This is a genomic window from Amphritea japonica ATCC BAA-1530 (assembly GCF_016592435.1).
GTDB classification, from domain to species: Bacteria; Pseudomonadota; Gammaproteobacteria; order Pseudomonadales; family Balneatricaceae; genus Amphritea; species Amphritea japonica.
This window is the reverse complement of sequence record NZ_AP014545.1, coordinates 115,344-173,014: the sequence shown is the minus strand read 5'-3', so window position 1 is coordinate 173,014 and position 57,671 is coordinate 115,344. Positions and strand designations below refer to the sequence as shown.

Genomic DNA, 57,671 nt, shown 5'->3' with positions numbered 1-57,671 from the left:
TTAAATCCAATCAGTTCCCAGTTTGCGGTCAGGCAATCTTCCCGATCAAGGGTCGCACACCCCGTTAAACTAAGCACTAGCCCCAAGCTAAGCAGACGCACTAAAAAAGGTGACGCCATCCAAATCTCTCCCTATGAGCCCCCGGTGATTTTACTAGCTGTCGTAATGAGGGCATTTTACGTCTGTGGACATTATCGCAGATAAAAGCTGAATCAAAACAAAATGCTGATGAGGATCTAGCTATTGAAACTAAGGACAACCGTTGTAGCCTTTTAAGGGTTCAATGCATCCACTTTTGCCGCGCAGATGAAGTCATTCTCAGACAACCCATCCAGCGCATGAGTACTAAAACGTACCCGACAATAGTTATAACCTACTTCGAAATCCGGATGATGATTTTCATTATTGGCAATCCAGGCCAGTGCATTCACGAACGCCATCGTCCGATAAAAGCCTTTGAAACGAAAATCTTTAGAAATTACCCGGGACCGGGCATCAAGCTGCCAACCGGAATCCAGCTGGGATAACAGATGCATAACTTCATCATGGTTCAGCACCGTCATACCTCCATCGCAGGGAATACAGGAGCGATTAGTTAACGATTGTTCGGTCATTCTCGGGTCCCCGGTTTATTATCTCGACGTCATATGTTCGTTCAGGTTAGGCTTACTGGGTTTACAAAATTCCTATAGTACAGATTCAGTATAGACAGCTACCATATTCAGAGCAGCCTGAAAGTTAGCCTGTGCTACCTGCTCTGTTTACGCTATATTCCCTGCATCAATGCTCACTGGACAGCCACCTCTGGGTGATTAGGAATAAATAGTCCGTAAATTCCAGTAGTTATATGGAGAAAGATAGATGTTACAGGGAGAGCTTTATGCCGGTTTATGATTATCGTTGTGACACCACCGGTGAAATATTTGAAGTACGGCACCCGATAGCCCTGAAACTTTCAAGCTGGGCCGATCTCTGTGACGTCGGTGGTTTTGATAGCGGCAGTACGCCTGCAGATGCGCCAATAACCAAGTTACTGAGCACCGGTGGCGTGATCAGCAATAAAACCCTTAAAAACGCTGAGGCACCACCCTGTATGACCGGTGGTGGCTGCCCGGGACGTTGTGATATTTGAGATGTCGATGATTACTCTGTTAAAAAAACCATTAACGGCTCTTCTGCTGGGCCTGTTACTCACTTCTGCAGCTTCAGCAGGTAAGCTTAAACCCACCATGAAAGAGATTCGCCTGCACTATACTCAGGCGATCGAAGCTTCCGATCCCGCAGTCTTTAATCAAGAAATTAAGTTATTCTTAAGCGAACTGAAAACAGCCCGGAATTTTAATTTTTCACCCGAGCGAAAAGTCCTGTCGCTGGAAGGATTAAACAAAGTACAAAGCCTTGTCAGTGAACTGCCAGAAGCAACAGAGGCAAACCTGACAACACTGCAAGCCGAGCTAAAGCAGGTTGATCAGCTCAGGAAGGAATATCACAAGAAAGTTAAGCCCGGTATCCTTGATCTGCTGATTGATACCCTGAAAGAGGCGATGGGGGTCTGAGTCCCCCCTTAGTCTTCACTGATAAAAAATTAGCTGCGTCAGACGGGTATTAGTCTGACGTTCTCTCGAACATCAGGTCCCAGACGCCATGCCCCAAACGCTCCCCGCGTTTTTGGAACTTAGTCACAGGGCGCCATTCCGGCTGTGGAGAAAAAGCCTGATCACCAGCCACATTACGGTAGCCTGGCGCGACTGACATGACCTCCATCATATGCTCCGCGTAATTTTCCCAATCGGTCGCCATATGAAAATGCCCACCCACCTTCAGTTTTTTACGAATCGTTTCAGCAAATTCCGCCTGAACGATACGACGCTTATGGTGCTTTTTCTTATGCCATGGATCCGGAAAGAACAGCTGCAATGTGCTCAGACTGCCATCAGGGATACACTGAGCTAGCACTTCGATCGCATCATCACAGAAAACCCGAATGTTAGTCAGGCCTTCTTTCTCAACATTGCTTAACAATCGGCCAACACCGGGACGATGCACCTCAATACCGATGTAGTTCTTCTCTGGCTGATCCTTAGCCATTTCTATCAGAGAATCACCCATACCAAAGCCGATTTCCAAAACCACCGGAGCTTCCCGACCAAAGGCTTCAGCAAGATCAAGCCTGCCCTGACTCAGCTCCAACCCCATCTCGGGCCACACCGTTTCCATCGCTTTCTGCTGGCCTTCCGTCATACGTCCGGCGCGCAGCACAAAGCTTTTAACAGTACGCATATATTTTTCCCCGACTGGCTGTTCCGGGGACGGCTGTTCAGTTTTGTTATCTTCTGACATTGATCTGGTCTCTCATTAAAACAAAGCAGCCTGATCAACAGATCAGGCTGAAGTAACATATAACCCGCGGCTAACGCTTATTCAACGAAACCGACACATACGTTATTTAAAGGCTTTTATCGACTATTCGTTACAGCTTACCAACAATTCTGCCTTCCATCGGAGAAGAAGCGCTGGCATATTTTTTCCGGGGCATACGGCCAGCCAGATAAGCTTCCCGTCCCGCTTCAACCGCTTTACGCATTGCCGAAGCCATCAGAACAGGATTACGAGCACCGGCAATAGCAGAGTTCATCAACACCGCTTCACAACCCATTTCCATCGCCACCGCCGCTTCAGAGGCAGTACCCACACCGGCATCCACCAACACAGGCACCTTGCAATCTTCCATAATCACATTGATGTTGTGGGGATTCAGGATACCCAGGCCGGAACCGATCATCGACCCCAGCGGCATAATGGAAACACAACCGATCGCTTCCAGTTCTTTCGCAACAATAGGATCATCGCTGGTATAAACCATCACTTTAAAACCGTCCTGCACCAGTTTGTCTGCCGCTTTTATTGTGTCCACAACGTTCGGGTACAAGGTTTTCTCATCCCCCAGCACTTCCAGTTTGACTAAGTCATGGCCATCCATCAATTCACGGGCCAGCATACAGGTACGCACCGCATCGGCAGCATTGAAGCAACCGGCCGTGTTCGGCAGGATAGTATATTTATCTGGTGAAATAACATCTAACAAGTTTGGTTCATCCGGATTCTGACCGATATTGGTACGCCGTACTGCTACCGTCACAATCTCAGCACCGCTGGCTTCAATCGCCACACGGGTCTCTTCAAGGTCACGGTATTTGCCCGTCCCAATCAATAGACGAGATTGGAAGCTTCGGCCTGCAATAATCAAAGGATCGTTATGTTGTTCAGACATTATTCTTTACCCAGTAAAATTCTGTTTCCAATTTTAGGAAAGGGCTCCCTTCCCTAATAAACCCAGCTACTTAACCGCCGCCTATCGCATGAACGACTTCAACCCTGTCACCATCCTGAAGCACTGTATCAACATGCCTGCTACGGGGCACGATCTCCAGATTGAGTTCGACCGCTACCCGTCGCTCACCGAGTTTTATCTGTTCAAGCAGGGCCGCCACCGAGGTGCCTTGTTGAACCTCGAGACTGTCACCATTTAGCTGTATCTGCATTGAGATTGATCCACTTTTATTAACTTAACTGTCGGTAAGCAAGCTGGCCAAGATTCAGCCAGCCGGCCAAAAATAGTAGTCCGCCTACCGGAGTCACTGCGCCCAGCCAATGCTGACCGCTCAACGCCAGCACGTATAAGCTTCCACTAAAAAAGATTATTCCCGCCGAGAATAATATTGCGGTCAGAGATAGCCCTTTAACCGGCTTCCGCAACACCAGCAATCCTACACCCAACAGGGCCAGGGTATGAAACATCTGATATTGGATGCCGGTTTGCAGCACATCATACAGCCGAGTGCTGAGTTGTTCTCTGAGCATGTGAGCACCAAAGGCACCTAATGCCACAGAGACAAATCCGCTGAAAGCGCTGCACACAATAATAAAACGAGCTGACATACGTGGTTCCGGATGATTGAGGGAGCTATTCTAACAAAGCTAAGCGGTGGCGATAAGTAATAAAAAAGCCGCGCTCAACAGAGGGCGGCTTATTCGATCAGGCTCAATTATCAGGCTTCCAGCATGGACGCCTTAATTTTCTTCATTGCGTTCTTTTCTAACTGACGAATTCGCTCAGCAGAGACTTCATAGCGGGCTGCTAATTGATGCAGGGTTGCTTTTTCTTCACCCAGCCAGCGTTGCATCAGGATATCCCGGCTACGCTCATCTAACAGTTCCATCGCAGCACTCAGACGCTGATTGGAGTCGGCTTCCCAGTTTGCATCTTCCAGCTGACTGGCAGGATCCTGGCTGTGATCTTCAAGAAAATAAGCCGGTGACTGATATGCGCGCTCATCATCATCGCCTACCGGTGCATCGAAGGCCATATCAGCGCTGCTCATCCGACCTTCCATCTCCCGGACCACTTGTTCGCCAACACCCAGATCTTCCGCCATAGCGGTAACCTCAGCGTTGGTCAGCCATCCCAGATTTTTCTTCTTGCTACGCAGATTAAAGAACAACTTACGCTGTGCTTTGGTGGTCGCAACTTTAACGATACGCCAGTTGCGCAGAATAAACTCGTGCATCTCTGCCTTAATCCAGTGCACTGCAAAAGATACCAGGCGAACACCCATGGTTGGATCAAAGCGTTTAACCGCTTTCATCATACCCACGTTACCTTCCTGGATCAGATCTGCCTGAGACAGTCCATAACCAGAATAGGATTTCGCTACATGCACAACAAACCGCATATGCGATAAAACCAGCTGCCGGGCAGCTTCAAGATCATTTTGGTAATACAGCCGCTCTGCCAGTGCACGCTCTTCCTCTACCGTAAGTACAGGAATAGATGTCACCTGACGTATGTATGCCTCCAGGTTCTGGCCCGGAGATAATACTTCAACGACTTGCAGGCTCTTGCCCATTACACAACCTCATTACTCAATCATTTAATGGTGTCAAAATAAGTTACAGCTATGACACGCTTGTGCCGGATAAGTTCCGACGATAAACATTCGCTACGGCCAGGGTCAGAACTAAAACGCGTACCCTGATTTGCTTATATCACTATAGCGAACCGCCAAAGATAGCGAGAAGATTAGCAGATGACAAGTACCAGTGCGTACTCACTTTACCAATATTTACATTCAAACTTATATTTTGGGCAGATTACCCGTCTTCCCATCACTTATTGAGGTTGAACCTGACGCAGATGACGACCAACAGCCAACCAGGCACCGAGCAAACCTAACAGAACACTAATAAGCAGTAACATCAGCGTCTCAATAAAACCTAACCCCGCCAGTTCAAACTGACTATTATACAACTTCACCAATTGCTCAACCGGGCTATTCAATAAAAACAAACTCAGCTGAATAAGCACCCAGGCAATCACGCCACCCGCAATACCGTACCAAAAACCATCATACAAAAAAGGCCGCCTGACATAAGCATCTGTCGCGCCAACCAGCTTGGCAATCACTATCTCTTCCCGACGACTTTCAATCGAGAGTCGAATGGTATTACCCACGACCAATAATACAGCTAAGACAAATAGTCCGGTTAGCAGCCAGACACCCCGTTCGGCTAACACAACAAAAGCCGTGAGTCGCTGCACCCACTCCATATCGACAAGCGCTTCATCAACCTGCGGCAGCGCTTGCAGTTTAGACTGAAGTAATGGGATGGACGTTACCGACAGATCCAGCGGCATAACCATAATTACCGCGGGTAGAGGGTTCTCATCAAGAAAATCGAATACTTCGCCAAACCCTGACATCGCTTTAAACTCAAGCATTCCCTGTTCCGCAGTAATCAGTTCCGTCGCGGCAACATCGTCACGCAATAGCAGCTCGCGACTCAGAACTTCCGCCTCAGACTCAGACACATCCATCTTCAGGTACATCGCAACCCGGGGGTCTCCCTCCCAGCCCTGCCCTAACTGTTGAAGATTCTTTAACCCGGTATAAAGCGCGCCTGGCAGAGCCAGTGCAATGGCCAGTACCGCCAGCGTCATAAAAGTTGTCAGCGGCATCGATAGCAACGAACGATATGACTGTTCGGCCACGGTTAAGTGATGCCGTAAGTAGCTGCGACTCTTATCCGAAATCTTCAGTTTATGGTGTTCAGCGCCCCGATGGACTTTTGCAACACGCTTAATCTTCGGTTCAACCCGAACGGCGCCTTTGTTTCGCAGATTATTTTCCATCGCTGAGCAGCCTGCCTTGTTGAAGGGTAATAACCCGATGCGGCATCCGCGCGATCAGTCCCAGGTCGTGGCTGGCAATCAGTACCGTGGTACCCACCTGATTAAACTGTTGAAACAACCGCATAACCTCCTCTGACAACTTCGGGTCAAGGTTACCGGTCGGCTCATCCGCCAACAGTAGTTGCGGCTTATGAACAATCGCCCGCGCGATGCCCACCCGTTGTTGCTCACCACCGGATAGCACCACTGGGTTGAGCTTTTCTTTACTCAACAGCCCTACTTTATCCAGCGCAGCATGTGCCCGACGCGCCGCATCCGCCGGATCAAAGCCGCAGATCCGCAAAGGCAGTACGATATTTTCGAAAACGGAACGATCAAAGAGTAACTGATGATTCTGAAACACTACGCCAATACGACGCCGATGAAAGGGAATCTGGCTATTACCCAGAGTTGCCAAATCCTGATCACCGACCAAAACCCGACCATTAGAGGGCCGTTCCATCAACATGAGTAGTTTGAGTAAAGTACTCTTACCAGCTCCTGAATGACCGGTAAGAAATGCCATTTCACCCTGATTAAGACTAAAATCCACCTGACTCAGGGCATCATATCCATTGGGGTAACGCTTAGTAACATTGTCGAAACTGATCACAGGTTGATTACCTTAGAAAGCCTTCGAAATAATTCAGCAATAAATCGGTTAGCCTAAACCTCAGTCAAACAGGGCAGAGACGAACTCTTTCGCCTTAAACGGCCTCAGATCATCAATCTGTTCCCCTACACCGATGTAACGAATAGGCAGATCCAGTTGTTTAGCAATAGCAAAGATAATACCGCCTTTAGCAGTGCCGTCCAGCTTAGTCAGACTAATACCACTGACGCCAACCGCTTCTTTAAACAATTTTGCCTGACTCATTGCGTTCTGGCCGGTACCAGCATCCAATACCAACATCACCTCATGGGGCGCTTCCGGGTCTAGCTTCTTCATTACCCGAACTACTTTTTCAAGTTCCTGCATCAGGTGATCTTTATTCTGTAACCGGCCAGCAGTATCCGCGATTAACACATCAACATTTTTTGCCTGTGCCGACTGCAGCGCATCAAAAAGAACAGACGCTGAATCCGCACCGGTGTGCTGCGCTACAACAGGTACATTGTTGCGATCGCCCCAAACCTGTAATTGCTCCACAGCTGCAGCCCGGAAAGTATCACCCGCCGCCAGCATAACCGACTTACCTTCCGCCTGGTACTTCTTCGCTAACTTGCCAATCGTCGTGGTTTTACCAACACCGTTTACACCCACCATCAATAGTACAAAAGGCCCTTTACTGCGATCGAGATCCAGCGGTTGTTCAGCCCCTTCAAGCAAAAGCGCCAGTTCCTCTTTTAAAGAGCTATAGAGAGCATCCGCGTCTGCCAATTGTTTACGACTCACCCGGTCGGTGAGTTTAGCAATAATGTCCGTAGTTGCTTCCATACCAACATCGGCCATCAGCAACTGAGTTTCGATCTCTTCTAAAAGATCATCATCAATTTCTTTGGCTCCAAGAAACAGATCCCCCAGCCCTTCTGCCAGATTTGCTTTAGTGCGACTTAGTCCAGCTTTTATCCGTCCAAAAAAGCCCTTCTTTTGCTCCGGCTCATCGGTCACGGGATCTGGGAGACTGGCAGACTCTTCAGCAACCGTCTCTTCTTTAACACCCAGGCCGTCTGCTTCAGGTTCTGACGTTTCTTCCATCGCAACTGGGCTGTCAGCTACGACCTCTACAGGCGTCTCAGTTACGGCAGGGGTTACTTCTTGAACAGGCTCCTGCGCTAATGCCTCAACGGGCTCTTCTACCGGCGCCTCAGGCTCAGGCTGATTTGATTCAACAACCGGGCTATCCTGCTCATCTGCAGGTGTATTCTGAGCATCGCTCTGCTCAGAGTTAAACATTGATTTAAGCTTCTTAAACATGCTTCATCGCTATCCGCTGTCAGGCTCAAAAGGTGCAAAAAAACAGGGAGATCCCTGTTCCATCTGCGAGTCGTCCTGTATGTTTCAGTTAGGCGGATTATCTTACCATAGGAAAGTCCATCTGGGGCACTGAAAACCGGCTAGGAAATGACCAGGAACAACTGATGGCAGAAAGTAAATCTCCACTCTTCAACCGCACCTATCTGAAGATAATCATTTGGGTTATCGCTATCGCTATCGTGCTACTGACTGCGGGACAGAACCGTAGCCCGGATTACCTCACAATTGATCGATATGAAAATAGCCCGCTCTACTCTACCCAGCAAAATGACGCCACCTACCTACAAATTGGACTGCTGTTCCGTACCGGCGCAGCGATCAGCAATGAAGAACAATTACTGCAAACGCTGCTGCTGCAGACAATCCAGCAACGACTCAATAATTTCGCCGAGCAACCGTTATTCACCCGCTTGGAAGCCCATTTAAAGGCAGAAGCCACACCTGACAGGATCAAAATAAGCCTCGCGATACCGGCAAAATACAACGCGCAGCCCCAGGATATATTAAAAGTAACAAGATCCCTGCTTCAGCAGCTTCAGGAATTCGCTCCACCGGAAACCCTTGAACAACGCTGGAACCGGCTTGAAGCGGAACTGTATCTGAGTCAGAAAGATCCGGAGAATCAACTTCTGAACCAGTTCTTCAACCAGATAGCAGGCCCGACTTCGGTACACCCGATACAGCGCTTCTCTGGCTTTTATCGAAACAGCATTAGCCCGACTACACTCACCCTCACTCTGCAAGGCCCTGAGCTGGAAACTCTGCCACAATTACTAAGCAGCCTGCTGCCCGGCTACCAATCCGGTTCAAACCTGCTAACCACCGCTATTTCACCTGAATTTCAACAGTTAAAACCCACAGGCAAACAAAGCTACTTACTCACCGGACAAGCACTGCCAGGACGCCAACAGGAAAACTTTGCCCTGGAGTTACTTGCTGTCAGAACCTTGCAGCAACTGTTAAACCAGCCCGGAGTACCTGAATCTCGCCTACTCTGGAAGTCATTAGACAAGCAAGGCTATCTGGCTATTATCCTGCACGGTTCGAAGATCTCTGCAGACTCCCGGATAACCCCAATAATGCAATCCGTACTGGGCCAGCTCGATGATCGTTTAATCGACGCCACACGCACCCAGTTGCAAGATAACTATAAACAGCAGATGGAACAGACCGATGCACAACTAGGTCTACTGGACACTATTGCTTTCTATCAGCTTCCAGTGGATTATCTGGCTAGTTTTGAGAAGCAACTGACCCGGACAGACAATCAACATGTCAGAGAGCTGATTACCCAGCTCCTGACCGGCCCAAATCAGTACCAGTTGTTACTACCGGCATATTGATCTCTACACATTTTAAGGAACTCACATGGCACGACGTCGTCCTCAGCGTCCTACTCAAAAAGTCAGCTCTGGCAATCAACAAGTCCGCATTATTGGCGGTGAGTGGCGCGGACGAAAACTCAATTTCCCTGAAATTGAAGGACTTCGCCCTACGCCGGACCGAGTCAGAGAAACCCTGTTCAACTGGCTGTCTGCCTACGTCCCTGGCGGACGTTGCCTGGATATGTTCAGCGGCAGTGGCGCACTGGGTTTCGAAGCGCTTTCCCGAGGCGCGATCCACGTAACCATGATCGACAACTCTGCCGAAGTTATCCACCAGCTGCGGCAGAATATCCAGGAACTGAAATCTCAACACGCAGAGCTGGTCACAGGTTCCGTCGTAAATTGGTTAGAAGCACGTAGCGGTGATCTGGAGATCCAGTACGATATCGTCTTTATGGATCCACCATTCAACAAAGATCTGGCACCCCTATGCTGCTTATTGCTGGAACAAAAAAAAATGCTGGCAGATAACGCAATGATCTACGTTGAAACTGAGAAAGAGATGGCCGACCTGCAGGTCCCGGATAACTGGGAGCTTTATCGGGAAAAAACAGCAGGTCAGGTAACTTATCGGTTATATCAACGAAGGAGTTGCTAGAACGCAGCTTCGCGGCTAGCTAGTTGTTAGACGGAAGCTTCGCTTCCTTGCTAGAAAAAACACCGAAAAAATAGCAGTTAGAGCTTCTGCTTTGTGCCAGGAGCGGACTAGCTTTAGTAGCTAGATGTTGCTTCGGAACTTGCTAGTGGCTAGAAAAAGAGTGACTCACCTTCTTTTAAATGCCTCCTTTGTGCCAAAAGCGGACGTAATCATTTTAATAACTGTGATCATTCAACCAGATAACGGCTCTATTTTACCTTCACCTGTAATCAGAAGAATCTAGCTTATTTAAGTAAATATACAACTCATCACCATCAACCTTTATATACACGCCATCTTCTCTATAGGATCCACTTACCCTTTTTTCAATTACGTCCGACACCTCTTGAGGAATTACACTGTAATAAGAAGCAATTTCCGTATCCGCATAGCAATACGCTTCAAAAGTGATCAAATCCTGTCTTAGAAAACTGCTTATCTTTTTTGAACCTGTATATATGTTTAGGTAGCCATACAGTTCACTGTGAGAGACAGGCTTTCGATAAAACTTGCGCAACTCTACACGATAATCACCTTTAGCCTCTATCTTGCTAATTAAGCTTTCCGAAAACTCTTCGCACTCACTTAAGACTGGAACTGAGATATATTCATTATCATCAGAAAAACAGCCTGCAATGAATACCGTGATAAGCGTTATGTTGATTATTCTTAGAATGCGCGTAATTGCTTTGTCCAATATCATTAGTCCAACCACCTTGTTGTATCAGAGAAGAATATTCAACTCTGTAGCAATTTTCCAGTGAACTGAGTAACGACATTCTCCTGCTAGTTAATATGTTTCAATAATGTCCGCTTTGGGTCGAAAGCAGGCTTTTTTGAAAAGCGGGAACATTGGGTTTAATGCTTTTATCTAGCAAGTAAAACGAAGTTTTACGTCTAGCCACTAGCGAGCTGCGAAGCAGCGTTCTAGCCGCTTCCGTCGACATTGCTGGCTTAAAAAACGATCAAATGAAAACAAGTCGGTTAGATTGAGATCCCCGCCAGCTTAGTTTCGTAATACTCCATCAGGCCCTCACGCGCACCTTCACGACCCAGACCGCTCTCCTTCATACCGCCAAACGGCGCTGCCGCGCTGGTTGGGTTAATATCATTAATCCCCACCATACCGAATTGCAGCCCTTCAAAGACACGCATCGCGCGTGAAATGTTCTGGGTATAGATGTAAGCCGCCAGGCCATAGTTAGTATCATTCGCCATCGCCAGCACTTCTTCCTGGGTATCGAATGGAATCACCGCTGCCACCGGACCAAACGTCTCTTCGCGATAGATCAACATCTCTTCGGTCACACCGCTGAGCAAGGTGGGTGCATAAAAGTTACCCTGACCCAGCTCGCCGTCTCGCAGTACCTGACCGCCGGCATGCAGTTTAGCGCCACGATCTACAGCATCCACAACCTGATTATTAACCTTACTAATCGCTGCATCATTCACCAGTGGACCTATATTTACCCCCGGTTCCATACCATTACCCGCTTTCATCTTGCTTACGCGGTTTTCAAACTCCGCCAAAAAAGGCTCCAGAATCGAGCGCTGCACAAAAATACGATTCGGGCTGATACAAGCCTGTCCGGTATTGAGAAACTTCACCAGTGACGCGCCTTTAGCCGCATGCACCGGATCAGCATCTTCAAACACGATGAATGGCGCATGACCACCCAGTTCCATAGAGACCCGTTTTAGTTGTGGCGCGGCATCCTGCGCTAATTTTTTGCCGACCGCTGTGGAACCGGTAAAAGTCAGCTTACGCACAACCGGATTGGTACAAAGCTCTTCACCTACCGGCACTGGATCATTAGTAGTTACCAGGTTAATCACCCCCGCCGGAATACCCGCCTCTTCCAGTATTTCAAAGATAGCCATGGCGCACAGCGGCGTCGCTTCTGCCGGTTTCAGTACAATAGTGCAGCCCGCCGCAATTGCCGGTGCCACTTTACGGGTAATCATGGAGACTGGGTAATTCCAGGGGGTGACAGCCCCGACCACACCGATCGGCATATGCTGGACAAGAAAGCGCTGATCCGGACGCGCAGAGGGAATCGTTTCACCGTAGGTACGCTTCACCTCCTCAGCAAACCAGAGCAGGTAGTCCGCACCATACTGCACTTCGGCCATTGCCGCCTTGAACGGCTTACCCTGCTCTTTAGTCATCAAGGCCGCCAGTTCTTTCTTACGTTCAATCATCAGACCGTAAGCGCGACGCAGATAGTCGGAACGCTGATAGTTAGTCAGCGCAGACCACCCCGGTAGCGCCGCAGATGCTGCATCAATCGCCTGTCTGGTATCCGCCCGCGTGCCATCCGCGACCTGAGCAATCTCCTCACCGGTTGCCGGGTTGTACACTGCGAAGGTGTTATCCGCTTTAATCCACTCACCATTGATAAACATAAGAGATCCCCTTCCCGCTTACCTGCCCGATCAAGCACGGGTCAGGCAGAAAAATAAATAGACACTTCATCGCCGGCAAACGTTAAGTTCGCCTCAGACAGGCCCTGTTAGATTGAGGCTAGTCTGTCGTATCTATTGAGGGAGATCAACTAAAACTAAGGGTTTACCCTTAGTTATTCGAAAATAATAACGTGACAACACTCATGTTAAGACCGGAGTACATCGCGCTTGACCTGAACGGTCACTATCAGGCGGGCAGGAGTTACTATTTATCTATAGGTGTAATATAGCGCAGTAATGTTCTGGCAAGCAGCGAAACAGCATTCCTGCTGCTACGCCAACCTGCTTCTTACATTAATGTAAAAACTGTTCTTAATTAGCCGGCAGCGCATCATCAACATAATACCGGGCCTTCATCTTTTCTAGCTGCTTCAAAGTTACGCCATCCTTCATAACAAACGTCACATCGAAACGCTGTCCCGGACGGACGACGCCTGGCTGGTGGGCAACATAACGATGAACCTTTCCTTTACTGTCCTGCGCCAGAAAGCCCATAACAACACCTCTAAGGGCCCGGTTACCTGAATAGCGCCAGCGGGTTGCCCAACTGGTATTCGAGGCTCTTTTTTGCTGCTCAAGTTTCATGTACTTTTCCACAGCCTGGACAAACTGGGCATGTTGAGACTGGCGTACAGCTTCCTGTTTTGCCTGCTGATGCCCGACATAAGCCCCTAACGCTGTGGATAAAATTGCAGAAACACCGCCGCCTTCACCAGCGGTAGCGGCATCACGGTTATCTCGTTTTCGCCACAGGCTGTTATTATCTCTGAGCACTGCGGCGTTGGGGTTAATCCGACCTGGTTGATAATACTGTTTAACCTTATTAGCCAACACTTTAGTTTCAGCCGCCCGCTCGGCATTCACAGGATGATCATGAGCGAACAAACTACGAGCATTGCCCTCTTGCTGATACTGACGCTGCCAGATTTTAGTCGCTGCGTAGGGATCAAAGCCCGACAGTGCACTATACAAAACACCGATACGATCCGCTTCTCGCTCCAGCTCATGTGTGTAAGCGGCCTGATAACCTTTCTGACGAGCCGCGCTGGAAGCCAGTAAACTCAATTGTTGTGTCGTCTGCCGCTCACCTACATGATTCGCGACGGTATGGGCGATCTCATGCCCGACTACCGCAGCAACTTCGGCATCATTTAGTTGTCGCATCAAACCACTGTGCACCACAATATAAGTACCTCCGGTGGTAAAGGCATTAAATGAATTCCGGTCAATCAAAACTGGCTGCCAGCGTTCTTTACTCAAATGGCTTACCTGATGAATTCGATCAAAAATACGGACAAGACGCTGATACTGCTTGCGATCAAGTGCTGCATTAATTTTTCGGCCCGCTTTTTTCTCTGTGACCAACATCTGTTCGACAGCAGCATTGCCCTGGCGAATTTGAGCACTACGATCAGCCGCACTCAAGGTACGCTGCCCGGTCACTCTATCGGTTTCACTGATCGACTCTGCAACGTTGTATAGCCCCTTATCAAGGCTCTGCAACGTCTGACAACCACTCAGAACAGTGACACCAAGCACAATCAGTAACATGGATACTCGCTGTTGAAGCTTCATCTAACCACCTCCCTAGCCATCAAAAACACCACTTATATTCTATAATGTAATTAAAAAAATACTTCTTATAACCGAACAAGATCAATACATTCCATTATTGTATTTGTGATAGCCTTCTATTTCAGCTAATATCGCGCACTTGCGGATTTGCTAATATTCATACATGCAGAGTAGACGTAAACTCATAATGAACATTGCAGTATACCCGGGTACATTTGACCCCATCACCAATGGTCACGCAGACTTAGTCGCACGTGCTTCTAAGCTGTTCGATAAAGTTATCGTTGCTATTGCTGCCAGCCCCAAAAAAGCTCCTTTGTTGAACTTGGAGCAAAGGGTAGAACTGGTAGAAACGGTAACAGCACACCTGGATAACGTTGAAGTCATTGGCTTTAACTGCCTGCTGGCTGACTTGGTAGCTCAACATGATGCCAATATCATCCTGCGAGGACTGCGTGCAGTTTCTGATTTTGAATATGAGTTTCAACTCGCCAATATGAATCGCAAGCTGGCGCCAACAGCGGAAAGTATTTTTCTGACGCCGGCTGAAGATCTGTCATTCATATCATCGACCCTGATTCGTGAAATTGCGAGTCTGCAAGGCGATGTAGAACAATTTGTGCATCCTGCAGTTCACCGAGTACTGCAAGATCATTTCGGACACTAATTTTTAGTATTTATGACCCAGTGAGGTAGCCACAATGGCATTAATTATCACAGATGAATGCATTAACTGTGACGTATGTGAGCCGGAATGCCCGAATGAGGCGATCACTCCGGGAGATGAGATCTACGAGATCGATCCAGCTAAATGTACTGAGTGTATCGGTCACTACGACACGCCACAGTGTGTTGAAGTTTGCCCGGTAGACTGTATCCCTAAGGATCCGGACCACGTAGAAAATGAAGAACAGCTGATGGATAAATACCATAAGCTAACCGGTTAGTAAGCAGCCTCCATTGCACTAACTAATTAAAAAGCAGGCTATATGCCTGCTTTTTTATGACTCGTACTCAGCGGTTAAAGAGAGAGTTCCAGCTCTTTCAAAGCGTATCGTTCATCCAGCAAACAACCTATCGCTGTCCCCCCTACAGCTAAATGATAGGCATACTGCATGTGCAGGCAGCGCACCTTATCCCAGTGTCTGATCCCACCGATACCATAACAATTGAACAACTCAGTAAAGCCCAGCTCTTCTATTCTCCGACGATCATTCTCAGCCATCATCTTCCAGCGCAGATCAACATAGCGCTGCTGGTCTGCCAGATGGTTCGCCCGCAGATCATCATCGGTTTCAATTTGCAGCTCTATACGTTTTACTTCTCCGCCAGTCTCTATCTCAGCGATCGCTTGATAAAGATCTTTAGAACTAAGCCAATATAAGGTCGGAAAAGGCTGATCATCTACCAAAGAGCGCATCTGTAACACAGCAGGAACTCCCTGCTTGTTTTGCCAGGCGATATCAACCAGCCCCCGGGGCTTTCGTCCCAGCTGTGTTTCAATCAATTCAAACTGCTGCTCTGTTATCGTCATTTTAAGTTCTTATCCGCAATTATTTTCAGAGACACTCTGCCAAAGTAACCACCTCTTCCCCGACAATCGGTACCCGGGCGGGCATAATCAAGGCACAGTTGTCGAATGGGGCTGCGACCAACACCTGATCATCGGTGGCAATCAATTCACCTTTATTAAATCGCTCAAATCCATTAAAGGGCTCAACAAACCGAAAACGTTCACTTTCCGCCTTAAGTACCCGGTCGATTCTGTAATGCCCTGCGGTGCTATCAGGCAGATACCCCCAGTCAGTCAGTTCAACGGCTTCATCAAGCATATCGTGTAGTTTAAGAAACCGCAGCGTGATTGCCAGAGCTTGCCGGCTGGTCGACTCAGCAAAATGCTGACCACATTCAGCTACCAGTGAGAATCCGCCATCACTATGACGCTCATGCTCAGAGATCAGCATCCCGGTGTGATACTGGCCCAAATCATATAAGAGATGAGGAAAAGGAAATGCCAACTGATCGGCAAATCGCCGATTACATTCGTTGTTCGGGTAGATCAACATCGGCGCAACAGCAAAAGTTGTGGAATGAAGATCCAGCAGACTATCTGCATTTTCGATGAACGGCAGTAGTTCAATCGCCCGTCGAGCTTCATGAGTATCCGGCTGGGTAAGCCGCGACGCATGCCAGACCCGATTCATGTCTTCATCGAGGCAGCGACTGGCAAAAGGACGTTGCGGGTCAAAAGCATTATAAGCCTCGACGTTAGCAAAGATCAGTGTCAGTGACCCTTTAACCGGACGGACACCCCTTTCCAGCAGCCACAACAAGGCGTTAGCGCCACAAATTTCATTTCCGTGGGTCAACGCCTGGATAACCAGCTCCGGGCCGGCTACACCCGACTCAAGCCGGTGTACGTAGTCGACGCCACAATTGCCCTGCCGCCAGGCACTCAGATCCCGGGGCAACAACTCAACAGGCGAGTCAGACTCAGCAATAGAAAAACGACATGGGGGCACAGACATAGCAAACTCTTACAATGAAACAATAATTTAAATGTTCAAACAGTTAACAGCAGCCTTAAACTGCCGCATACTTCTCATCCCGCCCCAGCCAGCGCTGAATGATTGCATCACTCAACTGCGGGTCAATCGCTATCTGGCTGGCAACTTGTTTAACCCGAGTCAGCAGATCCGCATCCCGCTGTAAATCAGCCACTTTAAAAGAGATCATGCCAGTCTGCCGGGTACCCAGCACCTCACCCGGCCCACGCAATTCCAAATCTTTTTCAGCGATACGAAAGCCATCCGTCGTTTCTCGCATAACGCCCAGTCGTTCTCGCCCCTGTTGAGAAAGAGGCGCATGATACATCAGCAGACAGAAACTCTCGACCGATCCACGCCCAACCCGGCCGCGCAATTGGTGTAACTGAGCCAACCCCAGACGCTCTGGATTCTCGATAATCATCACCGAGGCGTTCGGCACATCGACCCCCACCTCAATCACCGTTGTCGCCACGAGCAAATCCAGCTCAGCGGCTTTATAGCTGGCCATAATCCCGGCTTTTTCGGCGGGTTTCATCCGCCCATGAATTAAACCGATACGCAGTTCTGGCAACGCTTCCCGTAAGGCTTCGGCAGTCACTTCTGCCGCCTGACACTGCAACGCTTCCGACTCTTCTATCAGTGTGCAGACCCAATACACTTGCCGTCCCTGTCCACAGGCATCCTGAACCCGCTGCACAACCTCCGGACGTCGTTGGTCTGATATCACTACCGTATTAACCGGTGTCCGGCCTGGTGGTAACTCATCAATGATCGAACAATCCAGATCAGCATAAGCGCTCATAGTCAGTGTGCGGGGAATAGGCGTTGCGGTCATAATCAATTGATGGGGCGAACGATGGTCTGTCCGTCCTTTCTCCCGGAGTGCCAGGCGCTGGTGCACGCCAAAGCGATGCTGCTCATCCACAACAACCAACCCCAGGTTGGCAAAGACAACCTCATCCTGAAACAGCGCATGGGTACCAACCACAACATGGGCGGAACCGTCAGCCATAGCCTGCAGTTGCTCCTGCCGTTTCTTACCTTTCAGTTTGCCCGCCAGCCAGGCAACTTTTAAACCCAACGGTTCCAACCAGTTGCCAAAGTTGATGAAGTGCTGCTCGGCCAGAATTTCAGTAGGCGCCATCACGGCCGCCTGAAAACCACCCTCAACCGCCTGGAGTGCCGCCAGAGCGGCCACTACCGTTTTACCTGAACCAACATCCCCCTGCACCAATCGCAGCATGGGAAAGGGCTCAGCAAGATCAGCACTAATTTCATGACTAACCCGCTGCTGCGCACCCGTCAGAGGGAAAGGCAGGTTATGCAAAAAAGCCTTCTGATACTGATCAGTTGCGATTAATACCGGGGCGCCCTGTTGCCGGGTACGCTGACGCAGTTTCAGAAGAGAGAGGTGATGTGCCAGTAATTCTTCGAACGCCAGGCGCCGCTGCGCAGGATGATACCCCTCCAATAACTGCGTCTGGTTTGCGTCTACAGGCGGACGGTGCAGATAGTGTACGGCATCATTTAAAGGCGGCAACTGCCACTGTTGTCGCAGCGGCTCGGGTATCAGTTCAGTCAGAGAACCATCCGCAAGGTAAGCCAGTGCACCATCCGTCAATGCCCGCAAACGCCCCTGATTCAGCCCCTCTGTGGTCGGATATATCGGCGTCAGAGACTCCTCAACGGGTGCCGCTTCTGCCTCATCAACGCGCCGATACTCAGGATGATAGAGTTCCAACCCACTCGCCCCGGTGCGTATTTCACCAAAACAGCGAATACGGGTGCCCGTTTTAAGATTATTTTTCTGGGCGGCTGAAAAGTGGAAAAAACGCAGGGTAATCGTGCCGGTACCATCCTGCAGTCGACAGACCAGGCTACGACGACGGCCCATGGAAATATCCGCCCCTTTTATCTCCCCTTCGATCACCCCTTCAACACCGGGACGCAACGACCCGATAGGCATAATCCGGGTACGATCCTGATACCGTGAAGGCAGATGAAATAGCAGATCCTGTAAACTGAAAATTTCCAGTTTGCTCAACTTTTGTGCCAGCGCCGCTCCGACTCCTTTCAAGTCAGTCACCGGAAGTTGCGCAAGGACCATTCGGTTCATATCAGTCTTCGTTTTCGAGTATCGGACAACTATTCAACGATTCTATCAACAGGTCAATCGCCTGCGGACGAGGGAAGCTAGCCCGCCAGGCCAGCCCCACTGTGCGGACCGGAGGCGGTGCCTTAAACGGTTTAGTAACCACCATATCGGAACGATAATATCCCCCGGTGGCAGACTGCGGAATGACACTGGCTCCAAGTCCGGAAGCTACCATCATGCGAATAGTCTCAAGCGAACTCCCCTCGGTTACAGTATGTCGGTCCGACGCATTACCTGACAAAGTCGGGCAGGCCTCCAGCACCTGGTCACGGAAGCAATGCCCTTCACCCAGAAGTAAGAGATCCTGTTCATGCAGCGTCTGACTGTCTATCTGATCCTTATTGGCCAGAGGATGGTCCTTTGGCAGCAACATTTTAAACGGTTCTTCATAGAGTGGACGGGTCAGAATATCTGGTTCATCGAAGGGCAACGCAACTATAATCGCATCCAGCTCACCATTGCGGATTTTAGGGCGCAGGTTATCAGTAAAATTCTCTTCGATATAAAGTGGCATTTTAGGTGCCCGCTTTTGCAATTCAGGCACCAGGTGAGGAAAAAGATAAGGCCCGATAGTATAAATGGCACCCACCCGCAACGGGCTGGCCAACTGGTCCTTGCCTTCCTGAGCAAGATCTTTAATCGATTCAGCCTGTTCCAGCACCGTCTGTGCCTGGCGAACAACTTTCTGGCCAACAGGGGTCACGCGTACCGCATGTTTACTTCGCTCAAACAGCGCAGTACCCAGCTCCTCCTCCAGTTTTTTCACCGCTATGCTCAGGGTTGGCTGGCTGACAAAACAACGCTCAGCAGCGCGGCCAAAGTGTTGTTCCTGGGCGAGAGTAACGATGTAACGCAACTCAGTGAGAGTCATTCGCAGCTTTCCTTTGTTATGATGCTAACTCAACCTGAAACAGGATAAGTACATTGAGCCATACGTTAAACAGGGATCAGATTCTAATCGCCGGTTGCGGTGATATCGGCAGCCAGCTTGGCCTTAATCTGATCACGCAGGGATACCCGGTCTTTGGCCTCCGTCGTAATATAAACCAGCTTCCCCCCGGTATCCAAGGAATTAGCGCTGATCTGAGTCAGCCTGACACGCTTATTAATTTGCCGCAACAGATAGATACTCTGTTCTACGCGGTGGCTGCAGGTACCCGGGATGAGTCCGTCTATCGCGCAGCGTATCCGGAAGGCCTGAACAACCTACTCAACGCGTTGCAACAACAGGGCATAACGCTACGTCAACTCTTCTTCGTTTCCAGCACCGCGGTTTACCATCAAGAACACCATGAGTGGGTCGATGAGACCTCCACGACCCAACCAGAAAATTTCTCAGGCAGAATTATGCTGGAAGCGGAGCGGATCGCACTCAATAGCGGCGTTCCTGCAACTATCGTGCGTTTCAGTGGGATTTATGGTCCCGGACGAAACTACATGCTCGGGCAGATCAATCGAGGCACCGGCTACCCATCGGACCCGGTTCGCTATAGCAACAGAATTCACCGGGATGATTGCGTGGGTGTATTAGAACACTTATATCAACGTTCACTACGACAGGCTCTGGCATCGATCTACCTCGCCAGCGATGATGAACCCGCGGCATTGCACGAAGTGAGCAACTGGCTTTCTGAACAGCTCGGCGTCGAGATAACCGACACCTCCGCCCGACGTACTATCGGCAGTAAACGCTGCAACAATAAGCGACTCAAAGAGACAGGTTATTCCTTCAAACACCCCAGTTTCCGGCAGGGCTATCCGCCCCTGATCAGCCAGTTCAAAGGCTAATCAGTTATCAATATGCGGGTCTCGAAGCTGTGGATCCAGATCCGCTGGAGTATCCGTATGATGATAGTACTGATAACGGTTAAAGCGATATTCCATAAACCGGAACAGCGCAATAACCAGCGCACTGATCGCCAGGTACACCATACCTGCCGCCAGAAACATCTCTAACGGAGTATAAGTCCGGGCGATAATCGTCCGCGCCATACCCGTCAGATCCAACAAGGTAATCGTACTGGCCAAAGCACTGCCCTTAAGCATCAGGATCACTTCATTACCGTAAGCAGGCAGTGCAATACCAAAAGCCCGGGGCATTATAATACGGCGAATTTGTACCGGCTTACTCATGCCCATCGCTTCGGCAGCCTCTATTTCGCCTGTGGGAATTGCCTGAATGGCACTTCGAAACAGCTCAGCACTGTAAGCTGCCGTATTCAGGCTAAAAGCGATAATCGCACACCAGTAGGGTTGTTTCAGTACCGGCCAGAGCATCGATTCCCTTACTGCTTCGAACTGAGAAGCACCGTAATACACTAAAAAAATCTGCACCAGCAGCGGTGTACCACGGAAAAAGTAGATATAGATAAACGGAAAAGCTTTCACCCAGGAGTGAGACGATGCTCTCATCAGAGCCAGGGGAACCGCCAAAGCAATACCGATCAGTCCAGAGACCAGCACCAACTCCAGTGTCAGCCAGGCCCCCTCAAGCAAACGAGGAAGGTACTGCCAGATAACATCCCATTCCCAGCTCATGAGTTATGCCCCCGTGCAGCGGGGTTTGCCAATCGTTCCATAAACATCGTAAAACCGGTGGTCGCCGCTGTCAGTAACAGATAGATCAATGCAGCCACGAGGAAGAAGGTAAAAGGCTCTTTAGTTGCACTGATCGCAACCTGTGACTGGCGCATAATATCGTTCAGACCCACCACTGAAACCAGTGCGGTATCTTTCAGCAGCACCTGAAACAGATTACCCAGGCCGGGTATAGCCAGCCGCCAAACCTGCGGAAGAATAATCCGAAAGAAAGTCCGCAGAGGGCTCATCCCGCAGGCCAGACCCGACTCCCACTGTCCTTTAGGAATCTCCATCATCGCCATGCGAAAAACCTCAGTCGCATAGGCGCCAAAGGCAATTGACAGAGCCGCTACGCCCGCCACAAAAGGGCCAATCTCAATATACTCGTCATAACCGAAAAAACCGGCAATCCACATCAGTAACTGAGAGCCACCAAAATAGATAGTGAGCACCAACAATAGCTCAGGTAAACCCCGAACCAGCGTGGTATACGCCGTCCCCAGCCAACGAGCCAGACGATTTTTGGATAGCTTAGCCGATGCCCCCAGCAGGCCAATGACTAACCCTACCAGTAAACTGGATAATGCCAGTTGTATGGTAATCCAGGTACCAGAGACCAGGAGATGGCCAAAGCCTTGCAGATCCATGAAATTCGCCTAAAAACGGGCCGACCAAAGGCCGGCCCCAATTACTAAACAGAGACTAAATAACTAATTAATAGATAGAGAACGGAAAGTATTTCTCGTTAATCTTCGCGTAAGTTCCATCGGCAACGATCGCTTTAATCGCAGCACTAAACTTATCTTTCAATGCATCACCTTTACGAACAGCAATACCGATCTCATCGTTGATATCGATATCTTCACCATTAAAAGCAAAACCTTTACCATCATCAGTGCGCAACCAGTCGTAGGCAGGGAATTTATCAGACAGGAGTGCATCGAGACGGCCGGTAGCCAGATCCAGATAAGCGTTATCCTGAGTGTCATATAGCTTTACATCAACCACATCACCCAGGTTGTCTTCCAGATACTGACCCGCAATAGTGGCACGCTGGGCCCCTACTGTTTTACCCTTCAGGCCCTCTTTGGTCACTGTGACATTGCTACCTTCGGGAGTAACAAACGCCAGCACATTGGAGTAATACTTCTCAGAGAAATCCACAACACGCATGCGTTCTTCTGTAATCGACATAGAAGCCACGATCGCGTCATATTTACGCGCACGAAGCCCCGGAATAATGCCATCCCAGTCCTGTGCCACAATCTCACAATCAGCCTTCATCTGGGCACACAACGCTTTAGCTATCTCAACATCAAAACCGATTAGCTCACCGCTGGAATCAACCATATTGAAAGGCGCATAAGCCCCTTCAGTTGCAATGCGAATTTTATCACCAGCAGTCGCTACCTGAGCGGCCATCAGACCTCCCGCAATCAGTGCGGCAGCGGCAAAGAGTTTACGAATTTTCATCATCTGTTTCCCTTTAGCTTTTTCATCAAATAAATAAAATCTTAGCTGTGACTGGCCATAAATTCCTGCACACGGGTAGATTTCGGGTTATTAAACACTTGTTCCGGAGGGCCAATCTCTTCGACCTGCCCCTCATGAAGAAAAACGACCTGACTGGAAACATCCCGGGCAAAACGCATCTCGTGGGTAACGATCAGCATAGTACGCCCCTCCTCAGCCAACTCTTTCATCACCGCCAATACTTCGTTCACCAATTCTGGATCGAGAGCCGACGTGGGCTCATCAAACAACAATACCTGCGGATCCATCGCCAGAGTCCGGGCTATCGCAACACGCTGCTTTTGACCACCGGAGAGGTTGTCCGGGTATGCATTACGCTTATCCGCCAAGCCAACCTTTGCCAACAGTTCCTCTGCCCGGGCAATCGCCTCGGCCTTCGGCTGTTTGAGCACCTGAACAGGCGCCTCAATAATATTCTCTAAAATAGTCTTATGTGGCCAGAGGTTGAAGCTTTGAAACACAAAACCAATACGGGAGCGCATCTGCTCCAGTTGCTTACGATTGGCGGCGATCAGATTGCCATCTTTACCAGGCTTTAGCGCCAACGGCTCATCGCCAACGATGATTTCACCTTTGCTTGGGTTTTCCAGCAGATTGATACAACGCAGAAGCGTACTTTTACCCGAGCCACTGGAGCCCAGTATTGAAATAACATCACCGTCGTTAGCGGTTAGAGATACGCCCTTGAGCACTTCAAGGTCGCCGTAGGACTTGTAGATATCGTTCAGCACCAGGGCTGTCTTGGCATTCGCCATGTTAAGGCTTCCGTCTCGTTCTTATTATGCCGTGGATAACAGCGACCAAACTGAAGGATAGTACTCTTTCCTCCAAAAATGAGGAGGCAAACATAAACAGGCAGGATCCGCTGCCCTGTTACTTATATTTCCTATCGGAAACTCAGAGTACAAAAATGCAATTTCCCATAAAAAGGGGTTTGAGGCAAACTAAAATTGACCGAATGTTCAAAAGGAAAACGACCAGGGCAGCGAACCCTGATCAAAAAAAGCCCCGAAGGGCTATGTTTTAATTACCCAGAATTACCCTGCTTATCAGCTGGCAAACTCTTTTAGTAAGGTATCCTGAGCACTGATAAGTTCTTCATCTTCGCCCGGCTTATTCAGTGTGTAACTGCCATCAGAATGCAGTTCCCAGCTTCGACTGTTATCAGCCAGATAAAGATCCAGATCACGCTTAACCCGGTCTGCCAGTTTTCCGGACAATGGAAAGCCCGTCTCTACCCGGTTAAGCATATTACGTTCCATCCAGTCAGCGCTGGCGCACAACACATCCGGCTTACCTTTATTGCCAAAGTAATAAACCCGGGTATGCTCCAGAAAACGACCAATAATTGAACGTACTGAAATATTCTCAGAAATACCCTCAATACCGGGACGTAAACGGCACATTCCCCGCACGATCAGCTCGATCTTCACCCCTTTTTGGGAAGCCTGATAGAGCGCTCGAATTAATTGGGGCTCGGTCAGACCATTGATTTTGACAATGATATGACCCTGTTCACCATGTTTGCCTTCCCGTTCGATCATTTCAATCATACGAGAATGAAGCGTAAACGGTGCATTGTGTAGCTTCTTAAGCCGTAGAATCTTACCCATGCCAGTAAGCTGCTGAAAAATCTTGTGTACATCTTCGCCCACATCGGCATCGCTGGTCATATAGCTGTAGTCGGTATACAGCCGCGCAGTACCGGAGTGATAATTGCCAGTGCCCAGGTGCGCATAGCGAACCAGCTTACCCTCTTCACGCCGTACAACCAGCATCATTTTCGCATGGGTTTTGAAGTCAACTACACCATAAACAACCAACGCTCCCGCTTCCTGCAAACGGCCAGCCAATTGCAGGTTTGATTCCTCATCGAATCGCGCCCGTAGTTCAATAACAACCGTTACTTCTTTTCCGCTTCGGGCCGCATCCACCAGCGCATCAACGATATCTGAGTTCACCCCAGTGCGATAAAGAGTCTGTTTAATAGCCAGTACTTTAGGGTCCTTAGCAGCCTGACGCAGCAGATCGACGACCGGAGAAAAGGACTGAAAAGGATGGTGCAGCAGCTGATCTTTCTGACGCAACACATCAAAAATATTCTTCTGCTTATATTTACCCGACATCCCCGGTGTAAACGGTTTCCAGCACAGTTTTTTACCGTCAACCAGATCCCGGAGCGCCATCATTCGGGTCAGGTTAACCGGCCCATCAACCCGGTAAGTATGGGCCTCATCAAGACTGAACTCACGCCACAAGAAGCGAATCAAATCTTCCGGAGTGCGCTGATCTATTTCCAGCCGCACCGCATCACCATACTTCCGTGAATGCAACTCACCCCGCAGCGTACGCGCGAGATCTTCCACCTCTTCAGAATCAAAAGTCAGGTCGGCATTTCGGGTGATACGGAACTGATAACAGCCTTCCACTTTCATACCGGGGAACAATTCATCGGCAAACTCATGGATAATAGATGACAGGAAGATCAGGTTATCACCGCCATCGCACAGGTTATCAGGCAAGCGGATCAACCGTGGCAGCGAGCGCGGCGCAGGAATAATGGCCATCCCACTTTCCCGGCCAAAAGCATCCTTACCATCCAGTTCAACAATAAAGTTCAGGCTCTTGTTGATCAGACGGGGGAAAGGGTGAGAGGGGTCGAGTCCGATTGGGCTGACCACCGGCTGCACCTTTTCCTCAAAGAAGATGCGAATCCACTCTATCTGTTCATCGGTCCAGTCCCGGCGACGCTGAAAATGAATATTCTCTTTTTCCAATTCCGGGAAGATAGTCTCGTTCAGAATTTTGTACTGCCGCTCGACCTGCGCACTACAAATTTCACCTACCCGATTCATTACGGCCTGCGGATGGAGAGCATCCGGACCAACCGATTCACGGCTATACTTCAGCTGTCCCATCAATTCCGCAACACGAATTTCGAAGAATTCATCCAGGTTGCTGGAAAAGATCAGCAGAAACATCAAACGTTCCATCAGCGGATGGGTTTCATCCAGCGCCTGCTCCAATACCCGAATATTAAACTGCAGATGGCTCAGTTCGCGGTTGATATACAGTTCAGGCGCTTTCAGGTTGAGTGGTAACTCTTGTACCGGCTCGGTTACGGCGATCGCTTCCCGACTTTCCACCAGTGCAATTGACGCTTCGTTTTGCTCAGCCGTCGGTTCAGCAGTTTGGCTAACCGCTGACTCAACCTTCGTTTCAACTACCGGCTCAACAACCTGTTTTACTGCCTGTTCCTTGATCTGCTCAGTCATAACCGCAATCCTTTAACCCTCACTTAATTATTCTTTCCCTGGAGCTACACAAGCCTATTCATTCAATAGCTGTGCAGCGCGTTTGGCAAAATAGGTCAGAATCCCATCGCAACCTGCCCGCTTAATACAGACCAAAGATTCCATCATGACACTACGTTCATCCAGCCAGCCATTCTGAAACGCCGCCATATGCATCGCGTATTCACCGCTGACCTGATACACGAAAGTTGGTGCTTTCAGCTCCTGCTTTACCCGGCGCACAATATCCAGATAAGGCATCCCGGGTTTAACCATGACCATATCGGCACCTTCAGCCAGATCCAGCGCAACCTCATGCAAAGCTTCATCGCTATTGGCGGGGTCCATCTGATAATTAAACTTATTACCTTTACCCAGATTTCCAGCAGACCCTACCGCATCCCGAAAAGGTCCGTAGTAAGCGCTCGCATACTTAGCAGCATATGCCATAATGCGGGTATTAACGTGGTCATTAAGCTCCAACCCTTCGCGAATGGCACCGATCCGACCATCCATCATGTCACTCGGCGCAACGATGTCAGCGCCAGATTCAGCATGGGACAACGCCTGACGCACCAGCGTTTCAACCGTGCGGTCATTCAGAACATAACCATTGGTATCGATAATGCCATCCTGCCCGTGGGTGGTGAACGGGTCCAAAGCGACATCGGTCATCACGCCCAGCTCTGGACAGGCATTCTTTAGTGCTCTGATCGCACGCTGAGCAAGACCGTCAATATTGTAGGCCTCTTCTGCCAATTCAGTTTTTACGTTTAGCGGGGTAACCGGGAACAGCGCTACCGCGGGCACTCCCAGTGAAACAAGCTCCCGGGCTTCCTTGACCAGCAGGTCAATACTCAAGCGCTCAACACCCGGCATCGAAGGCACAGCTTCACGCTGATTTTCGCCTTCGATAACAAACACCGGATAGATAAGATCATCAGGGGTCAGAACAGTTTCCCGCATCAGGCGGCGGGAAAAATCATCGGCCCGCATACGACGCATGCGGGTTTCAGGGAAAAAACGCTGACTATTAGTAAATGACACAGAAATCTTCCTCCAGAAGCGGATATTTAACCGGAAAACAGTTACAACATTATGACAGAAGCCACTTAGTGACGCTTATAAATAAAGCATTATACTTGGGATTATGGGGGATAAATCCTGAGTCCGCAGTAGCGATTCACCGGCCGCTGCTTATCAGCACTCCCCACGGCGATTAACCGCCAGACTAACAGGAGCATTAATGATGAAAAAAGTCGCTGTAATTCTATCGGGTTGTGGGGTTTATGATGGTGCTGAAATCTATGAGTCAGTCCTGACCTTATTAGCGCTTGAACAGGAAGGGGCCTCCTATCAATGTATGGCACCTGACATCGAGCAGATGCATGTAATCAACCATCTCAGTGGTGAAGAGATGCCTGCTCAAAAGCGTAATGTATTGATAGAGGCTGCGCGTCTCGCCCGGGGTGATATTATCAACCTCGCTCAGGCTGATCCGGAAGAATATGACGCACTGATTATTCCCGGCGGCTTTGGTGCAGCCAAGAACCTGAGTAACTTTGCCGTAGCAGGAGCCGAAGCCATAGTTAATCCCGACCTTATCCGCTTTGCTCAGGCCATCCATCAAGCTGGTAAACCCGTCGGCCTGATCTGTATCGCTCCGGCAATGACCCCTTTGCTATTTGGCGAGGGAGCTCTGTGCACTATTGGCGATGATGCCAGCACAGCGGCTGCAATTGAAGCGATGGGCGGCCGTCACCAGGACTGCGACAGTAGCAGTATCGTCATTGATGAACAGCGCCGCATAGTCACCACACCGGCCTATATGTTGGCAGGCAATATCAGTGAAGCGGCCAGCGGAATAAATAAACTTGTCAGTAAGGTGCTGCAACTTTCCTGATCGCTGGTATTATTAGGCACGATAATTTATGCCATATGATAGTGAGTAGTTCTATGCCATCAATGAAATTCACCTGCTACCTTTGCCTATCCGCGGCATCCGGGGAACATTGATGGCCGGCTCACTATCTCTGCGCATCAGCCTGATCATCACACTATTGTCCGCCAGTGTGACGGCAATCATGCTCGCAATTGCACTTTATCTACTCAGCGACCTTTATAATCTATCACTCACAACACCAGATAAAACGCTTAATGACACATCAACTACTGTCGGCATTTTAACTGCAGCCTTTATACTATTGTTGCTCCCCACGTTCTTCCTCTCCCGGTTTCTGACCCAACAACTATTAAAGCCTCTGCACCAGTTAACGGCCAAAACGCGGCATTATAGTTTGGAAGGTAAGCCTGTCAGCTTTGAACTGGAGACCGACGACGAGTTCAGCGAACTGGGTAAAGCATTACAGGATATGCAGGAACACCTCAGTGAGAGCCATCAACAGATGGAACTGATGGCCTATCGAGACCCCTTAACCGGTTTACCGAATCGTAGTGGGCTTTATCAAGAGCTGCGAAAGCTAATCCTTTGGGCCCGCAAACATGAAAGCAGAATAGCCCTGCTCTATATCGATCTGGATCATTTCAAGCAGGTAAATGATTCATTAGGCCACGAACAAGGCGACCAGATCCTCAAAGAGATAACTCAGCGCCTGTTACTACAGGTCAACCAACAGATCAGTCACCGTGAGCTCCCTTTTCCGGAAGATCTGTTGCTCTCCCGTCCGGGGGGCGATGAGTTTGCCATCATGCTGCCAGAAATCCAGCGCGTGGAAGAAACAGAGCAACTGAGCCAGCGAATTATTGACGCGTTACAACAACCTTTCAGCATCGATGACAAACACTTTTCGTTGTCATGCAGCATCGGCATCACCCTTTATCCGGACGATGCCAACAGCGCGGAACGAATGCTCAAGCATGCCGATATCGCCATGTATGAAGCTAAGCGCGCCGGACGTAACCGGGCGAGTTATTTTCTCCCGGCAATGCATCGCCAGGTAGAAGAACGCGTTGCGATTCAACAGGGAATCAGCATCGCTATCGCTGAAAATCAGTTACATATTGAATATCAGCCGATCGTAAACCTTAACAATAAAAAGATCATCGGCGCTGAAGCACTGTTACGCTGGCACCACCCCAAACGAGGCCGTTTAGGGCCTGAAACATTTATCCCCATCATTGAAGAATCCGATCAGATAGGCCCCTTAACTGTTTGGATCATTGAAACCGTATCGGCAGAACTTAAAACCTTGCCGGATCTGGGTGATACATCAAAGCTATCAATCAATATTTCGTCCGCCATTCTGAACAAGCCGGAATTAACCGCACTGGTCGATGAAGCATTGAAAAAGGTAGACGCACCCAATCAACGCATCTGCCTTGAAATAACCGAAACCAGCTTGATGGAAGATATCGACAATACACTGCCACTGCTAAACCAATGGAAAGATGCGGGATACAGTATCTGGATGGATGACTTTGGTACCGGCTACTCTTCCCTTAGTTACCTGGCCAGATTACCCATAGACGGTGTAAAGATTGATCGTAGCTTTATTCGCGATCTGGACAACTCCAAACCGGTCATCGAAACGATTCTGGCTCTGGCCAAAACAATGAACCTGCTCACCGTTTCAGAGGGGATCGAAGAAACCTACCAGCAGCAGGAGCTAACCAATCTGGGCTGTGGCTTTGGCCAGGGTTATCTCTACTCAGAACCACTGCGTATAGAAGCACTCCAGGAACGGTTGGAGCAACAGGCTAAGCGAGAAGCTCATCAACTACTGCAGTTCAAACTGCCTAAAGACAGGCTCTGATTATTTCCACAAGCAACTCCCCCCTTGTCAGGCGCGGGCATGCAGGCTGTACCATCAAATCACTACGCACTTTCCGTTCGCCAAAGAATTAACAAGCCTCAATTAAAGCCAATTTTGCGCGTTACCGACTCACTCATCAATCCAGGCTACCTCCTCTGATCAGCCTTTGGGCAATTCTTGACCTGTATCAATTTAGAGACTCTTTCTGAAATGAAGGCGTGATTACTGCCGCGACAGGTCTATATTGTGCAGTCTGATTAGTGGTCAATATCGGATGAAAAGGATGAAATACGTAACCGCTATGTATATCTCATTAAGTGAATCATTAGGTATCTATACGCTTGATCAGCTATACGAGCTGCTGACCAACAAACAGCACAGTATGCCGATCTCGCGCCATCGCGCGTCCATTATGCAGAGCCGGATTTTCTTCTTCTGTGCAATTTTTGCTGTATTAGTACCGGTTTGGTCACTGATTGATCTTTTATTTCTACCGGGCGAGCTATGGCGCGAGTTACTCTTAATCCGGGTAATCTCAGCGACAGCATTTGCACTTTTAGCCTGGCAAGCGCGCAAAGAACCCGACCTCAAACGCGCCCGGCTTTTATTAGCCGGAATGCTCGCCGTCACGCCGCTCTTCTACTTAATATCCGATCATTGGCTACAAGCCTATGAACTCACCGGTACGGAACAGGTTGTTGCTGAGCTTTACGCATTACTCCCCTTTGTCATGATTGCAGGTCTGACGCTTTTTCCCCTAACGCTGCGGGAGCTTCTCTCATTCGCCGCACCGATGCTTGCTGTCGTGGTGTTGTCGTCAATACCGCAAACCCATAACGAAATCCCTCAGGCCGTCTCGACTATCTGGTTGTTTACCCTGATTCTCGGTGTGGCGATGTTCGCCTCACTGAACCAGTTACGCTATATGCTCTCGCAGGTGAATCGCGCCAGCTATGACGTCCTTACCGGCCTGCTAACACGCAGAGCAGGAATCGAGATGCTTGATCTGCAATATCGCCTGACAACCATGAGTGAAACCCACCTATCAATCCTCTATCTCGATCTGGACCATTTTAAATCCGTCAACGATATCTACGGCCATGACGCCGGAGACGTCGTACTAAAAGCTGCTGCGCAGCAGCTTTGTGCGACAGTACGTAAAGGCGACAGCGTCATCCGCTGGGGTGGCGAAGAATTCATCGTAATTCTCCCCACCGCAACCCCCGACGAAGCTAACGACGTCATTTCCAGAATAATGTCTGCGGGTTTGGGCTTACGACCCGACGGAAAGCAAGTCACCGCCAGCATCGGCATTGCTGAAATTCAGGCGGACGACGCCCATGACTGGAAAACTCTGGTCGAACTCGCCGACCACCGGATGTATACAGCAAAAATTCAGGGACGGGCACGTAGCATGGGCATTAACGATTCCCAATTACTGTGGCCTGATTTTCCTGCAGCAGGAATTGAGAAAAATTATACAATGGACCCTGCTCCACTAGGTGCCGAGAGCTAAACCCCACAGGGAAACAGAACAGCTCTGGATGACCGGAGCATTTTTGTGACAACGGTTGAGAAAAATGATCAGAAACGAGCCTTTAAAAGCCTTCGACTAAGCACAATTCAGCATACAGTGCGCTTTAAATTCTCAGCACGAACGTCCTTTACAGGTCGATAGGAATCGCCGTTTCATTTTTAATTTCACGCAGAGCAAAGTTAGACCTCACCTGACTCACCCCTGGCAGGTTGAAGATCTTTTCATTCAAAAAGCTGTCATAAGCGGCCATATTCTGAACAATCACCCTCAATACATAATCGGCATCGCCGGTTACCGCAAAGCACTGTAAGACTTCCGGGTAGCCCTGTACGGCTTGTTGAAACTCAATGGCATCATCCTGCTGATGCCGAATCAGAGTCACCATCACCAATACACACAGGTCATAACCCAGCGCTTCTGGGCTAACCAACGCCGTATGCTTTTTCAATATCCCTTTTTCATCCAGGACTTTCACCCGGCGCCAACAGGCCGCAGAGGAAAGACCCACTTGATCTGCCAGTTGCTGGTTAGAGATACGGCCATCATCCTGCAAAATAGCCAGAATATGGCGATCATAACGATCTAGCTTTTCAGTCATAATTTCACACAACCACACCAAAACAAAAGATTATTCATTTAAACAACAATAAATCTAAAGATTCTTTCTTATCTAGACAAAATACATAGACATTTCGAAAGCACCTTTCGCAAAAAAAATCATACACTTTTTGTCATCAGATGGGGGAATTGATTTAGATCAATAAAACCTCCCCCCTCGTATAACAATAAAAGCGATTACTGAGGTGTATGGCATGAACCATTACGACGAGAGCCTGGATCAGGGCAATAATGACCTGGCCGCTATCGATACGTCCCTTCCCGACGCTGCCACGACGCAAAAGTTAGACAGCTATGCCCTCAATGACCGCTATCTGCGAAAGACCGGGCGGGTCTTTCTGACCGGAACCCAGGCATTGGTTCGTCTGCCAATGATGCAACGAGAGCTGGACCGACAAAACAACCTCAATACCGCTGGATTTATCAGTGGCTACCGAGGCTCGCCACTGGGCGGCTATGACCAGGCGTTATGGCAGGCGAAAAAGCTCCTGCAGGCGCAGGACATCGACTTTATCCCTGCTGTTAATGAAGAACTGGGCGCAACGCTGGTACTGGGAAGCCAACAGGTAGAAACCGCAGAAGATAAAAACGTCGATGGTGTCTTTGCCATCTGGTACGGCAAAGGCCCGGGTGTAGATCGCGCAGCTGACGCACTTAAGCACGGTAACGCCTTTGGTAGTTCGCCTCACGGCGGCGTTCTGGTCGTCGCTGGTGATGATCACGGCTGTGTTTCCTCGAGTATGCCACATCAGTCTGATGTGGCATTCATGTCGTTCTTTATGCCGACGATCAATCCGGCCAACATTTCAGAGTATTTCGAATTCGGCCTGTGGGGCATCGCGTTATCACGCTTCAGTGGCACCTGGGTCGGATTCAAGGCGATTTCAGAAACAGTCGAAAGCGCCGCCTCGGTCGACATTGCTGAGTTACCGCAATTTACTACCCCCCAGGATTACACTGCACCCGAAGATGGGCTGCACTATCGCTGGCCGGATCTGCCCGGACCGCAAATGGAGACCCGGATAGAAGAAAAGCTTGAAGCAGTAGCGGCCTTTGCCCGCACTAACCCACTGGACCGATGCCTGTATAACCTCAAACAAGCACGCATGGGTATCATCACCACCGGTAAAGCACATTTGGATCTGATGGCCGCGCTAAAGATGCTGGGGCTGGATGAAGAGAAACTTCGAACTCTTGGCATTGATATTTATAAGGTAGGCCTGGTCTGGCCGCTGGAAAAACAGGGGGCTATGAACTTCATCCGCGGTAAAGAGGAAGTTCTGGTCATTGAAGAAAAACGCGGAATTATCGAAAGTCAGATCAAAGAACACCTATCGGCTCCCGATGAGACCATTCAAGTCCGGATAGTGGGTAAGCATGACGAACAGGGGAGCCCACTAGTCCCCTATGTAGGTGAACTTAGCCCGAATATGTTGGCGAAAGTGGTTGCTGACCGAATTACCCAATTACTCGGTGAAAATTTCCGGGAGCAGCTGGCAGATATCGGGGTCCGTGGCAGTGATGTATGTGACCCACAAGGGGTGCGCCGATTACCCTATTTCTGCTCCGGCTGCCCACACAACACCTCCACTAAAGTGCCTGATGGCAGTAAGGCTCAAGCAGGTATCGGCTGCCATGTTATGGCTACCTGGATGGGACGGCATACCGAATCCCTGACTCAGATGGGTGGAGAAGGCGTTAACTGGATATCGAAATCGCGCTATCTGAAAAATAAACATATCTTCCAAAACCTGGGAGAGGGAACCTACTTCCATTCAGGCACACTGGCAATCCGTCAGTCCGTCGCTGCCAACACCAACATTACTTACAAGATTCTATTTAATGACGCAGTCGCAATGACCGGCGGTCAACCGGTTGATGGCGTCATTACCGTACCGGCAATTGCCAATCAGGTGCATGCTGAAGGTGTAAAGCGTATCGCAATCCTCAGTGATGAACCGGAGAAATACAGCGACAAGAGCATCTTTCCCTCTGCGGCAACCTTCCACGACCGTCTGGAGCTGGATGTTGTACAGCGAGAATTCCGTGAAATAGCGGGGGTAACGGTACTGATCTTCGATCAGACCTGTGCCGCCGAAAAACGGCGCCGACGTAAACGTGGGCAGTTCCCTGACCCGCAGAAACGAGCCTTTATCAACCACAATGTCTGTGAAGGCTGTGGCGATTGTTCAACACAGTCTAACTGCCTTTCCGTGATCCCCCGCGAGACGGAACAGGGGCGTAAGCGCCGTATAGATCAGTCCTCCTGTAATAAGGATTTCTCCTGTGTTGAGGGTTTCTGTCCGAGCTTTGTCACCATTGAAGGTGGTGCATTACGTAAAGGAGCTGGCGTCGCTACAGGAGAAGCCTTCCATCAGAAAATCTCCAGTCTGCCTCAGCCGCAGCAAACGCCCCTGACTGGTTGCTACAACCTGCTGGTTGGCGGCGTCGGTGGTACCGGCATCGTAACCGTTGGCGCACTGATCACTATGGCCGCACACCTGGAATCCAAAGGAGCCACCGTGCTGGATTTTATGGGCTTTGCACAGAAAGGAGGAACCGTGCTGAGTTATGTTCGTCTGGCACCTGAACCAGACGCGATCCATCAGGTTCGGATTGAAACCGGCCAGGCAGATGCGATGATTGCCTGTGACATGGTGGTGGCGACGACCGATAAGGCACTCACCGTATTACGTAAGGATCATAGCCGTGCCGTACTCAATCTGGCCGAAATAGCCACTGCAGACAACGTGCTCTATCGGGATGCAGATATGGAATCCACCCGTCGGACACGTATCCTCAACGAGGCCCTTGGCGATGATCGTCTCGCGTCGATAGATGCCAACCGCCTCGCGGAAGCTCTGCTGGGCGATACCGTTTTCTCCAATGTCATGATGCTGGGCTTCGCCTGGCAACAGGGTCTGGTGCCGGTTTCACTAACCGCTCTGCTAAAAGCCATAGAGATGAACGGCGTAGCGATTGAGAAAAACCAGACTGCGTTTAACTGGGGCCGCCTCGCGGCGGTTGATCCTGCCTTTGTAGAACAGGCCGCCGGTGGGCACACTCCGCCACCAGCATTAACGTTGCAGCAAAAAGTGGAACGTAATACAGAGTTTCTCAGCCGCTACCAGAATACCGCTTATGCCGGACGCTATCAGTCACTGGTTAAACAGATTACTGATGCGGAGCAGTCTCTGTCAGTTAACAGCACTGAACTGTCCGAGCAGGTTGCAACACAGCTGTTCCGCCTGATGGCGTACAAAGATGAATATGAAGTAGCCCGTCTTTATACCGACACAGGTTTCCTGCAGGAAGTCGCCCAAACGTTCACCGGGGATTACCGTATTAAATTTAATATGGCACCACCATTGCTGGCACGTAAGCGTGATAGCCAGGGGCGTCCAAAGAAAATGCAGTTTGGTCCCTGGATATTGAAAGGACTGGGTATGCTGGCGCAGATGCGTCGTCTGCGGGGCACCCCTCTGGATCTGTTCGGCTACCACCCTGAGCGTAAACTTGAACGACAGTTGCGCGATGAATATATCACCCTGATCAACGAACTGAGTCGGTCTCTTACGCCGGATAATCTCTCGACGGCAATTGAACTGGCCGCAGTACCTGCGGAGATCCGCGGCTTCGGACAAGTCAAAGAGCTGGCGATCAAAGAAGCACAAGCGCGGTCTCAGTCTCTGTCTCAACAACTCAATCAGGACAGCGTTTAAGCGCTATCGGGAACAGGTCAGGAGATCGCTATGTTTGAACACTTACAACCGCTGCCACAGGACCCGATTCTGTCCTTACTCGGGGAATACAGAGTCGATACCCATCCACATAAACTCGATCTCGGCATCGGTGTTTATAAAGATGAGCAGGGTAATACCCCGATCATAGGAGCCGTTAAAGAGGCCGAGAGTCGCTTACTGACGTCCGAGCAAAGTAAAAGCTACACCGCACCGGCTGGTACCGCTGAGTATAATCACTTAGCGAGCGCTCTGGTGTTTGGCACAGAGCACCCTGCGCTCAAAGATCAGCGTATCATCTCAGCACAAACCCCGGGGGGCTGCGGAGCGCTGCGAATGGGTGCCGAATTCCTCCGCGGCTGCAGCCAGAAGAGCCGCGTCTGGGTGAGTCTGCCAACCTGGGCCAATCATGCCCCTCTGCTGACGGGTGCAGGCCTGGAGATCGCAGAGTATCCCTATTATGACTACGCAACCAAAGGCATTCAGTTTGAAGCAATGCTGCAGACCCTGGAGCAGGCTCACGCAGGGGACTTTGTCCTGCTGCATGGTTGTTGCCACAACCCCAGCGGAGCTGATCTGAATCCGGCACAGTGGCAGGCGGTGGCAGATCTGATGGCGCGTAAGGGGCTGATCCCTTTCGTCGATATGGCTTATCAGGGGCTGGGCAACGGTCTCGAACAGGATGCCTTCGGGGTACGCCTGTTGGCGGAACATTTTCCGGAGATGCTGGTAGCCACATCCTGCTCAAAAAACTTCGGTCTCTACCGTGAGCGCACCGGCACCCTGTTTATTATTGCCGCTAACCCTGCGCAAGCGGAAACCGCAGGCAGTCAGCTGTTCAGCAAAATCCGTAGTCACTACTCTATGCCACCAGCTCATGGCGCGGCTATCGTGGAAACTATTCTTGCAGATACTGGCCTGACGCTGTCCTGGAAATGCGAACTGGCATCTATGCGTGAGCGGATTCAGGGGCTGCGCCAACAGTTGGTTTCCGCGATCACAGCGTCCGATATTGAGGGTGATTTCACCTTTATCCAGCACCAGTTTGGCATGTTTTCCTTCCTTGGTATCAGCCCGCAACAGGTCGAGCAGCTACGCCAGGACTACAGCATCTACATGATCAACTCCAGCCGTATGAATATTGCCGGGCTGAACCAAAGCAGCATGGATTATTTTGTATCGGCCCTGGCTAAGGTGTTAAGCGCCCGCTAGCTCCGCCCCCGTATCAGCAACCGAAAGGGTTACGAAATTTTACACACCGTTTAAAAAAACAAAGCCCGATAACAGGTCTGTTACCGGGCTTTTATACGAGAAGCTGCCAACAAGTTCCTGACATCCACAGATAACAGGCTGAAATATTCGCACCAGCCTTAGTCGTTATCCACTAATATCAGAGACGAACTTCGATGCCCCGCTCTTTCATGTACTGCTTCGCTTCAGGAATACTGTATTCATTAAAGTGGAAGATCGATGCAGCCAACACGGCATCCGCCTTACCCTCAATACAACCCTCAACCAGATGATCCAGATTACCCACACCACCGGATGCGATAATAGGCACATTAACCGCGTCACTGATCGCCCGGGTAACCCCTATGTCATATCCATTTTTAACGCCGTCCTGATCCATTGAGGTCAGCAAAATCTCTCCGGCGCCCAGCTCAACCATCTTCTTAGCCCACTCAACGGCATCGATACCCGTTGGCTTTCGGCCACCGTGAGTAAAGATCTCCCACTTATCGACCTCGCCCTCTGCAGAGACTTTCTTAGCATCGATCGCGACCACGATACACTGGGAGCCAAACTTATCTGCCGCTTCACGGACAAAATCTGGATTAAAGACCGCAGCACTGTTGATGGACACTTTATCTGCACCGGCATTCAACATAGTACGAATATCATCCACCGTACGGATGCCACCACCCACTGTCAGCGGAATAAACACCTGCGATGCCATTCGCTCGACAGTGTGAACCATGGTATCCCGGCCTTCATGGGTCGCGGTGATATCAAGGAAGGTAATCTCATCAGCGCCCTGTTCATCGTAACGTTTAGCCACTTCTACCGGGTCCCCGGCATCACGAATATCAAGAAACTGAACCCCTTTAACAACGCGGCCGTTTTCTACATCCAGACAGGGGATAATGCGTTTTGCCAGAGCCATGGTATTACCTATAAAACTGATATGAATATTATAACGTGGGTTGAGCTTAAATGAGCCGGCAGATCAGACCTTGCCATCCCAGTTAAGGAAGTTCTTTAACAACTGCAACCCAACAGTATGGCTTTTCTCCGGGTGGAACTGAGTCGCAAAAACATTATCTCTCGCGATAGCCACATCGAAATCAACACCGTAATGACAGTTACCGGACACCAAAGATTTATCCACAGCATCCACATAGTAGCTGTGCACGAAATAGAAACGGCTGCCGTCTTCAATACCTTCCCATAGCGGGTGATCAAAGGTTTGATGCACTTCATTCCAGCCCATGTGCGGCACTTTCAAGCGCTCGCCATCGGCTTCTTTCAGCTCGTCACCAAAGTAACGTACCCTGCCATCAAAATGCCCCAGGCAATCAACACCGGCATTCTCTTCAGACAGTTGCATCAACGCCTGATAGCCGACACAGATCCCCAGAAAAGGTTTGCCAGAAGCGATCGCTTCAGCAACCTCTTTATCAACACCCAGACGACGAATCTCTGCCATACAATCCCGAATAGCCCCAACGCCGGGCAGTAAAACCCGGTCAGCATTACGAACTTTCTCAGGATCATTGGTCACCAACACTTCAACGCCGGGCATAACATGCTCCAGCGCCTTAGCAACCGAGTGCAGATTCCCCATACCGTAATCGATGACTGCAACACTACTCATTTACAGCGATCCCTTTGTCGACGGCATCTGATCAGCAGCCCGCTGATCTATCGTCAAGGCGCCGCGTACCGCACGACCAAAGGCTTTAAAGATCGTTTCCGCCTGGTGGTGAGCATTGAAACCTTTCAGGTTATCGATGTGCAGCGTCACGCCGGCATGATTCACAAAGCCCTGGAAAAACTCCCAGAACAGTTGCGTATCAAAGCGACCGATACTGGCGCGGGTGAACTCAACATTCATATCCAGCCCCGGACGACCGGAAAAGTCGATCACAACCCGCGACAAAGCCTCATCCAGCGGACAATAAGCATGCCCGTATCGAAGAATGCCTTTCTTATCACCCACTGCCTGAGCAAACGCCTGGCCCAGAGTAATACCGATATCTTCAACGGTGTGGTGATCATCAATGTGATTGTCACCCTTGGCAACGATATCCAGATCAATCAAGCCGTGGCGGGCGATCTGATCCAGCATGTGCTCAAGAAAAGGAACGCCGGTATCGGCATTCAGCTTACCGCTGCCATCCAAATTCACAGACACAGTGATTTTGGTTTCCAGGGTATTACGGGTGACGGTGGCTTTCCGTTCAGCCATGCTCTTCTCCGCGATGGTTATATTAGTCAAACAAAGCAGGCATTATACATTCAATACAGCCCTAAGGCATGCTCTGAAACTCATCCCAACTTACTGATTTCATTTGCGGTTAATCTTTGGTCTGTAAAATCGTTCTGCTACTATGCTGTTAATACTCGTTTTTACTAACGCGGTGTTACCGAGAGATATGTTTTACCGGCTAATCTGCCTGATAGACGGATGGTCCAAGGAGAAGTGATGAAAACGCTGTTAAAAATTTTTGGTGGTATTGTTGCCCTGCTACTCATCGTCGTTGTTGCAGGCGGGGTCTTGCTGGGTATGTTCTTCGATCCGAATGAGTTTAAGCCGGAGATCAAAAAACTAGCGCTTGAGAAAGGCGGCGTACAACTGGAGATCAATGGCGATCTGGGCTGGTCTGTCTTCCCTTGGCTGGGTATAGAAATTAACCAGATTAAAGTGAATTATCCCGGCCAGCCACAACTGGCGGAGCTGAACCAGGCACAAGTTTCCGTAGAGCTACCGGCCCTGCTATCCGGCAACGTCAAGATGAGCAGCATTCTTTTAGATGGTCTGACCCTGAATCTGGAAAAAAACCAGGACGGCAGCACCAACTGGGCAGTCTCTGGTGCGGGTAAAGCAGCCTCTGGCAATATCGAACAGAGCACTCCCGGTACTGCTGAGGCCAGCGGTGGCGCGGCTATCGCACTGGACATCGAAAGCATCGCCATCACCAACGGTAATATCAGTTACAGCGATGCAGGGCTCGGCAGCAAAGTTCTGCTGAAAAACTTCACTATGACCTCCGGTAAAGTCACTACCGGTCAGTTATTCCCGGCAGAGCTTAGCTTCCAGGCAGAACAATATCTGGCCGAACAGCTTCAGCTGACCGTCGACGCAGCCCTTTCTGCAGAGTTCCTCCTCGATCTGGAGAATCAGCAGTATCAGATTAAAGGCCTGGAAAGCACCCTTGGCCTGACCGGCGTCGCGTTCAACGGAAAAACCGTTAGTGTAAAACTAAATACCGACATTGAAAGCGATCTGAATACTGAAACCGCCAGCCTGAAAGGGATGAGCCTAACGGCAGCCAACCTGTCCGCCAGCGGCGATGTCCAGGTTAAGAGCTTCAGCAAACCGGTCATTACCGGCAACCTGAAAGTCAGCCAGTTCAGCCTGCAGGAGCTACTGGTAGCACTGGGACAGCCAGCAATTGAAACGACCGATACCGGTGTCCTGAAAGCGATCAGCTTCGATGCAGAGCTTGGCGGAGCCCCTAACACGCTCGGCCTGAACAAGATGAATCTGACACTGGATGACACACAGTTCAACGGCAACTTCGCCATGAATATGGCAAACGGTTCTATCGCCTTCAATTTACAAGGCGATAAACTGAACGCCGACCGTTACCTGCCTCCCTCTAAGGAACAACCAGCACAAACCGCTTCTTCCGGTGATACCTCTGCCAAATCCACCGGCTATTCTAAAGAGCCCGTGATACCTGTAGAACTCCTTAAAGGGCTGGAAATAGATGTTGATCTGGGGCTGACAACGCTGTTGATTAACGGCCTTACCCTGAGCAATCTTGAGCTGGAAACCAGCGCCCACGGCGGGTTGGTCAACATCAGCAAGATCAATGCTGACATGTACAGCGGTACACTTCGCAACTCGGTTGTAGTCGATGTCCGAAAATCACCGACAAAACTGACGGTGAAGAAAAACATCACGGGCATTCAGATCGGTGATCTGCTGCAGGACATGGCCGACGTTGACCGCCTGACCGGCACCTTCAACACTCAATCGAACATCACCGCGCGGGGCGAGTCAGTACACGCGATCATAAACAGCCTTAACGGTAACGCTAAAGTCACTATGCCGAACGGCGAGATCAAAGGGATCGATATCGCCCAGACTATCTGTCAGGGCTTTAACAACGTTGCAGCACTTGGCTCGACTGCTGATCAGGTTGATCGTTCGACCCCGTTCGCCGACCTGAGCAGTAACTTTAAGTTCACCAACGGCGTAGTCAGTAACCAGGATCTGATTACCAAACTGGACGCTATCAGCCTGCGGGGCAAGGGCAAAGTCAGTCTGCCGGCGCAAAACCTGGATTACCGCCTTGGCCTGACCATCGAAGAAAACCTGTTTAAACAGACCTGTGCCGTCAATAACAACCTGGAAGGGGTTGAATGGCCGGTTAACTGCAAAGGCAGTTTCGATACTGAACCGGCTAAACTCTGTCGTCCCGACGCCAGCGTGCTGAAAGAACTAATCAAACAAAAAGCCAAGAAAAAAGTTGAAGCCGAACTCATGAAACAGCTGGGTGGTGGACAAGACGGCGAAGAAAGTGGCGCAAAAAAACTACTCAAAGGTCTGTTCGGTAACTAATGAACTCTTCCCTATGAACCCAGGGCAATTTGCCAATGCCGTACTGGTCTGGTTTGATCAGTGCGGCCGTCACGACCTGCCCTGGCAGGAAAACAAAACGGCCTACTTCACCTGGCTCTCTGAGATCATGCTACAGCAGACTCAGGTTGCTACGGTGATCCCCTATTTTGAACGATTCCGGGAGCAGTTCCCCACCGTTGAAAAGCTGGCGGCGGCCGATCAGGACGAAGTCTTGCACCTCTGGACAGGGCTGGGCTACTACGCCCGCGCCCGCAATCTGCATAAAACCGCCAGGATCATCAGCCAGGACTTTGCCGGCCAGTTCCCAGAAACAGTTGAAGAACTAGAGCAACTACCCGGAATCGGACGCTCCACAGCCGGAGCGATACTATCGATTTCCACCGGTAAACGGGCAGCAATTCTCGATGGTAATGTTAAGCGGGTCCTGGCCCGCTACTATGCAATCGATGGCTGGCCCGGCACCACTGAGAATATTAAACAACTCTGGCTTTACGCCGAACAAAACACTCCCTCGAAACGGGTGGCTGATTACACCCAGGCGATGATGGACATGGGAGCGACACTCTGTACCCGCAGCAAACCTGCCTGTCTGCTCTGCCCCCTGCAGAAAGGCTGTCAGGCTCATATGCAGGGTCGCGCCAATGAACTTCCCGTGTCTAAACCGAAGAAAGTCATACCGGTTAAACAGACACTCATGCTGCTCATTCGGGATGAGCAGGGACAAGTGTTGTTGCGCCAACGCCCCCCTACAGGAATCTGGGGCGGGCTGTGGAGTCTGCCAGAAACCTCTGATCTGCGCGATGCAGCACAGGAAACAGGTCTGCCAGTCGACCCTGACAGCGCCACAGCGCTAGAACCGGTCAGACACACCTTCAGCCATTTCCATCTGGACATCACCCCGGTACAGGTCTCCCTGTTAGATAAAGAACAGAATAAAGACCTTACAAATCATGTCATGGAACAGCCAGCCACTCTCTGGTATAACTTGCACCAACCTCAGAAGGTCGGCCTGGCCGCCCCCGTGAAAAAATTACTGGGTAAACTTAAGAGCTAAGCTTCTAAATTCAGAAAGCAGCATTGAGTAACGCCCTGAACAATGTTGGAGAAAAAGATGACTCGCACCGTAATGTGTCGCAAGTACAAAGAGGAACTGGAAGGACTCGCACATCCGCCTTACCCAGGCGAAAAAGGCCAGCAGGTATTCGATACCATTTCGAAAAAAGCCTGGACCGAATGGACCAACCACCAAACGATGCTGATCAACGAGAAACACCTGAGCATGATGGACCCATCAACCCGTGAATTCCTGCAGCAAGAGATGCAAAAGTTCATGGATGGCGAAGACTACGAGAAAGCCGAAGGCTATGTTCCGCCGTCAAAATAAGCGATTAAACCCCTGTCGGTGAAATAAAATCGATTAAATTCAGTATGCTTGTTGACACCGAAGCCTGAAATCAGTTTAATACGCACCTCCTGTTTGCCCGGATAGCTCAGTCGGTAGAGCAGAGGATTGAAAATCCTCGTGTCGGTGGTTCGATTCCGCCTCCGGGCACCACTTACAGGACTCAATTAAGCCTCGCTTCATAGTGGGGCTTTTTTGTGTCTGAAATATCGCAGGGCGAAACACGAACCGTATTCGATTATTCGTCGCTTCGCTCCTCCCCTTCGGGCCATCGCCCAAGAACGGCGATGTTGTAATGACCTTCGGCCATTGCTCCGCCTCCGGGCACCACTTACAGGACTCAACTAAGCCTCGCTTCATAGTGGGGCTTTTTTGTGTCTGGAATATCGCAGGGCGAAACACGAACCGTATTCGATTTCTTTACGTCTTTATATATTGTTTGTATGACTCAGCTTTCTCCAACAGCCTTTTGGATAGTAGTTCATCCGCTTCATGAAGCTCTTTGTGTATCAATAAGGCTTCCTCTCTATAGGCTGCTCGTTTTTCATCAGTCCAATAAGCAGGGGGCTCTGAGAGATTGGTAATCCTATCAGCTAGCTTCACCATCCAGACTTCTCTGGGTTGTAGCTTGATCCTTTTTAAGGAATCGAGCATCTGTTCTCTCTTCGTTGGAAGCCGTTCATCCTTTGAAAGGGCACTAACACCTTGAGCTACATCTAAGCCGAAAATAGATTCAATTGTTCTGAAATCAACATCAGTATCCTCTAATACGTCATGTAACAGTGCACATTGAATTGCGAGATTTCCATTAAGGCTGGCATTAGAATTCAGACCACATATTAATTCCATGGTAACGCTCCCTATATGGTTAATATAAGGTATACGCTGGCCTTCTATTGGACCTCCATACGCTTGCCCTTCATGCGCCATAGTGGCGAAGTCCCAGGCTTTAACATAGTGATCTTGTGACCAATTTTGTATCATTTTATTTCCTTAGTTTGGATCTCCAATTAACAGCGTGGGAGTAATTGATAGTTGGCTGAACTGTAACATTTCACTACCCGCCTTACCTTTTCAGCACTTTACTTCCAATCATACCTTTATCGCTATGTCCTCCGTGCCCTCTGTGGTGAGTCTTTACTAAAGAAAGAGCGAAGTACTTTTACCACAGCGAACACAAAGGAAGATAATTGTGTCTTTAATTTTTAAAATCCACGTGGAGTACCTTACTAACACAACCTAACTTCCCTTCTTCGCTGTCGAGCATTGGAACTTAGAAACAGAATTAGACGATAGGCGAATTAATAGCCGCAACAGCGAACCTCGGGCCAGCTGAAACCGTTCAATCTTCGCCGACTAAGCAGTAGCTCTTGCTGCAATTGACCGGTACTCTGGATCTAGCTAATTTTTGACCGATTACACTTATTACCGAGGATTTCAGACATGTTCAGTCATATCATGGTTGGTGCCGACGATATTCAAGCGTCGAAGACTTTTTACGATGCGGTTTTAGGCGCTTTGGGCTACGAGCCTGGTGTGATGAGCACTGAAGACCGTTGTTACTACCGTAGCGAAAGCGGCGTCTTTGCCATCACCAAACCTCTTGATGGTGAAGCCGCCAGCCGCGGTAATGGCAGTACGATTGGTTTTACAGCCGAAACAACTGCGGCGGCTGATGCCTGGCATGCGGCAGGGATCGCCAATGGAGGCTCTACATGTGAGGATGCTCCTGGCATACGTAATAATCCGAATGGAGATCTTTACCTGGCGTATTTACTTGACCCCTCCGGCAACAAGATATGCGCTCTTCGACGAATGGGCTGACCACAGCTCAACTTCATCCGGACAGCTAATCGACCCCTCGCAACCGTAAGTCGAAAGTATTTCCTGAAATATCGCGGGGAAGAATCAGTCCTCGCGAATAATGAGTCGCTGTGGATAACTATTACGGGATGCATGAAAGAGATTGTAAAGCTTATTATCCCTGACTCGAGGCCGGTGAAAGAACGGCAATCGTCCTATACAGACATATAGGTTTTATTCGTAAAAAAGGGGGAGGGAGAGAAATAGACACCCCAAAACAGTCTGGTGAAACCAGAGCAGTATGTTTCGAGGTGTCGAGGTGTCGAGGTGCTAATTACACGTAGCTTACTGGTTCAGAACCTGTTCTTTAAAGGCTGGAACAATCTTCTCCCAGTAGCTAAAAGAATCTTCAAGGTTTTCTATGGTGACACCATAATCAATATTTACAGCCATATCTAGATTTGGATCACCATCGCTATCCAGATACGCAACGCCAAACTTCTTAGTTCTATTCCACTCGTTTACTGTTTCAAGTGAAACTCTGTCTTCTACGACCCAGGCTGTGCCAAATTTAATCTCATCGCACCTTTCACCATCAGAGTTACAGCCGTGAAAATAAATGCCATATTTAGTGCCATCTATCCGTCCGCTTATTTTTGGATCTCCAGCAGAATCCTCTGTCAATCGAGCGCTGCCAAAGCCTCTGGCAATATTTAAAATAGCCTCAGGATCATCAGCAGAGATTAAATCTGCGGCATATGTCGTTGGAGCGATTAAGGGAGCAAGCATGCAAGCTGATAAAAACGCAGATTTGATAATAAGTTTTCCCATAGCTGTCAAAATCCTTATATAAGTACGTAAAAAATTTTTATGTAATCCATATAATGTACACCCTGGCGATTAAGCGCTCAACGATGTAATCGGCTTCAGCAATGCATGAGACATTAAACACAAGCGTCACAGAACCCTAAAGTTAAGTAATTGTATATTAGGCGTTTAAGATAAACGACTATTTCTTAACCACTAAATACTCATCATGAGCACGTAGAGGCCTTAATCTTTTAGTTTCTTCACCTCGATAGCCTAAACACTCTACGAGAGATAACGGGAGCAAAACAAAGATTCATCTCCATTCCTGAGCGAATACAACTAACTCAGAGCCTCACCATCGAGCATATTTTGTTCGCAAAGCTGACCAATCAACTCGATCAGCAAAGCCTCCAAAGCACGGCAAGCGGTTGTTCTCGGACGGTCCTTCAAACGCACCAGCGAATGAATTCTCTCGATACTCGGCTGAATGATTTTCAAGGCACTTAACTCACCCCTTTGCAACTCCATCTCCATCACATCTCTCGGGATAATCGCATTCGCAATCCCGCTGTTGACCAAACACCGTATCCCCAAGCCGGTGTTTTGTTCATAGCGAATATCTAGCGGACGACGAGCTTCCAGCGCAGCCTGCTCAATGTGCAGGCGAATGTTATGCGGGCGAGAAGGTGCGACGAGGGGGTAATCTGCCAGCTCCTCAAATAGAATGGTCTCATTCTCCATCACCGAACCTATGTTTTTCCCAACAAGACACAGAGACTCTCGGTATACGGGTAACACTTCCACGCCACTGAGATCAGCGGCATTAGGAATCAATCCAAGATCGACCTTTCCATCAGCGACCTGCTGAGCAGCCACAAGACTCATGGCATCAAAAACATTTAACTGAACCTCAGGAAAACGCTTTTCTGTCTCGGTTACGAGCAAAGGTAACAGGGAGTATGCCTTAGAGGCATCAATCACAAGACACACCTCCCCCCTGGGAGAAAATTCATGAGAATTCACATCCGCCCGTGCACTTTCAACCTGCCGCAGGATCAATCCTGCATGGTGGAAAAGCTTTTCCCCCGCGGGGGTAAGCTGAACCCCTTTAACGGTTCGGATGAACAACTTTACCTCAAGTTCTTTTTCCAGAGCCGCTACCTGATGACTCAGCGCCGGCTGCGCTATATACAACTGCCGTGACGCCGCTGAAACACTACCTAGCTCTGCTATTTTGAGAAAGTACTTCAACTGATTGAGTTTCACATCGGTCCCTCCAAATCATCTCACCTGCTTCTTGTCATATTTTTTTTATATGGAACACTATAGTCATTATGTATTTTTTTTTATACAAGATCAGGATTACAGTGATTTGAATCGCTTTCATCTGGCTTGGCACGGCCCAGTTGGTTGAGTCACCAGCCGTAGTAGTCAGCATAAAATAATAACAATCTGGCTTTTTAGAGGAATAGATAATGAGCGTCATCCATAAAGAAAAAATTGAAGGTCCATCAGCCTGGAAAGGAAAAGATATAAAGGATGACGGGACATGGATTTATCATTGGTCTGATGAATCCATTAGCGTTCTCGAAAAGGCCTTAGAAAACGTCAAACAAAAAGGACTAAAAGTCCCCGACTTTGCCAAAGAAGATTTCCCGATTACAGCTCTCACAGAAGAGATCAATTACTTCAATGAGGAACTTGAAAATGGGAAGGGTTTCATCGTCATTCGCGGCTTACCAATTGAGCAATATACGGATGAAGAAGCAGCCATTATTTACTACGGCCTGGGCCTTCATATGGGCACACCGGTTTCTCAAAATATAAAAGGCGACATGCTAGGGGATGTAAAAAATATTGGAGCCATAGATCCAAAGCAAGTTCGTGTATATGAGACGAATGAATATCTGCCTTATCACGCCGATCTATCGGATGTTGTTGGCTTACTTTGTTTGCGCAAAGCCAAATCAGGCGGTGTGAGCAGCCTTTCAAGTGCGATGACACTCTACAATGAAATCCTGGAAAAACACCCGGAGTATCTTGGGCTTCTGCACCGCCACTTCCTGTTAGAGCATCTTAATGACGGTGACGTTGGTCAAACACCAATCTTTAGTTATCACAAGGGCAAATTAAGCGGTATGTATTTGCGCCAGTATATAGAGATAGCTCAGGAAAATGCAGGCTTACCGTTATCCACTGTCGAAGTTGAAGCCTTAGATCTCGTTGATTCGATTTTAAGTGATCCGGATATTCGTATAGATATGTTGATGGAGCCCGGTGATATCCAGTTCGCAAATAACTATGCCATCTTCCATTCCCGCACGGGCTTCGAAGATTACGACGAACCTGAACGCAGACGGCATCTTTATCGACTATGGCTGAAGATGCCTAATGCCAGGGAGCTGGCTTCAGATTTCCCGGGCCGTAGTGGTATTTCCAAACGCTAATAAACAGCGATCCCATATTCTCGCATGACACTCAACACCCCATGTTTTTTAAAAAAATATGGGGTGTCATACCCCTATGTTTTTTATTTATACAAGACAAAGGTGACCATCATTTGAGTCACCTTTAACCTGAAAATAATAATAACCCGGATCAGGATATGACGCTCAACACCGCAACCCAGCACGATAACTTACTTAACAGCCTTCTCCCCCAGCTGGGCCAGCTGATCCCTGCGCAATTCATTATCACTGAAGTTGAGCAGTTACACGCTTACGAATGTGACGCTTTCACCACCATGCGTCAGCTACCATTACTGACCGTGCTACCAGAAACCATCGAGCAGGTGCAGCACGTAATGCGTTGCTGCAATCACTTGAATATACCGGTGGTTGCCAGGGGGGCAGGAACCGGTTTAACTGCCGGCTCGATGCCGGTTGAGAATGGTGTCTTGCTGGGTATGAGCAAATTTAACCAGATCCACGATATCGATCTTAACAATCGCACCGCCCTGATCGATCCTGGAGTACGCAATCAGTCGGTATCTGATGCCGTTGCCCCCCACAACCTGTATTTTGCACCGGACCCGTCATCGCAACTGGCCTGTTCGGTCGGCGGCAATGTCGCCGAAAACGCTGGCGGGGTGCACTGTCTCAAGTACGGTCTGACCGTACATAATATCCTTGAGCTTGAACTGGTAACCATCGAAGGCGAGCTGATTACCCTTGGCAGTGCGGCGCTGGACGCGGCGGGGTACGATCTCACCGCAATCATGACAGGTTCAGAGGGTCTGCTGGGTATCATCGTCAAGATCCGGGTCAAGCTGCTACCTATCCCAGCCAGCACACGTGTCATGCTGGCCGCCTTCGCAACCATAGAGGACGCCGGTCATGCCATTGCGGCAGTGATCGGTGCCGGAATCATTCCTGCCGGACTGGAGATGATTGACCAAACCGGTATCCGTGCCATCGAAGAGCTAATGCATGCGGGTTACCCGGTCGATGCCGCAGCTGTCATTATCTGCGAACTGGATGGCAGTGCTGCGGAGGTTGAAGATGAACTGAATAACGTCATCAGTATATTCACCGGCCTCAACGCGACTGACATTCAGATCGCCAATAGCGCCGAAGAGAGCAAACGAATCTGGGCTGCCCGTAAAGCAGCGTTTCCCGCACTGGCCCGGCTGGCGCCGGATAACTATATTATGGACGGCACTATTCCGCGCCGCGCACTGGCTCAGGTTTGGAAGCAGATCAACCAACTGGCTGACCAATATCAGCTGCAAGTGGTCAATGTATTCCATGCCGGGGATGGCAATATGCACCCATCGATCCTTTTTGACTCCTCTGATGATGACCAACACCAGCGAGCCTTTGAACTGGGCACCCGTATTCTTGAGCTCTGTATCGAAGTCGGCGGAACGATTTCCGGCGAACACGGCATCGGACTGGAGAAGATCAATCAGATGTGCCTGCAGTTTTCCCCGATCGAGCTGCAGCAGTTCCACGCCCTGAAACAGGCATTTGACGCAAAACAACTCCTCAACCCTGGCAAGCAGATTCCGACCCTGGCCCGTTGTGCCGAATTTAATGCCATGCATGTACATCATGGCGAGATGCCTTTTCCCCACCTGGAGCGCTTCTGATTATGCAAGCTGTGGCAGAACAAGTATTTCCGGGAGCCCTGACCCAGGATCAGGCCCGTGACCAGGCTCAGTCGTTAGCCAATCAGGTAGAGCAGGCATTTGTAAACCAGCAGCCCCTGGTAATATGCGGCGGTGGAAGTAAGCGCTTTTATGGTCGCCCCCTTGAGGGAGAAACACTGTCGCTCAGTGATTATCAGGGTATTGTCAGTTATGAACCTTCCGAACTGGTCATCACCGCCCGGGCAGGTACCCCGCTCCAGGTCATAGAAACCGTACTGGCTGAACAAGGGCAGATGCTGGGCTTCGAACCGCCTCATTACGCAGATAATGCCACTCTGGGCGGTACTATCGCCTGTGGATTATCCGGCCCCCGGAGACCTTATAGTGGTGCGGCACGGGACTTTGTCCTGGGTGTCACTATGATCAACGGTAAAGGTGAAATCCTGCGCTTTGGCGGTCAGGTGATGAAAAATGTAGCGGGCTATGATGTCTCCCGGTTGATGAGCGGCGCCCAGGGCACCCTGGGTGTACTGCTGGAAATCAGCCTGAAAGTAATCCCCATGCCAGCCCATGAAGAGACCCGGGTACTCAGTTGTAGCCAACAACAGATGCAAACCCTGTTATGCGACCTGGGGCGTCAGCCATTGCCGATCTCAGCCACCCTGTTCCATAACGACCAGCTCTATATTCGCCTGTCTGGTGCAACCGCCGGCGTCCATAGCGCAGCACAGATAATTGGCGGGGAGCGATTGAGTACAGATCAGTTCTGGCTGCAGGCAAAAGAACAACAACATCCATTCTTTCACCCTGCACAACCCTGCTGGCGTCTGTCATTGCCACCGGCGGCAGCGGCTGTTCCTGATGCTCTTGCCAGGCATCAGCTGATCGAATGGGGCGGAGCGCAACGCTGGCTCTACAGCGAAGCTGACCCTTGCCAGATTATTCAATGGGCTGAAGCGAATGGAGGCCATGCCACGGCGGTGGATCGCAGTGAACCTGGCCACACCCTGTTTCATCCGCTCAGCAATGCCCTGCTACCACTTACCCAGCGAATAAAACAGAGCTTCGATCCGGCCGGCATCCTGAATCCTGGTCGCCTGTATACCGAGCTGTAACCTACTTAAATATAGATGGAAAACAACTGTGCAGACCAACATCACAGAATCACTGAGACAGAGCCCGCTCGGCCAAGAGGCAGAATCAATACTCCGCAAGTGTGTTCATTGTGGCTTCTGCCTGGCAACCTGTCCCACCTATAATCTTACCGGGAATGAACTAGACAGCCCCCGGGGACGGATCTACCTGCTCAAGCAGTTGCTGGAAGGTGACCCTGTTTCCCAGCTCACCCAGCAACATCTGGACAGCTGTCTGAACTGTCGTGCATGTGAAACCACCTGTCCTTCTAATGTGCAGTATCACCGCCTGCTGGAGATCGGTGTGCCGCTTGTCGAGCAGGAGGTACCCCGCAACCTGAAACAACGCCTGCTGCGTACCGCGATTCTTAATGTTTTACCTTACCGCAACCGTTTCACCCGTTTATTACGTACAGCACAGGCTATTCGTCCGCTACTGCCCAAAGCACTCAGCAACAAAGTGCCCGCCAGGAAACTAACCACCACGGCTGCCAAGCAGACCCAGGCTGCCCTGCAGCGCACCATGCTAGTACTTGAAGGCTGCGTACAACCCGCCATTGATCCGGATATCAATGCGGCGACCACCCGGGTATTGAACAAACTTGGAATATCTCTGATTACCGCCCCTAAGGCGGGTTGTTGCGGTGCGCTGAGCTATCACCTCAATCAGCAGCAGGATGGGCTGGACTTTATGCGTCGCAATATCGATGCCTGGTGGCCACAAATCGATCAGGGCTGTGAAGCGATCATCATGACCGCCAGCGGCTGTGGTACCACGGTAAAGGAGTATGGTGAGCTGCTTAAAGATGATCCTCACTACGCAGAAAAGGCCCGCCGGGTTTCAAAACTGACAAAAGATATTGTGGAAGTACTCAGTCAGGAAGCCATTGAAACGTTGCCAATTAATACGACGGCCAGCCTGGCGTTCCAGTGTCCCTGCTCGTTGCAACATGGTCAGGGACTGGCGGGGAGCGTTGAAGCGTTGCTCAGCCGAATGGGCTTTGAACTGAAATCCGTCATAGACAGTCACCTTTGCTGCGGCTCAGCAGGCACTTACTCAATTTTTCAACCTGAGCTGGCAACCGAGCTTAGACAAAACAAACGTAGAACCCTGGAACGTTCCGGTGCAGATCAATTTGTATCCGCCAATATCGGTTGTATCAGCCACCTGTCTGAGGGTGCTGATCGTCCGGTCAGACACTGGATACAAGTTGTCGATACAGCACTGGAATAAACTCCAGCTTGAAATAAACCAGGCCTGATGAAAGGCAAAACAATAAAAAGAAGGTAAAAACGATGAAACTAAAAACGCTGTTCAAACCGCTAACCGGCATTGCACTAAGCATGACCCTTGCCACCAGCGCATTAGCGGAAACCACCATGCGGGTTGCCAGCTGGCTGCCACCAACCCATCCACAGAATGCTGTAGTACTGGACACCTGGGGTAAGTGGATCGACGAAGCCACCGACGGCCGGGTGAAAATGGTGATCGAATACGGCATGGGCCACCCAAAGACCATGTTTGAGCTGGTGGAAGATGGCGTTGTCGATGCCAGCTGGAGTGTACACGGCTATATGCCCGGCCGCTTTAAACTGACCGAATCAGTCGAGTTGCCTAACCTTAACGCCAGCGCTGAAGCAGCCTCAGTCGCCCTGTGGCGAGTGAATAACAAGTATTACAAACAAGCTAATGAACACGAAGGTTTGACCCTGGCAGCACTGTTTACCCACGGGCCGGGCCAGATCCACCTGGCGGAACCAATCAGTTCGCTGGAAGAGATGAAGGGCCGTAAAATCCGTCTCGGTGGCGGAATTCAAGGTGCTCTGGGTAAGCGAATGGGCGTAACCCCGGTAGGCGCTCCCGCCACTAAGGTGTACGAAATGATGCAGCAGGGTGTTGTCGGCGGCGTCTTTATCCCGGCAGGCGAGCAGAAAACCCTGCGCCTGAATGAAGTTACAAAGCAGCTGGTTCTGCTACCGGGCGGTATGTACACCATGAGCTTTTCGATGTTCCTCAACCCTGGTTTCATGGCCGGTCTGAGTCAGTCTGACCAGGAAGCAATTATGAAAGTATCAGGTGAACAGCTATCCGCATTGGCAGGCCGGGCCTGGGATGCCGGTGATACTGAAGGCCTGAAGATAGCAAAAGAAGCCGGAGTGTCGATTCTTGAGGTACAGCCTGGCGATCCGATTGATCAGGAGTTCCAGACCATGATCAAAGGTATGGATGAAGATTACCTTACCCGGGTTGCAGACAGGGACGTAAATGCAGCAGGCGCGCTAAAAGAGTTACGTGAGATTGCAAGAAACTATAATCCTTAACGGTCCTGTCAGAGTTATGCAGGTCTGAAAGCAGGACCTGTATATTCTGGTTAAATCTGTTCAGCCAGGTTAACAATCGATCAGCTATCAAATTAAACCAGACGTCCTGTGTTTAGTTTTGATTATTAACCTGCTGAGGAAAACAGAAATGAAATGGCTGATCGAGCCTGCCGATCAATCTTCCTTTCCCGTCTGCATGCCTGGCCATAAAGCTGCAGACGGGCTTTTTTCCTTACAACCTCTGGCCAGCACGCCCAAGATCCACTTTCTGCGTAATAATAGTAAGCAGGGGTTCTCTGCTTCCTTCGCTAAAGCCCCCCTAATTTTCCTTCCCGCACAGTTAAGTATTTAAACTTCGATATAGAATAGAGCCGAAACGAAGACACGGGAGAGGGACATCATCCAATCGGATAAAACACCGGTATCAGGAAGCTCAGGGATAGCCACATTATGATGGTTAGTGGGATACCAACTTTTAAAAAGTCGTTGAAGGTGTAGCCCCCTACGGTCATTACCAACAGATTTGTCTTATAAGCCATTGGGGTGGCATAGCTCATATTGGCGCCAAACAATACAGCCAGCACGAAAGGCTCTAGCGGCATGCCTAATTGGTTAGCGATCCCGATTGCGATGGGTGTGCCGATCACGGCTGCCGCGTTATTTGAGACGATATTGGTCATCACCGCCATTAATAGCATCAGCCCACTTAACTGCATCGTCACCGACATCCCCGCCGTCAGATTAACAAAGCCTGCGGCCATCGCATCTGCAGCACCGGTTTCAAGCATGGCGAACCCCAGCGCTAATGATGCAGCAACAATCAGTATGATCTGCGCATTGACGGCCTGAGCCATATCTTTCCAGCCCAGGCAGTTTGTCAGCGCCAGTAACAGCACACCACAGACCGCACTGATAGCGATGGGCAGAATCCCTAATGCTGCGATAGCGACAACAGTGATCATAATCATTAATGCCAGTGGCGCTTTTTCTGAATGAGGGATATGTGAGGTAGCATCCAGTACCAATATTTTGCCCTGCTGCTTTAGGTCTGCGATTGTTTCACTCGCACCCTGTACCAGCAAAACATCACCCACCTGCAACTGCGTATTATCTATATCCGCCACCGCTTGACGACTCTGTGTGCCAGAACGATGTAGCGCCAGAACAACCAACTGATAACGATCAGCAAAACGTGTTTTTGCAACTGTCGTATTCAATAGCGGCGAGCCCTGAGCAATGATAATTTCCGCTAACTGCTGACCTTCTGCCTGCAAAGGATGATCATCGTCTATTTTTTGATCACTGCTATATAAGTCGGCATCCAACAGTTTCTCATACGCTTTTAGATTTTCCGGACTATCACTCAACAACAGTTGATCATCCTGCTTCAAGGTCAATTGCCGGGAAGGCACCGTCAGTGCATCGCTCCCTGCCCTTTTAACATACTGTATTTTGATCTGTTTATCGGTCTGTTCAATAATCTCTTCAACGGTTTTACCGTCAGAAAAGCCATCCTGATTAATGTTTAGCGCGGCGGAAAAAATACGCGGCGATGTGTCGCCAAGCTCCGATGCCCGATCGGGCAGCATTTTCGGCGCCACCAGCCATAAGTACATAATGGCTATCAGACTGCTGAGCGCCACGGGCAAAATAAATTCAAACATGGAGAAAGGATTCATTCCCATGCTCACAGCCACCGACACCACCAGCAGGTTCGTCGATGTACCGATGGTGGTTCCCATCCCTCCTATCAGCGTAGCAAACCCCATGGGCATCAGAATACGTGAGGCCGAGGTTTTCATACGTAACGAGACACTGGTCAGGATGGGCAGCAGTAAAATAACGATAGGCACGTTATTAACAAACGCACTCAATACGGCCCCGACTATCAGTGTCAGTAAAAAGGACAGCTGCGGCGATACTTCCCATAAGCGAGTCAGCGCTCTGCCAACGGGCTCAAGCGCCCCTGTTCGCGCCAGCGCGTGGCCTATTATCATCAATGCAGTCACAGCGACCAGGGCTTCATGCCCAAAGCCGGAAAAGAAATCTACCGCGTGAAGTGTTTTGCCATCAGAGCTAAAAGGGAAAAGCTGAAAGCCGGTAGCCAGCGCGGCCAGAACAAATAAGCTGGAGGATTCCAGCGGCAGCCAGTCCCGGGTAAACAGAAACAGAGCCAGGGCTGTCAGTAACAGAACGGCAATGGCATGAGTATTCAATACTATGTCAGCGGGCATCATTATATTTGCTACTCGGTTTGTAAAAGCATCTCATGCAGTCTAACAAAGCCCGCAGGGGAAACTACAGGTTACAGAAATAAACGAGGCCAGAGCAAAAGACTATACGACCTTCTCCCCCAATTACTCGCTAAACATTTTAACCAAAAATGAACTCAAAAAAATCATTTCCCGCCGAATACCCATCTGAGAAAACACAGACAACTTCCGCATTTACGCTTCGATCTCCAGGGTATAAGGAGGCATTGTCACCCAAACAGAAAGTTCAAAACACTGTAGTATTCTGAGTCATCGACAGATAAATTCTCTAAAACCCAAACCTATAACAGCAGAATATTAACGGAAATTTCAATAACTCTGGCTTACCTCGCCTTCGCCTCGGCCCTCAAATCAAGGACTTTCCCTACCGTACGATTCCAGTTAGCTGCGCATTCCGGCCCACAACGCTCTGCCCATCGCGGTAAGATAACTTCCGTAGCGACCTGATTACGTACAAGAAGATCAGCATCAGAAGGCTCTACCAGTTTCATCTTACCTGTCTCACCAATAGAACAGGGACCGTCTGACAGACACGCCAGGGCAATGGCATCTTCGGTTGCTGTTTCCTGCCACATGCTTTCGGTTAATGCTGCAAGTTCATTTTGCAAAAGAACCTTCTGTTCATCATTCAACAAATTCCACTTATTCATATTCATTGCACCGAATGCCAGCCCCCAGCCTACCCGCAAGGTAAAGCCATGAGAGGCAACTTTGTACAATTTGCTGGTAAATGCTGACATCGTGCCTGTAATTACGCAGTCAACTATGCCTTTTTCAAGAGCATCAGGTACATCTTTATAAGGCACGCTCACGGGAACAGCGCCAACACCTTCGACAAAATCGCCCAGGGTCGTCAGAAACACGCGTATTCGCTTTCCCTTCAGATCTTCAATGCTGCTGATCTGACTATTACACCAGAGCATCTGACTTGGAAACGGGTACAGCATCATCAGCTTGGCGTTATATTTTTCAGCGAAGGCGCGCTCCAGAGTTGGAAAATAAGCATTAGCTACCTGCTTTTGCACATCGATGTTCTGTACCAACGACGACAGGTCTGCACCTTCAAATATCTCACTTTCCGGCACAACATAACCCGGTAAGCCAAACGCAAAATCAAATACACCATTTTTTACCAGACGCATGATTTCATAGCCCTGCAAGCCCAACTCAGTATGCGGCTTTATCTCACCGATGATTTGCCCATCACTAACCTCTGCAATACGCTCATTCCAGAAAGGGCCCTCGTGCTTTTGATAATTAGTGAAGTAATCCCAGGTGCCTACGCCCTTGATGATGATAGTATCGTTTGCCGCAGATAAACCGCTAAAAGCGGCAGCCATCAAGCAGAAAAAAAGAGACACTCTGTATGTTTTTATTGTTTTCATAAACACCGGCTTAAGCGACCGCCTGAATAATGTATAAGTGAGTTTTTAGGGTAGCCTTAATTATAGTACTTGCCTATAACCACTTACGTAAGCGGATCATAATGGATGTTTCAACCTGACATAATTGCTAATTAATCGCCGAAATGACTATGATGCAACATAAACAAATCAAGGCATCGATTATATGAGTAGTAGGTACCGGCTGGGGATTCGCGGCCGTTTATTCTTGGCATTTGGTGCATTAAGCGCGCTTACCCTACTCGCCAGTATCGTCAGCTGGGCCTCATATAACCGTCTGGGCGACGAATTAAATCATGTAGTGGAAGGTAATATACACACCCTCAGTCTGATGACTGACCTGAAAGAAAGGGGTACTAAAATAACCCTGACAGCCCCCACCCTGCTAGCAGTTAAAGGTGAATCAAGCCGGCAGAGTATTCGTCAGGACCTAAACCTGGACATAACCCTGATGGCCGACCTGCTGCCGCAAATTTCGGCAGTTACTCAGGATCACCAGGCACAAAGGGTTCTTT

Annotated in this window: 55 protein-coding genes and 1 tRNA gene (2 of these 56 cut by a window edge); 24 read left to right on the top strand and 32 right to left on the bottom strand. The window is 49.6% G+C overall.

The features are described 5' to 3' along the window. Positions 1–119, bottom strand: partial view of a DUF2799 domain-containing protein gene (locus AMJAP_RS00815; protein WP_019621077.1) — the start only. 514 nt of this gene lie to the left of the window's left edge; 119 of the gene's 633 nt are visible here — the first part of the coding sequence; its start codon is at positions 117–119; its stop codon lies beyond the left edge, outside the window. A 153-nt stretch (positions 120–272) separates the two neighbouring features. Next, the gene (locus tag AMJAP_RS00810; RefSeq protein ID WP_019621078.1) at positions 273–614 is read right to left on the bottom strand and encodes a 4a-hydroxytetrahydrobiopterin dehydratase; all 342 of its coding nucleotides are present in this window, start codon (positions 612–614) and stop codon (positions 273–275) included. A gap of 266 nt (positions 615–880) precedes the next feature. Here AMJAP_RS00810 and AMJAP_RS00805 point away from each other — a divergent pair, with 266 nt between their 5' ends. Together AMJAP_RS00805 and AMJAP_RS00800 are read left to right on the top strand one after the other, a co-directional pair. Continuing rightward, positions 881–1,132, top strand: a complete 252-nt coding sequence (locus tag AMJAP_RS00805) for an FmdB family zinc ribbon protein (protein ID WP_019621079.1) — start codon at positions 881–883, stop codon at positions 1,130–1,132. A 1-nt stretch (position 1,133) separates the two neighbouring features. Continuing rightward, positions 1,134–1,556, top strand: a complete 423-nt coding sequence (locus tag AMJAP_RS00800; protein WP_019621080.1) for a cytochrome b562 — start codon at positions 1,134–1,136, stop codon at positions 1,554–1,556. A gap of 49 nt (positions 1,557–1,605) precedes the next feature. On the opposite strand, the gene trmB is transcribed toward AMJAP_RS00800, so the two are convergent. From trmB to ftsY, 8 genes are all read right to left on the bottom strand, one after another. Then, entirely contained in the window at positions 1,606–2,340 is a 735-nt protein-coding gene (gene trmB, locus AMJAP_RS00795; RefSeq protein ID WP_019621081.1) for a tRNA (guanosine(46)-N7)-methyltransferase TrmB, read from the bottom strand. A gap of 130 nt (positions 2,341–2,470) precedes the next feature. Further along, positions 2,471–3,271 (bottom strand): thiazole synthase, encoded by an 801-nt coding sequence (locus AMJAP_RS00790; RefSeq protein ID WP_019621082.1) that lies wholly within the window; start codon positions 3,269–3,271, stop codon positions 2,471–2,473. A 70-nt stretch (positions 3,272–3,341) separates the two neighbouring features. Next, positions 3,342–3,542 (bottom strand): sulfur carrier protein ThiS, encoded by a 201-nt coding sequence (thiS, locus tag AMJAP_RS00785; RefSeq protein ID WP_019621083.1) that lies wholly within the window; start codon positions 3,540–3,542, stop codon positions 3,342–3,344. 19 nt (positions 3,543–3,561) lie between these two features. Next, positions 3,562–3,939, bottom strand: coding sequence for a DUF423 domain-containing protein (locus tag AMJAP_RS00780; protein ID WP_019621084.1), 378 nt, complete (start codon positions 3,937–3,939; stop codon positions 3,562–3,564). 110 nt (positions 3,940–4,049) lie between these two features. Continuing rightward, complete coding sequence (rpoH, locus tag AMJAP_RS00775) at positions 4,050–4,907, bottom strand: RNA polymerase sigma factor RpoH (protein ID WP_019621085.1); 858 nt, start codon at positions 4,905–4,907, stop codon at positions 4,050–4,052. Positions 4,908–5,170: 263 nt separating this feature from the next. Beyond that, positions 5,171–6,190, bottom strand: coding sequence for a permease-like cell division protein FtsX (ftsX, locus tag AMJAP_RS00770; protein WP_019621086.1), 1,020 nt, complete (start codon positions 6,188–6,190; stop codon positions 5,171–5,173). Next, complete coding sequence (gene ftsE / locus AMJAP_RS00765) at positions 6,180–6,842, bottom strand: cell division ATP-binding protein FtsE (RefSeq protein ID WP_019621087.1); 663 nt, start codon at positions 6,840–6,842, stop codon at positions 6,180–6,182. Before ftsE ends, ftsX begins: the two co-directional genes overlap by 11 nt. A 60-nt stretch (positions 6,843–6,902) precedes the next feature. Continuing rightward, complete coding sequence (gene ftsY, locus AMJAP_RS00760) at positions 6,903–8,126, bottom strand: signal recognition particle-docking protein FtsY (RefSeq protein ID WP_156815143.1); 1,224 nt, start codon at positions 8,124–8,126, stop codon at positions 6,903–6,905. 185 nt (positions 8,127–8,311) lie between these two features. On the opposite strand from ftsY, the gene AMJAP_RS00755 reads away from it, so the two are divergent. Next, positions 8,312–9,550 carry a hypothetical protein gene (locus AMJAP_RS00755; protein ID WP_019621089.1) on the top strand — a complete coding sequence of 413 codons (1,239 nt, stop codon included), beginning with the start codon at positions 8,312–8,314 and terminating at the stop codon, positions 9,548–9,550. Between the two features lie 25 nt (positions 9,551–9,575). Beyond that, on the top strand, positions 9,576–10,190 hold the full coding sequence (gene rsmD, locus AMJAP_RS00750) for a 16S rRNA (guanine(966)-N(2))-methyltransferase RsmD (protein ID WP_019621090.1): 615 nt from the start codon (positions 9,576–9,578) through the stop codon (positions 10,188–10,190). Positions 10,191–10,449: 259 nt separating this feature from the next. On the opposite strand, the gene AMJAP_RS00745 is transcribed toward rsmD, so the two are convergent. The 3 genes from AMJAP_RS00745 to AMJAP_RS00735 all read right to left on the bottom strand — a co-directional run bounded on the left by AMJAP_RS00745 (position 10,450) and on the right by AMJAP_RS00735 (position 14,270). Continuing rightward, positions 10,450–10,926: a hypothetical protein gene (locus AMJAP_RS00745; protein WP_156815144.1), complete on the bottom strand. Its 477-nt coding sequence runs from the start codon at positions 10,924–10,926 to the stop codon at positions 10,450–10,452. Positions 10,927–11,213: 287 nt separating this feature from the next. Next, positions 11,214–12,635, bottom strand: a complete 1,422-nt coding sequence (locus AMJAP_RS00740) for an NAD-dependent succinate-semialdehyde dehydrogenase (protein ID WP_019621092.1) — start codon at positions 12,633–12,635, stop codon at positions 11,214–11,216. Between the two features lie 372 nt (positions 12,636–13,007). Then, entirely contained in the window at positions 13,008–14,270 is a 1,263-nt protein-coding gene (locus AMJAP_RS00735) for a M48 family metallopeptidase (RefSeq protein WP_236588736.1), read from the bottom strand. A gap of 187 nt (positions 14,271–14,457) precedes the next feature. On the opposite strand from AMJAP_RS00735, the gene coaD reads away from it, so the two are divergent. Then, positions 14,458–14,937: a pantetheine-phosphate adenylyltransferase gene (coaD, locus tag AMJAP_RS00730; protein WP_019621094.1), complete on the top strand. Its 480-nt coding sequence runs from the start codon at positions 14,458–14,460 to the stop codon at positions 14,935–14,937. Positions 14,938–14,971: 34 nt separating this feature from the next. Further along, on the top strand, positions 14,972–15,217 hold the full coding sequence (locus AMJAP_RS00725) for a YfhL family 4Fe-4S dicluster ferredoxin (RefSeq protein WP_019621095.1): 246 nt from the start codon (positions 14,972–14,974) through the stop codon (positions 15,215–15,217). Positions 15,218–15,291: 74 nt separating this feature from the next. Here the strand turns inward: AMJAP_RS00725 and AMJAP_RS00720 are convergent, their stop codons facing one another. The 4 genes from AMJAP_RS00720 to AMJAP_RS00705 are packed head-to-tail and all read right to left on the bottom strand — an operon-like array spanning position 15,292 to position 19,845. Beyond that, entirely contained in the window at positions 15,292–15,804 is a 513-nt protein-coding gene (locus tag AMJAP_RS00720; protein WP_019621096.1) for a DUF501 domain-containing protein, read from the bottom strand. Between the two features lie 25 nt (positions 15,805–15,829). Then, entirely contained in the window at positions 15,830–16,798 is a 969-nt protein-coding gene (locus AMJAP_RS00715; RefSeq protein ID WP_019621097.1) for a M14 family metallopeptidase, read from the bottom strand. 55 nt (positions 16,799–16,853) lie between these two features. Further along, positions 16,854–18,935 (bottom strand): ATP-dependent DNA helicase RecG, encoded by a 2,082-nt coding sequence (recG, locus tag AMJAP_RS00710; protein ID WP_019621098.1) that lies wholly within the window; start codon positions 18,933–18,935, stop codon positions 16,854–16,856. Between the two features lies 1 nt (position 18,936). Next, positions 18,937–19,845, bottom strand: a complete 909-nt coding sequence (locus AMJAP_RS00705; RefSeq protein WP_019621099.1) for a hydrogen peroxide-inducible genes activator — start codon at positions 19,843–19,845, stop codon at positions 18,937–18,939. Between the two features lie 53 nt (positions 19,846–19,898). Here AMJAP_RS00705 and AMJAP_RS00700 point away from each other — a divergent pair, with 53 nt between their 5' ends. Next, positions 19,899–20,762, top strand: coding sequence for an SDR family oxidoreductase (locus tag AMJAP_RS00700; RefSeq protein ID WP_019621100.1), 864 nt, complete (start codon positions 19,899–19,901; stop codon positions 20,760–20,762). On the opposite strand, the gene AMJAP_RS00695 is transcribed toward AMJAP_RS00700, so the two are convergent. From AMJAP_RS00695 to hemB, 6 genes are all read right to left on the bottom strand, one after another. After that, entirely contained in the window at positions 20,763–21,512 is a 750-nt protein-coding gene (locus AMJAP_RS00695; protein ID WP_019621101.1) for an ABC transporter permease, read from the bottom strand. Continuing rightward, positions 21,509–22,201 (bottom strand): ABC transporter permease, encoded by a 693-nt coding sequence (locus tag AMJAP_RS00690; protein WP_019621102.1) that lies wholly within the window; start codon positions 22,199–22,201, stop codon positions 21,509–21,511. The genes AMJAP_RS00695 and AMJAP_RS00690 overlap by 4 nt, the downstream gene beginning before the upstream one ends. 67 nt (positions 22,202–22,268) lie before the next feature. Continuing rightward, entirely contained in the window at positions 22,269–23,027 is a 759-nt protein-coding gene (locus AMJAP_RS00685) for an ABC transporter substrate-binding protein (protein WP_156815165.1), read from the bottom strand. A 41-nt stretch (positions 23,028–23,068) separates the two neighbouring features. Next, positions 23,069–23,842 (bottom strand): ABC transporter ATP-binding protein, encoded by a 774-nt coding sequence (locus AMJAP_RS00680; RefSeq protein WP_019621104.1) that lies wholly within the window; start codon positions 23,840–23,842, stop codon positions 23,069–23,071. Between the two features lie 294 nt (positions 23,843–24,136). Then, the gene (gene ppk1, locus AMJAP_RS00675) at positions 24,137–26,362 is read right to left on the bottom strand and encodes a polyphosphate kinase 1 (protein WP_019621106.1); all 2,226 of its coding nucleotides are present in this window, start codon (positions 26,360–26,362) and stop codon (positions 24,137–24,139) included. Positions 26,363–26,416: 54 nt separating this feature from the next. Further along, the gene (gene hemB, locus AMJAP_RS00670; protein ID WP_019621107.1) at positions 26,417–27,427 is read right to left on the bottom strand and encodes a porphobilinogen synthase; all 1,011 of its coding nucleotides are present in this window, start codon (positions 27,425–27,427) and stop codon (positions 26,417–26,419) included. Between the two features lie 199 nt (positions 27,428–27,626). Between hemB and elbB the strand changes: the two genes are divergently transcribed. The 3 genes from elbB to AMJAP_RS00655 all read left to right on the top strand — a co-directional run bounded on the left by elbB (position 27,627) and on the right by AMJAP_RS00655 (position 31,669). Beyond that, on the top strand, positions 27,627–28,283 hold the full coding sequence (gene elbB / locus AMJAP_RS00665) for an isoprenoid biosynthesis glyoxalase ElbB (RefSeq protein WP_019621108.1): 657 nt from the start codon (positions 27,627–27,629) through the stop codon (positions 28,281–28,283). A gap of 112 nt (positions 28,284–28,395) precedes the next feature. Next, positions 28,396–30,153, top strand: a complete 1,758-nt coding sequence (locus AMJAP_RS00660; protein WP_019621109.1) for a putative bifunctional diguanylate cyclase/phosphodiesterase — start codon at positions 28,396–28,398, stop codon at positions 30,151–30,153. A gap of 283 nt (positions 30,154–30,436) precedes the next feature. Further along, positions 30,437–31,669: a GGDEF domain-containing protein gene (locus tag AMJAP_RS00655; protein ID WP_169336943.1), complete on the top strand. Its 1,233-nt coding sequence runs from the start codon at positions 30,437–30,439 to the stop codon at positions 31,667–31,669. Positions 31,670–31,817: 148 nt separating this feature from the next. On the opposite strand, the gene AMJAP_RS00650 is transcribed toward AMJAP_RS00655, so the two are convergent. Then, on the bottom strand, positions 31,818–32,288 hold the full coding sequence (locus AMJAP_RS00650; protein ID WP_019621111.1) for an Lrp/AsnC family transcriptional regulator: 471 nt from the start codon (positions 32,286–32,288) through the stop codon (positions 31,818–31,820). Positions 32,289–32,502: 214 nt separating this feature from the next. Between AMJAP_RS00650 and AMJAP_RS00645 the strand changes: the two genes are divergently transcribed. Together AMJAP_RS00645 and AMJAP_RS00640 are read left to right on the top strand one after the other, a co-directional pair. Beyond that, positions 32,503–36,030 carry an indolepyruvate ferredoxin oxidoreductase family protein gene (locus AMJAP_RS00645; protein ID WP_019621112.1) on the top strand — a complete coding sequence of 1,176 codons (3,528 nt, stop codon included), beginning with the start codon at positions 32,503–32,505 and terminating at the stop codon, positions 36,028–36,030. A 30-nt stretch (positions 36,031–36,060) separates the two neighbouring features. Continuing rightward, positions 36,061–37,260 (top strand): amino acid aminotransferase, encoded by a 1,200-nt coding sequence (locus AMJAP_RS00640; protein WP_019621113.1) that lies wholly within the window; start codon positions 36,061–36,063, stop codon positions 37,258–37,260. 178 nt (positions 37,261–37,438) lie between these two features. Here the strand turns inward: AMJAP_RS00640 and hisF are convergent, their stop codons facing one another. From hisF to hisB, 3 genes are all read right to left on the bottom strand, one after another. Next, positions 37,439–38,212 carry an imidazole glycerol phosphate synthase subunit HisF gene (gene hisF, locus AMJAP_RS00635; RefSeq protein ID WP_019621114.1) on the bottom strand — a complete coding sequence of 258 codons (774 nt, stop codon included), beginning with the start codon at positions 38,210–38,212 and terminating at the stop codon, positions 37,439–37,441. 63 nt (positions 38,213–38,275) lie between these two features. Continuing rightward, on the bottom strand, positions 38,276–38,923 hold the full coding sequence (gene hisH / locus AMJAP_RS00630; protein WP_019621115.1) for an imidazole glycerol phosphate synthase subunit HisH: 648 nt from the start codon (positions 38,921–38,923) through the stop codon (positions 38,276–38,278). Next, positions 38,924–39,517 carry an imidazoleglycerol-phosphate dehydratase HisB gene (hisB, locus tag AMJAP_RS00625; RefSeq protein WP_019621116.1) on the bottom strand — a complete coding sequence of 198 codons (594 nt, stop codon included), beginning with the start codon at positions 39,515–39,517 and terminating at the stop codon, positions 38,924–38,926. A 237-nt stretch (positions 39,518–39,754) separates the two neighbouring features. Between hisB and AMJAP_RS00620 the strand changes: the two genes are divergently transcribed. The 4 genes from AMJAP_RS00620 to AMJAP_RS00605 all read left to right on the top strand — a co-directional run bounded on the left by AMJAP_RS00620 (position 39,755) and on the right by AMJAP_RS00605 (position 43,475). Next, complete coding sequence (locus tag AMJAP_RS00620; protein WP_019621117.1) at positions 39,755–41,899, top strand: AsmA family protein; 2,145 nt, start codon at positions 39,755–39,757, stop codon at positions 41,897–41,899. 13 nt (positions 41,900–41,912) lie between these two features. After that, positions 41,913–42,974 carry an A/G-specific adenine glycosylase gene (gene mutY / locus AMJAP_RS00615; protein WP_019621118.1) on the top strand — a complete coding sequence of 354 codons (1,062 nt, stop codon included), beginning with the start codon at positions 41,913–41,915 and terminating at the stop codon, positions 42,972–42,974. A gap of 57 nt (positions 42,975–43,031) precedes the next feature. Beyond that, positions 43,032–43,304 carry an oxidative damage protection protein gene (locus tag AMJAP_RS00610; RefSeq protein ID WP_026340040.1) on the top strand — a complete coding sequence of 91 codons (273 nt, stop codon included), beginning with the start codon at positions 43,032–43,034 and terminating at the stop codon, positions 43,302–43,304. 95 nt (positions 43,305–43,399) lie between these two features. Next, positions 43,400–43,475, top strand: a tRNA-Phe gene (locus AMJAP_RS00605). Positions 43,476–43,742: 267 nt separating this feature from the next. Here AMJAP_RS00605 and AMJAP_RS00600 read toward each other — a convergent pair. Next, a complete protein-coding gene (locus tag AMJAP_RS00600; RefSeq protein ID WP_019621120.1) occupies positions 43,743–44,306 on the bottom strand; it encodes an HD domain-containing protein in 564 nt (187 codons plus the stop codon). A gap of 459 nt (positions 44,307–44,765) precedes the next feature. Here AMJAP_RS00600 and AMJAP_RS00595 point away from each other — a divergent pair, with 459 nt between their 5' ends. Next, positions 44,766–45,146 (top strand): VOC family protein, encoded by a 381-nt coding sequence (locus AMJAP_RS00595; protein WP_019621121.1) that lies wholly within the window; start codon positions 44,766–44,768, stop codon positions 45,144–45,146. 324 nt (positions 45,147–45,470) lie between these two features. Here the strand turns inward: AMJAP_RS00595 and AMJAP_RS00590 are convergent, their stop codons facing one another. Both AMJAP_RS00590 and AMJAP_RS00585 read right to left on the bottom strand, forming a co-directional pair. Beyond that, entirely contained in the window at positions 45,471–45,956 is a 486-nt protein-coding gene (locus tag AMJAP_RS00590) for a YbjN domain-containing protein (RefSeq protein WP_019621122.1), read from the bottom strand. 318 nt (positions 45,957–46,274) lie between these two features. Further along, positions 46,275–47,201 (bottom strand): LysR family transcriptional regulator, encoded by a 927-nt coding sequence (locus AMJAP_RS00585; RefSeq protein WP_019621123.1) that lies wholly within the window; start codon positions 47,199–47,201, stop codon positions 46,275–46,277. Between the two features lie 209 nt (positions 47,202–47,410). Between AMJAP_RS00585 and AMJAP_RS00580 the strand changes: the two genes are divergently transcribed. The 6 genes from AMJAP_RS00580 (at position 47,411) to AMJAP_RS00555 (ending at position 53,832) form a co-directional block, all read left to right on the top strand. Further along, positions 47,411–48,382, top strand: coding sequence for a TauD/TfdA family dioxygenase (locus AMJAP_RS00580; RefSeq protein ID WP_019621125.1), 972 nt, complete (start codon positions 47,411–47,413; stop codon positions 48,380–48,382). 158 nt (positions 48,383–48,540) lie between these two features. Further along, positions 48,541–50,025 carry an FAD-linked oxidase C-terminal domain-containing protein gene (locus tag AMJAP_RS00575; RefSeq protein WP_019621126.1) on the top strand — a complete coding sequence of 495 codons (1,485 nt, stop codon included), beginning with the start codon at positions 48,541–48,543 and terminating at the stop codon, positions 50,023–50,025. A gap of 2 nt (positions 50,026–50,027) precedes the next feature. After that, a complete protein-coding gene (glcE, locus tag AMJAP_RS00570) occupies positions 50,028–51,140 on the top strand; it encodes a glycolate oxidase subunit GlcE (protein WP_019621127.1) in 1,113 nt (370 codons plus the stop codon). Positions 51,141–51,168: 28 nt separating this feature from the next. Beyond that, entirely contained in the window at positions 51,169–52,392 is a 1,224-nt protein-coding gene (gene glcF, locus AMJAP_RS00565) for a glycolate oxidase subunit GlcF (protein ID WP_019621128.1), read from the top strand. A gap of 62 nt (positions 52,393–52,454) precedes the next feature. After that, on the top strand, positions 52,455–53,480 hold the full coding sequence (locus AMJAP_RS00560; protein WP_019621129.1) for a TRAP transporter substrate-binding protein: 1,026 nt from the start codon (positions 52,455–52,457) through the stop codon (positions 53,478–53,480). 148 nt (positions 53,481–53,628) lie between these two features. Continuing rightward, positions 53,629–53,832: a hypothetical protein gene (locus AMJAP_RS00555; RefSeq protein ID WP_019621130.1), complete on the top strand. Its 204-nt coding sequence runs from the start codon at positions 53,629–53,631 to the stop codon at positions 53,830–53,832. Positions 53,833–53,878: 46 nt separating this feature from the next. On the opposite strand, the gene AMJAP_RS00550 is transcribed toward AMJAP_RS00555, so the two are convergent. Together AMJAP_RS00550 and AMJAP_RS00545 are read right to left on the bottom strand one after the other, a co-directional pair. After that, on the bottom strand, positions 53,879–55,717 hold the full coding sequence (locus tag AMJAP_RS00550; RefSeq protein ID WP_019621131.1) for an SLC13 family permease: 1,839 nt from the start codon (positions 55,715–55,717) through the stop codon (positions 53,879–53,881). 359 nt (positions 55,718–56,076) lie between these two features. Continuing rightward, positions 56,077–57,138: a TRAP transporter substrate-binding protein gene (locus tag AMJAP_RS00545; protein WP_051088396.1), complete on the bottom strand. Its 1,062-nt coding sequence runs from the start codon at positions 57,136–57,138 to the stop codon at positions 56,077–56,079. A gap of 184 nt (positions 57,139–57,322) precedes the next feature. Here AMJAP_RS00545 and AMJAP_RS00540 point away from each other — a divergent pair, with 184 nt between their 5' ends. After that, positions 57,323–57,671 carry the 5' portion of an ATP-binding protein gene (locus AMJAP_RS00540; protein ID WP_019621133.1) on the top strand. It continues 1,595 nt past the right edge of the window, so the window shows 349 of its 1,944 coding nt (coding positions 1–349); it begins with the start codon at positions 57,323–57,325; its stop codon lies off the right edge, out of view.

Excerpts from the sequence above, each read along its gene's own strand:
- hisF (WP_019621114.1), bottom strand. The coding sequence starts at position 38,212 with ATGGCTCTGGCAAAACGCATTATCCCCTGTCTGGATGTAGAAAACGGC.
- AMJAP_RS00810 (WP_019621078.1), bottom strand. The coding sequence starts at position 614 with ATGACCGAACAATCGTTAACTAATCGCTCCTGTATTCCCTGCGATGGA.
- recG (WP_019621098.1), bottom strand. The coding sequence starts at position 18,935 with ATGAACCGAATGGTCCTTGCGCAACTTCCGGTGACTGACTTGAAAGGA.
- ppk1 (WP_019621106.1), bottom strand. The coding sequence starts at position 26,362 with ATGACTGAGCAGATCAAGGAACAGGCAGTAAAACAGGTTGTTGAGCCG.
- elbB (WP_019621108.1), top strand. The coding sequence starts at position 27,627 with ATGATGAAAAAAGTCGCTGTAATTCTATCGGGTTGTGGGGTTTATGAT.
- AMJAP_RS00685 (WP_156815165.1), bottom strand. The coding sequence starts at position 23,027 with ATGAAAATTCGTAAACTCTTTGCCGCTGCCGCACTGATTGCGGGAGGT.
- AMJAP_RS00600 (WP_019621120.1), bottom strand. The coding sequence starts at position 44,306 with ATGATACAAAATTGGTCACAAGATCACTATGTTAAAGCCTGGGACTTC.
- AMJAP_RS00800 (WP_019621080.1), top strand. The coding sequence starts at position 1,134 with ATGTCGATGATTACTCTGTTAAAAAAACCATTAACGGCTCTTCTGCTG.
- AMJAP_RS00735 (WP_236588736.1), bottom strand. The coding sequence starts at position 14,270 with ATGAAGCTTCAACAGCGAGTATCCATGTTACTGATTGTGCTTGGTGTC.
- AMJAP_RS00695 (WP_019621101.1), bottom strand. The coding sequence starts at position 21,512 with ATGAGCTGGGAATGGGATGTTATCTGGCAGTACCTTCCTCGTTTGCTT.
- coaD (WP_019621094.1), top strand. The coding sequence starts at position 14,458 with ATGAACATTGCAGTATACCCGGGTACATTTGACCCCATCACCAATGGT.
- rpoH (WP_019621085.1), bottom strand. The coding sequence starts at position 4,907 with ATGGGCAAGAGCCTGCAAGTCGTTGAAGTATTATCTCCGGGCCAGAAC.
- AMJAP_RS00550 (WP_019621131.1), bottom strand. The coding sequence starts at position 55,717 with ATGATGCCCGCTGACATAGTATTGAATACTCATGCCATTGCCGTTCTG.
- AMJAP_RS00620 (WP_019621117.1), top strand. The coding sequence starts at position 39,755 with ATGAAAACGCTGTTAAAAATTTTTGGTGGTATTGTTGCCCTGCTACTC.
- hisH (WP_019621115.1), bottom strand. The coding sequence starts at position 38,923 with ATGAGTAGTGTTGCAGTCATCGATTACGGTATGGGGAATCTGCACTCG.
- AMJAP_RS00595 (WP_019621121.1), top strand. The coding sequence starts at position 44,766 with ATGTTCAGTCATATCATGGTTGGTGCCGACGATATTCAAGCGTCGAAG.
- AMJAP_RS00545 (WP_051088396.1), bottom strand. The coding sequence starts at position 57,138 with ATGAAAACAATAAAAACATACAGAGTGTCTCTTTTTTTCTGCTTGATG.
- AMJAP_RS00610 (WP_026340040.1), top strand. The coding sequence starts at position 43,032 with ATGACTCGCACCGTAATGTGTCGCAAGTACAAAGAGGAACTGGAAGGA.
- AMJAP_RS00805 (WP_019621079.1), top strand. The coding sequence starts at position 881 with ATGCCGGTTTATGATTATCGTTGTGACACCACCGGTGAAATATTTGAA.
- AMJAP_RS00555 (WP_019621130.1), top strand. The coding sequence starts at position 53,629 with ATGAAATGGCTGATCGAGCCTGCCGATCAATCTTCCTTTCCCGTCTGC.
- AMJAP_RS00575 (WP_019621126.1), top strand. The coding sequence starts at position 48,541 with ATGACGCTCAACACCGCAACCCAGCACGATAACTTACTTAACAGCCTT.
- hisB (WP_019621116.1), bottom strand. The coding sequence starts at position 39,517 with ATGGCTGAACGGAAAGCCACCGTCACCCGTAATACCCTGGAAACCAAA.
- AMJAP_RS00780 (WP_019621084.1), bottom strand. The coding sequence starts at position 3,939 with ATGTCAGCTCGTTTTATTATTGTGTGCAGCGCTTTCAGCGGATTTGTC.
- thiS (WP_019621083.1), bottom strand. The coding sequence starts at position 3,542 with ATGCAGATACAGCTAAATGGTGACAGTCTCGAGGTTCAACAAGGCACC.
- AMJAP_RS00755 (WP_019621089.1), top strand. The coding sequence starts at position 8,312 with ATGGCAGAAAGTAAATCTCCACTCTTCAACCGCACCTATCTGAAGATA.
- AMJAP_RS00590 (WP_019621122.1), bottom strand. The coding sequence starts at position 45,956 with ATGGGAAAACTTATTATCAAATCTGCGTTTTTATCAGCTTGCATGCTT.
- AMJAP_RS00715 (WP_019621097.1), bottom strand. The coding sequence starts at position 16,798 with ATGTCTGTGCCCCCATGTCGTTTTTCTATTGCTGAGTCTGACTCGCCT.
- AMJAP_RS00560 (WP_019621129.1), top strand. The coding sequence starts at position 52,455 with ATGAAACTAAAAACGCTGTTCAAACCGCTAACCGGCATTGCACTAAGC.
- AMJAP_RS00645 (WP_019621112.1), top strand. The coding sequence starts at position 32,503 with ATGAACCATTACGACGAGAGCCTGGATCAGGGCAATAATGACCTGGCC.
- mutY (WP_019621118.1), top strand. The coding sequence starts at position 41,913 with ATGAACCCAGGGCAATTTGCCAATGCCGTACTGGTCTGGTTTGATCAG.
- AMJAP_RS00640 (WP_019621113.1), top strand. The coding sequence starts at position 36,061 with ATGTTTGAACACTTACAACCGCTGCCACAGGACCCGATTCTGTCCTTA.
- ftsY (WP_156815143.1), bottom strand. The coding sequence starts at position 8,126 with ATGTTTAACTCTGAGCAGAGCGATGCTCAGAATACACCTGCAGATGAG.
- AMJAP_RS00660 (WP_019621109.1), top strand. The coding sequence starts at position 28,396 with ATGGCCGGCTCACTATCTCTGCGCATCAGCCTGATCATCACACTATTG.
- ftsX (WP_019621086.1), bottom strand. The coding sequence starts at position 6,190 with ATGGAAAATAATCTGCGAAACAAAGGCGCCGTTCGGGTTGAACCGAAG.
- AMJAP_RS00720 (WP_019621096.1), bottom strand. The coding sequence starts at position 15,804 with ATGACGATAACAGAGCAGCAGTTTGAATTGATTGAAACACAGCTGGGA.
- rsmD (WP_019621090.1), top strand. The coding sequence starts at position 9,576 with ATGGCACGACGTCGTCCTCAGCGTCCTACTCAAAAAGTCAGCTCTGGC.
- AMJAP_RS00650 (WP_019621111.1), bottom strand. The coding sequence starts at position 32,288 with ATGACTGAAAAGCTAGATCGTTATGATCGCCATATTCTGGCTATTTTG.
- glcE (WP_019621127.1), top strand. The coding sequence starts at position 50,028 with ATGCAAGCTGTGGCAGAACAAGTATTTCCGGGAGCCCTGACCCAGGAT.
- AMJAP_RS00680 (WP_019621104.1), bottom strand. The coding sequence starts at position 23,842 with ATGGCGAATGCCAAGACAGCCCTGGTGCTGAACGATATCTACAAGTCC.
- AMJAP_RS00725 (WP_019621095.1), top strand. The coding sequence starts at position 14,972 with ATGGCATTAATTATCACAGATGAATGCATTAACTGTGACGTATGTGAG.
- AMJAP_RS00655 (WP_169336943.1), top strand. The coding sequence starts at position 30,437 with ATGAAATACGTAACCGCTATGTATATCTCATTAAGTGAATCATTAGGT.
- trmB (WP_019621081.1), bottom strand. The coding sequence starts at position 2,340 with ATGTCAGAAGATAACAAAACTGAACAGCCGTCCCCGGAACAGCCAGTC.
- AMJAP_RS00790 (WP_019621082.1), bottom strand. The coding sequence starts at position 3,271 with ATGTCTGAACAACATAACGATCCTTTGATTATTGCAGGCCGAAGCTTC.
- AMJAP_RS00740 (WP_019621092.1), bottom strand. The coding sequence starts at position 12,635 with ATGTTTATCAATGGTGAGTGGATTAAAGCGGATAACACCTTCGCAGTG.
- AMJAP_RS00690 (WP_019621102.1), bottom strand. The coding sequence starts at position 22,201 with ATGGATCTGCAAGGCTTTGGCCATCTCCTGGTCTCTGGTACCTGGATT.
- AMJAP_RS00580 (WP_019621125.1), top strand. The coding sequence starts at position 47,411 with ATGAGCGTCATCCATAAAGAAAAAATTGAAGGTCCATCAGCCTGGAAA.
- AMJAP_RS00705 (WP_019621099.1), bottom strand. The coding sequence starts at position 19,845 with ATGACTCTCACTGAGTTGCGTTACATCGTTACTCTCGCCCAGGAACAA.